The organism is Brachybacterium sp. P6-10-X1 (assembly GCF_001969445.1).
Classification (GTDB): domain Bacteria; phylum Actinomycetota; class Actinomycetes; order Actinomycetales; family Dermabacteraceae; genus Brachybacterium.
Genome location: NZ_CP017297.1, coordinates 4,122,067 through 4,178,583, shown reverse-complemented (window position 1 = coordinate 4,178,583; position 56,517 = coordinate 4,122,067). Strand labels below are relative to the sequence as shown.

The window sequence follows — 56,517 nt, the reverse complement described above, 5'->3', positions numbered from 1 at the left end:
AGGCGGCCAGCACGTTGGCGAGGCCGCCGATGTTGTCGCGCCAGTACATCTCGGGGTTCGCGACCGACTCGCCGACCTGTTTGTGCGCGGCGAAGTGGATCACCGAATCGACGCCGGAGGCGCGCAGCCGGACGGCGAGCTTCTCGCTCGCGTCGGGCGCCGTGATGTCGAGATCGATCAGTTCGGCGCCCTCGGTCCGCGCCCGGATCCCCGTGGAGAGGTCGTCGACCACGAGCACCTTCTGCCCCTGGTCGAGGAGGAGTCGCACCACGTGCGATCCGATGTACCCGGCGCCACCGGTCACGAGAGTCGTCATGGTTGACATCCTACCGGTCAGTCAGCTCCAGGAGCCGGTCAGCGGGCGTCCCTCCGCGTAGCCCGCGGCGCTCTGGAGGCCGATCACGGCCCGATCGCGGAACTCGGCGGTGCTGGCGGCACCGGCGTAGGTGAAGGAGGACCGCACCCCGGCGGTGATCTCGTCGAGCAGGTCCTCCACCCCGCCGCCGGTCTCGGCCAGGTACATGCGCGAGGTGGAGATGCCCTCCTCGAACAGGCCCTTGCGGGCCCGGGCGAAGGCGTCCTCGTGAGCGGTGCGGTGGGAGACGGCGCGCTTGGAGGCCATGCCGAAGCTCTCCTTGTAGCGGCGACCGTTCTCGTCGGCCCGCATCTGGCCCGGGGACTCGTAGGTCCCGGCGAACCAGGAGCCGATCATCACGTTGGAGGCGCCGGCGGCGAGGGCGAGGGCGACGTCCCGGGGATGGCGGACCCCGCCGTCGGCCCACACGTGCCCTCCCAGGCGACGCGCTTCGGCGGCGCATTCCAGGACGGCGGAGAACTGGGGCCGGCCGACACCCGTCATCATGCGGGTGGTGCACATGGCGCCGGGGCCGACGCCGACCTTGACGATGTCGGCCCCGGCCTCGATCAGCTCACGGGTGCCCTCGGCGGTGACGATGTTCCCGGCCGCCAGGCGCACCGGTGTCGCATCGCGGTCCCCGAGCGCCGTCCGGGCGGTGCGCAGGGCCTCGAGCATCTTGTCCTGGTGGCCGTGGGCGGTGTCCAGCACGATCACGTCGGCACCGGCGGAGACCAGCTCCCGCACCCGGGTGGAGACGTCGGCGTTGATCCCGACGGCGACCGCGACCCGCAGCTGACCGGCGGCGTCGGTCGCGGGGCGGTAGATGGTCGAGCGCAGCACGCCGGTGGCGGTCAGGACCCCGCGCAGCGCCCCGCCGTCGGCCGCGGACTCGACGACGACGGCGGCGTCGTGATGGGTGGCGGCGATGCGGGCGTGCAGCTCGGCGGGGGCGATCTCGAGATCCGCGGGCTGCAGGACGGGCACGTCCGTGCTCAGCACGTCGCCCACCGGGGAGAAGGAATCGCGTCCGGCGATCTCCTCGGCGGAGACCGTGCCCAGGGGCCGACGCTGCTCGTCGACAACGACGACGATGCCGTGGGGTCGCTTGGGCAGCAGGTCGGCGGCTTGGCCGAGGGTGCCGTCGACGGTGAGGGTCAGGGGGTGGTCCACCAGCAGGTCGCGCTGCTTCACCGAGCGGATGATCCAGTCGATCCGGTCCGGCGAGAGGTCCTGGGGCAGCACGGCGAGTCCGCCGCGCCGGGCCATGACCTCCGCCATGCGGCGGCCGGAGACCGCGGTCATGTTCGCGGCGATCAGCGGGATCGTGGTGCCGGTGCCGTCATCGCTGGCGAGATCGGCGTCGAACCGGGAGGTGATCGCTGAACGGGCGGGCAGGAAGAAGCAGTCGTCGTAGGTCAGGTCCGTCGACGGGGTGTGGATCAGGCGCATGGGGCCAGGATACGGATATCGTCCCGTCATACGACCTGCACCAGGTTCTCACAGGCGGATGCGAGACGATCCGTCCTCGTGAATCTAGGATGTAGCGCATGATGGACCCCTCCTCGGCCTCCCGGCGCCGGCGACGTCGATCCGGCAGACACCAGGAGCCGGTCCGACGCGCCCCGTCGACGCCCCTGCCTCCGGACGAGGCACGCAGGAATCGGGACGCGGCCTTCGGCACCCCGAATCCCAAGCGCACGTGGATCGGTGGCACCGCGGAGACGGCCGCGTCCGCCGAATCCGGGGCCCCCGCCCCGTCGGCGTCGAGCCCGTCCCCCGGCGAGGCAGAGCCTTCCTCTGCGACCGCGGCGGAGCCCGCACCCCCTGCCGCCGCAGAGCCCTCCTCTTCTCCGGCGGCGGAGTCCCCGGCCCCGGGCCCGTCCTCCGCGGATGCGGCTCCCCGTCGTCCCCGAGGCCGACGGGCCGCCTACCCGTTGGCCGCGGACGGCACCCCGGCGTCCCCGCCCGTGCAGGGAGCCGCCGGCCAGGACGGCAGCGGGCGGCCGTCGCTCTCGCGCCCGCTGCGCGGCAATGCTCCCGTGCACGACGCCTGGTCGCAGGAGGCGACGTCGAGCGAGCACGACGCCTGGTCGGGCTCGATCGCCCCCCGTGGCTCGTCCGAGCCCGCCGCTCCCGGCGACGGCCCCACGGAACCGGGCTCCCCCGCGACCGCCGGGGACTCCGAGCCCTCACGCGCGACCGGGTCGACCGGCCCGGCCGGAGCGCCCGGCGCGACGGGCACGTCGGACGCGGCGGATGCGCACGAGGGATCGCTGCCGAAGGTGGCGTTCTGGACCGTTCTCACCACCCTGCTGCCCGGCTCGGGCCTGGTCACCACCCGACTGCGCCGGATCGGCTGGGTGCTGCTCGCGATCCTGGCCCTCGCCGCCGTGACGCTGACGGCCTTCCTGGTCATCGGCGACCCGATGCGCAACGGCATGATGCTGCTGACCAACCGCGCCGTCCTGATCGGGTTCCTGATCACCGCCGTGGTCATCGGCCTGGTGTGGGCGCTGCAGATCGTGGCGGCGAACCTCACCCACTCCCGCCGCCAGCGCCTCGAGGGGACCAAGCGCTATCTCGCCCTCGCCCTGGCGGCTCTCATGGTCGTCGCCGTCGTCTTCCCCGTCGGCCGCGGCGTGCAGTCGCTGTGGGCGGCGCAGGGTCTGCTCGGCTCGACAACGGTGTTCGGCGGTCGGGACGGCGACGGTCGGACGCTGGCGGAGGGCAAGGACCCGTGGGCGAACACCGAGCGCGTGAACGTCATGCTGCTGGGCCAGGACGCCGGCTCCGACCGCACCGGCACCCGCCCGGACACGATCATGGTGGCCTCGATCGACACCGAGACCGGACAGACCGCCCTGTTCTCCATCCCCCGAAACCTCGAGAAGGTCGAGTTCCCGGAGGGGACCCCCGCGGCCGAGGAGTTCCCCGACGGCTTCGACTACTACGGACCGAACCAGGACCTGATCAATGCGGTGTGGACCTGGGCCGAGGAGCATCCCGATCTCTTCCCCGACGATCCCAACCCGGGGCTCACGGCCACCCGCTGGGCGGTCGAGGAGACTCTCGGTCTGGACACCGACTACTACGCGATGGTGAACCTGCAGGGCTTCGAGGATCTCGTCAACGCCATCGGCGGCGTCGACCTGGTCGTGGAACGGCGCATCCCCATCGGAGGAGGCGCCGGCCCGATCGACGGCTACATCGAACCGGGTTCGCAGAAGCTCGACGGCTATCACGCGCTGTGGTACGCCCGCTCCCGCGAAGGGTCCAACGACTTCGACCGCAACTGCCGCCAGCAGCGCATCGTGCGAGCGGTGGCCGAGGAGGCCGACCCCGCGACCTTGGCCATGTCGGTGCCCCGCCTGGTCTCCGCCACGGAGGCGAACATCCAGACCGACATCCCGGTCTCGAACCTGGACGCCTTCGTCGATCTGGCCCTGCGGATCAAGGACGGTGGTTTCACCTCCTACCCGATCACCCCGGACGTGACCCCCTCGGGGAACCCGGACTACGAATACCTCGAGTCCTGGGTGCAGGCCTCCATCGAGGACTCCATGAAGCAGGACCCGCCGGAGTCGGTGCTCGGGGAGACCGAGCCGGGGTCGACCGATCCCGCGGACACCGGCGCCGCTCCCGAGGAGGAGAGCTCCTCCGACGACGTCCCGGACTCGGAGGAGACGACCGAGGAGGAGACCACGGAGGAGGAGACCACGAGCGAGGACGAGACCTCCTCGTCGGAGACGACGCCGACGGACGAGCCGACGATCGATCACGATCCGCTGAAGTCCTGCCTGCCGGGAGCCGAGGCCCAGCAGGGCTGAGCGACGGCGCTCCCCCCGGGGGAGTCAGTCCACCAGCTGGAGCAGGGCGTTCTCGATCAGCTCCGGCATCGCCGGATGGATCCAGTACTGCGTGGTGGCGATGTCCCGGGCGGTCTGTCCGGTGCTCATCGCCTGGATCATCAGCTGCACCAGGGTGGTTGCCTCGGGGCCGATGAGGTGGGCGCCGAGGATCTCGGTGGTCTCGGCGTCCGCGATGAGCTTCACGAAGCCGGTGGTGTCCTCCATCGCCCAGCCGTAGGCGATCGAGGCGTACTCCTGGACGGCGACCGCGATGTCGCGGCCGCTGCGGCGGGCCGTCTCCTCGTCCATCCCGACCCAGGCCACCTGCGGATGGGTGAACACCCCGCTGGGGATCGGCATCGTGTCGGAGCGGCGCAGCCGCTCCGGGTGCAGGATGTTGTGCCGCACGATGCGCTGTTCGTGGTTGGCGACGTGCTTGAGCTGGTGGTCGCTGGAGAGGTCGCCCAGCGCCCAGAGACCGTCGAGCACCTCGCCACCTGCGAGAACGCGCTGGTACGCATCGACCGCCACGCGGCCGTCCTCGGTGGTGTCGATGCCGGCGGCGGAGACGTCCAGCAGGTCGGAATTGGGGCGACGCCCGGTCGCGACCATCAGCTCCTCGGCGCCCAGCACGACCTCCTGGCCCTCGCGCATCCCGCGCAGCTCGACCCCGTCGGCGGTGCGGCGCACCGAGGTGGTCGACAACCGGGTCTCCAGGTGCAGCCGGTCGCCGAGGATCTCCGTCAGCCGCGCCGAGATGTCGGCGTCGGCCCCGCGCAGCACCTGCTGCGAACGGGCGATGAGCGTGACCTCGACGCCGAAGGACGCGAACACGTGCGCCATCTCGACGGCGATCACGCCGGATCCGAGGATCGCGAGCGAGGAGGGCAGACGGTCGATCCGCATGATCGTGTCCGAGGTGTGCGGAGCCGCCTCCGCGAGACCGTCGATCAGCGGCAGCGTCGGCCGGGAGCCGGCGCCGAGGACGATGGTGTCGGCGCTCACCGCGCGCTCGGTGCCGTCCTGCTCCCGCACGCGCAGGGTCTTCGCCCCGGTGAAGGTCGCGGTACCCCGCAGCAGGGTGAGGTTCGCATTGTCCCCGTGGTCCCGGCGGTACTCCTCGCCGCCGGCCGTGATCGGGTCGATGCGCCCGAAGATGCGGTCGCGGATCGCGGGCCAGTCGACGTGGCGCAGCTGCTCGGTCAGGCCGAAGGGGCCGGCTTCGGAGGGCGTCGCGGCGAGGTTCGCGGTGTGCACGAACATCTTGGTGGGGATGCAGCCGAGGTTCAGGCAGGTCCCGCCGAACACGTGGCGGGGCCCGACGCCGCGGTCGATCTGGACGATGGAGCGGTCCGCGAACTCGGGTCCCGGGAAAGAGTTCGCGGAGCCGGAGCCGATCAGGGCGATGTCGAAGTGCGTCTCGTCGGTCACCGTCCCAGGCTAGCCGCCCCGTCGCGCACATGCTCCGCGAGCGCTGCGGAAGCGTCCAGCAAGGCGATCGCCCGGACCGAGACGCGTTCCCGGGAGGCCGCCAGGGCGGTATGGACCGACGAGGTCTCCCCCAACACCCGCACCTGACCGAGGATCTCGGCGATGTCCCCCAGGCGGTGCCCGCCGCGACGCAGCAGATGGACCAGCTCCGCATCGTGCACCGCGCTCGGCGGATAGAGACGGTGCCCGCTGCCCGGGTCCCGGGGCGGGTCGATCAGGCCCGCGCTCTCCCAGTGCCGAAGCGTCGCCGGGGAGAGCCGCAGTCGTGCGGCGAGCTCCCCGATCCAGAGGGTCCGTGGGGCGCGTCCCGGGTCCTCTCCGCGCTCGAGGTCGCCGAGGGCCCGCTCCACCACGGTCAGCGTCCCGCGATCGCGCAGCAGCTGCTCGTGCGCACGGTCCAGCAAGGTCAGCGCCGCGTCGAGGTCCCCGCCGTGCAGAGCGGCCATGATGTCCAGAGCCGGCCGGTGCCCGATGGCGCGGCGGAGCGCGAGGAAAGCCCGCAGCGCCCTGGCGTGGCGGGCGGTGTAGCGACGGTGCCCGGTGCTCGTGCGCTCGGCCGCGGGCAGCGCCCCGGCGTCCTCGTAGTTGCGCACGGCCTGGCTGGACAGCCCGTGCTCGCGGGCCAGGTCGATGGGACGCATCTGGACCACCTTTGAGGTTATGACGCATGGCCAGGCACCTCCCCTGGCGCCAGGGTTCAACGAGAATCTCAAGGATACGATCGAAGTCCCGAGAACTCGTACCGCCTGCCCGTGGACCGCCGCATCTGGAGGATCGATGACCACCGCCGACGCCCAACCCTCAGCCGACACACACCGCCCCGCCGACGCCCACGACGTGATCCTGGTGCGCGGCGCCCGGGAGAACAACCTCCGCGACATCTCCCTCGACCTCCCCAAGCGCCGCCTGACCGTGTTCACGGGCGTCTCCGGCTCCGGGAAGAGCTCCCTGGTGTTCGGCACCATCGCCGCCGAGTCCCAGCGGATGATCAACGAGACCTACAGCTCGTTCGTCCAGGGTTTCATGCCCTCCCTCGCTCGTCCCGACGTGGACGAGCTGCAGGGGCTGACCCCCGCGATCATCGTCGACCAGGAGCGGATGGGCGCCAACGTCCGCTCCACCGTCGGGACCGTCACGGACGCCGGCTCCTACCTGCGCACCCTGTTCTCCAAGCTCGCCGAACCACACGTCGGCGGGCCCGGCGCGTACTCCTTCAACGTCCCCAGCGTCACCGCCTCCGGGGCGATCACCCTGCAGAAGGGCAAGAAGACCATCGCCGAGAAGGCCAGCTTCTCGCGGGTGGGCGGCATGTGTCCGCGCTGCGAAGGCATGGGCGAGGTCTCCGACGTGGACCTCACCGAGCTGTACGACGAGAACCTCTCCCTCGACGAGGGCCCGTTCACGATCCCGAACTACGCCGCCGGAGGCTGGTACCAGAAGCAGTTCGCCGCCTCCGGCTTCTTCCCCTCCGACACACCGATCCGCTCCTTCACGAAGCGTCAGCTGCACGACTTCCTGTACAAGGAACCCACGAAGGTGAAGATCGAGGGCGTCAACATCACCTATGAGGGGCTGATCCCGAAGATCCAGAAGTCCATGCTGAGCAAGGACCGCGACGCGATGCAGCCGCATGTGCGCGCGTTCGTGGACCGCGCCGTGAAGTTCATCGTCTGCCCCGAGTGCGAGGGGACCCGCCTGGCCGAGCACGCCCGCACCTCCCGGATCGACGGCCTCTCGATCGCCGATGCCAGCTCCCTGCAGATCACGGACCTGGCCGCATGGGTGCAGTCCCTGCGCACGCTGCACACGGGGCCGACGGTCGCCCCGCTGCTGACGAACCTCTCGGCGCTGCTGGAGAGCTTCGTGAAGATCGGTCTGGGCTATCTCAGTCTGGATCGTGCCTCCGGCACGCTGTCCGGCGGCGAGTCCCAGCGCACCAAGATGATCCGGCACCTCGGCTCGGCGCTGACCGACATCACCTACGTGTTCGACGAGCCCACGATCGGTCTGCATCCGCACGACATCACGACCATGAACCAGCTCCTGCTGGCCCTGCGGGACAAGGGCAACACCGTGCTGGTCGTCGAGCACAAGCCCGAGTCGATCGCCATCGCCGATCACGTCGTCGACCTCGGTCCGCGCGCCGGTGTGCACGGCGGCCGGCTGCAGTACGAGGGCGACGTGGCGGGCCTGCGGGCCTCCGACACCCTCACCGGGCGCCATCTCGACCGCCGCGCCACCGTGAAGGACCAGGTGCGCACGGGCCGCGGCGCCCTCGAGATCCGCGGCGCCGACCAGCACAACCTGCAGGACGTGGACGTCGACGTGCCACTGGGGGTGCTGACCGTCATCACCGGGGTGGCCGGCTCCGGCAAGAGCTCCTTGGTGCACGGCTCCCTGCCCCGCGACGCCGAGGTCACCGTGGTCGATCAGGGGGCCATCCGCGGCTCCCGTCGCTCCAACGCCGCCACCTACACGGGCCTGCTGGAGCCGATCCGAAAGGCCTTCGCGAAGGCCAACGGGGTGGGGCCCGCGCTGTTCTCCAGCAACTCCGACGGGGCCTGCCCGGTGTGCAAGGGCGCCGGGATGATCTTCACCGAGCTCGGCTTCATGGAGACCGTCACCACCGTCTGCGAGGAATGCGACGGCAGGCGGTTCCAGGCCTCGGTGCTCGAGTACACCCTCGGCGGGGCGAGCATCGCAGACGTGCTGGAGATGTCCGTCGAGGAGGCGCTGGCGCTGGTGACCACCCCGGAGGCGAAGGTCCCCGCCGCGGCGAAGGTGCTGCGCCATCTGGAGGAGGTCGGCCTGGGATATCTGACCATCGGCCAGCCGCTGACCACCCTCTCCGGCGGCGAGCGGCAGCGGCTCAAGCTCGCCATGCATCTGGGCGAGAAGGGCGGGATCCTGGTGCTCGACGAGCCGACCACCGGCCTGCACCTGGCCGACATCGACGCCCTGCTGGCTCTGCTGGATCGACTGGTGGACTCCGGAAGGACCGTGATCGTCATCGAGCACCACCAAGCCGTCATGGCCCATGCGGACTGGATCATCGACCTCGGGCCCGGAGCCGGGGTCGACGGCGGCCGAGTCGTGTTCGAGGGGACCCCGTCCCAGCTGGTGGCCGACGCCTCGACCCTGACCGGGACGCATCTGGCGCAGTACGTCGGGGCGAGCTGAGCGCAGTGCGGGGACCGCCGTGCGCATCCCGAACCCGAACTGCGGGATCGGCGACTTCCCCACCGCACAGGTGCACCTGACGGCGAGGGGGCACGCCGCGGCTGCTGGGAGGTGAGCACGGGGCGACGCGAGCATCTGAGCACGGATACTCTGCCGTCGTGCCCTCCCCCGTGCCCGCCGCCCTGCTCGACGCCCTCGACATCCTGCGCTGCCCGAGTTGCGGCGGCGAGCTGACGGTCCTCGACCGGAGCCTGCGCTGCCCGCAGCGGCACACCTTCGACATCGCCCGGGCCGGATACGCCTCGATGCTGGGCGGCGGCGGTGCCAGAAGCGGTGACGACGACAAAATGGCCCGGGCCCGGGCCCGCTTCCTGGGCAGCGGCGCCTATGCCCCGCTGCTCACGGCGATCGGCGATCTCGCCGCGTCCGCCGTCCCGGCGCTGACCGCCGCCGACCTGCCGGGCTCCTCCCCCACCGCTCTGCCGACTGCCGCCGACGCGGGGGGCCCGCCGGCCGCTGCGGGCCCGAGCAGCTCCGCGCCGATCGTCCTGGACATGGGGTGCGGGCCCGGCTATTACCTCGCGGGGCTGCTGGACCGCTTCGAGGGCGCCCGGGGGCTCGGGGTCGACACCTCGGCGCGCTCGCTGCGGTTCGCCGCCCGCGCCCACGAGCGGGCCGCCGCCTGCTCCGGGGACGTCTTCGCGCCCTTCCCTCTCGCCGACGACTCGATCGACCTGCTGATCGACGTGTTCGCCCCGCGCCATCCCGCCGAGTTCGCCCGGGTGCTCGGGCCGTCCGGGGCTCTGGTGGTCGCGCGTCCGGGCACCGATCACCTCGCCGAGCTGCGGGAGGAGATCCCGTCGATGGTGGCGATGGATCCGCACAAGGAGGAGCGGCTGCACGAGGCGCTCGCGCCCTTCTTCGTCGCGGGCCCGCAGCGCACGGTGCGCTACGAGCTTCCCCTGGACGTCGAGCGGGTGAGGGATCTGGTCGCCATGACCCCGAGCGCTCGCCATGTCCGGCCCGCAACTCTCGATGAGGTCACCGAGCAGTTCCGCAGGTCCTCCGGCTCCGAGCCCTTCTCCGTCACGGTCTCCGTGACGGTCAGCAGCCACCGTCCGCGGTAGCGGGCCCGGCGTCGCGGTGCGCCGGAAGCGATTAGGCTGGTCACCCTCATCCCGACCCTTCCGAGGAGACCTCTGTGGCCGACCGCCGCTGCGTGTTCATCGACTTCGACGGCACCCTCGCGGATCGGGGCGTGGTCCCGCGCGAGCACGCCGAGGCCGTCGGGCGCGCCCGGGCGCAGGGGCATGTGGTGCTGCTGTGCACCGGACGCCCCGCCTCGATCATCGTGCCCGAGGTCGCGGCGCTGTTCGACGGCGTGGTCGCCTCCGCGGGCGGCTTCCTGCGTCTGGGGGACGAGGTGCTGCACGACGAACGCTTCCCCGCCGCCGTGGGACGCCGCACCATCGAGGTGCTGCACCGGCACGAGGTGGCCTTCGCCCTGGAGGCCCCGGATGCGCTGTGGTGCACCCCGTTCTCGGCCGAGCGGATCCGGGCCCGGATGCGCCCCTCGGGCCCGAGCAGCGCCGGGGGGATCGGGAGCGGACCGACCGACATCATCGCTGCCGTGCGCGTGCGCGAGGACGTCGCCGACTGCTCCTTCGCGAAGATCTCGCTGTGGGACTCGCGGGTTCCGATCGAGCAGCTCGCCGCCGAGAGCGGACCCGAGCTGGGGGCGCTGCCGAGCTCGATCACCACGGACGACCTCAGCTCCGGGGAACTGCACCTGCGCACCGTCGACAAGGCCGACGGGATGCGTCGCGTCCGGGAGCATCTCGGCCTGGGTCCGGAGGCGACGGTCGCGATCGGGGACGGCATGAACGACCTGGGGATGCTCCAGGCGGCCGGGACGTCCGTCGCGATCTCCGGCGCCCCCACCGAGGTGCTGGCCGCGGCGGATCTCGTGGTCCCCGGCCCGGTGGAGCACGGGATCGTGAGCGCCTTCGCCCGGCTCGGCCTGGGCTGACCCCCAGCTGCTGCGGCGCCGTCAGCTCCGCCGGCGCAGTCCGATCAGCACGAGACCTGCGGCCGCGACCAGCGCGCCCACCCCGAGCAGGATCACGCCCTGGGGTGTGACGTCGGCCGTGAAGCGCTGCTCGAAGGCCTGCACGATCGGACCGAGGAAAGCCTTCTGATCGACGCGGTCCGGCACCAGGTCCTCGACGCGCTGGGCGAGGGCCCAGGTGCCGAGACCGGCAAGCATGGTGCCCAGACCCGCCAGCATCAGCATCCCCCGACGGTGACGGGCGATCAGCAGCGCCAGCACCGCCAGCCCCAGCGCGATCGGACCCGCCCGCTGCGCCCAGGGGTCCAGGGCCGTGGCGTGGGTGAGCAGCGGGATGTCGGGGATGGTGGCGATCGTGACGGCGGCGGAATCCGGCCGCGGGACGTCCAGGAGGGGCACCTGCTCCTCGACACCGGTCAGCAGCGTGTCGATCACCGGAGCGAGATCGACCTCGAGATCCGAGGAGCCCGGGGAGAACAGCGCACCGTGCAGTTCGATCATCGCGGCATCCCACACGGTGGTGTAGACCTCGGTGCCGGTGGCGCGGGCGGCCTGCTCCTGAGCGATGGGCGTCAGCGAGTCGGCGATCCAGCCCGGCACGGTCTCGTCGCGGAGGATCGTCTCGACCGCCCCGTCGGTGAGGGTGCGCTGGAACGCGGGGTCGTCCGCCAGCGGCTGGGTGATCTCCACGAAGCCGTCCTGGTCCACGACATGCGACTGGAGCCACGCGGCGGGCAACCAGAAGGACGCGAGCAACGTGGCGGCGATCAGCAGCAGGACGGCGAGGAGATCTCGGGCGGTGGACACCTGACCCACGGTACCGGGCACCGAACGGGGACGCTCTCAGCAGGCTCCGTCGGCCTCGGCCGGAACTATCGGCTCCTGCGGATGCCGTCGACCCCAACGGCCACGAGAACGGGAACGGCCCCGTCCCACCGAGGGTGGGGCGGGGCCGCCGACGGTGCGGGGCGTGTCAGCCGACCCGGACGAAGGTCCAGCTGCCGGAGTAGATGTCACGCTCGGAGGTGTCCACACGCGGGTTGCCGGCGTCGACGAACTGACCGTTCCCGGCGTAGATGCCGATGTGGCCGGGCTTGAAGACGAGGTCGCCGGGCTGAGCCTCGGAGCGCGGGATGACGGTGCCGGACGCACCCTGCGCGTTGGCGCCGCGCGGCAGGTCGACGCCGTGCTGGGCGTAGACCCACTGGACGAAGCCGGAGCAGTCCCAGCCCGAGGGCGAGGTGCCGCCGAAGACGTAGGGGGTGCCGATGCCGGAGCGGGCGGTGGCGAGGATCGAGCTGCCCTTGGCGGCCGAGGGCGCCGACGCGGACTCCTGCGAGCCGGAGGAATCGCTGGACTGCTCGGACTCGGAGCTCTGACTCTCGGAGTCATCGCGCTCGTTCGACCGGCTCGAGTCGTCGTCCTCGCGGGTCTCGGGCGCCTGCTGGTCCTGCTCCTGCTCGGCGGCCTCCTGCTCGGCGGCCTCCTGCTCAGCGGCTTCCTGGGCTGCGGCCTCCTCGGCTGCGGCCTGGGCGGCGGCGATCTCTTCCTCGGTGGGGCCGACCTCGACGGAGATGCTGGTGGCGGCGGGGGCGAAGGAGGACTCCTCGGAGCCGTCGTCCTCGCCGGCCTCGACGGCGGGAAGGCCCACGGCCGGGGCGGTCACGGGGGCGATCACGGCGGGGGCGGCGTCCGCCTCCGGTGCGGCCGGGGCGTCGGCCTGCGGATCGGACGGCTCAGCGGTCGCTGCGGCGGCGCCGCCGAAGAGCATCGCGGCGGCCATGGCGGCTCCGGCGGTGGCGCGTCCGGCACGAACGGCGGGGGTCACCGTGCGCATGGCGCGGCGGTGAGTGTTGAGCGAGGTCTTCGACACGTTGTGGCTCCCGGCCCCGGGCGTGTGCCCTCGCGCGTGCGTTTTCTCGTGCTCCGGACCCGGTGCGCGGTGGGGCTCTCCAGGCGGAATACCGAGACCCGGACGTCTCGGCACGTTCACGACCCTAGGCGATCGGGTGCCCCTCAGTCAGGGCGACAGAAAGCTCTGGGGAAGAGCTTGACGGAGCCTTTACCCGGCTGCCAGCGGCGTCACGTGGAGCTGGCCGGCATCGACCTCGGAGACGGCCACCTCCCCACCGGCAGGTCCGCGCAGCACGAGGGAGCCCCCGAGCCGTTCGGCCTCCAGCTCGGCCTGCGGAACAATGCCATGACGTGCGAGTTCTCCGAGGAGCTGGACGTCGCTCTGGATCCTTTCGCCGATGCGACGCAGCAGGACCCGAGTGGTCTGACCGTCTTTCAGGACGTCGATCAGCTCGCGGGGCGGATTGGTCGTTCCTTTACCCTCTCCGGTGGCACGCGTCTCGGTGATCCCGAGGGCGGACAACCCCGGGATCGGGTTGCCGTAGGGGTCGACGAACGGCGGTGCGAGCTTCTCCGCGAGCCGCTGCTCGACCTCGAGGCTCATCACGTGCTCCCACCGGCAGGCCTCCTCGTGGACGAGGGCGTAGTCCAGACCGATCACGTCCAACAGATGACGCTCGGCCAAGCGGTGCTTGCGCATCACGTCCGTGGCGACCGCGTGGCCCTTCTCCGTCAGTCGGATGCGTCGCTGATCGTCGAGATGGAGCAGGCCGTCGCGCTCCATCCGGGCCACGGTCTGGGAGACCGTCGGTCCGGAATGCCCCAGGCGCTCCGCGATCCGGGCGCGCATCGGCGCGATGCCCGCCTCGTGGAGCTCGAACACCGTCTTCAGATACATCTCGGTGGTGTCGATGAGATCTCCGGTCACGGGGTCCCCTCCTAGGTCGGGCGCACGGCAGGCTCCCGACATCTTAGTCGTCCGCCCGACGCGCCGCGCCCTGTCGTCCCAGCTTGCCGGTCAGCCCAGCAGGGTCAGCAGGTGCAGGCCGACGCCCAGACCGTTCAGGAGCAGATGGGCGATGATGCAGGCCCAGATCCTGCGCCGGCGGGACCACAACAATCCCACGGCGATCCCTGTTGTGCCCTGCATCGCGATCGCCTGCAGGGCATTCGCCCAGAGGGGCCGTCGCCGTGGGAGAAGGTGTGCTTCAGGGCGAACAGCACATCGCCTCCTCCCCCCCCGGAGGAGATCGTCGCGGGAACGGGCAGTGCCCCGGACCGCACGGGTCCGGGGCACTGCGAGCGGGCGGAATCGGACTCGGCCGATCTCACCCGGGGGAGGAACCGGTCAGGCCCGGGCCTTGACGATCTCGCGCATGAGATCAGCGGTCTCGGTCGGCGTCTTGCCGACCTTGACGCCGGCGGCCTCGAGAGCCTCCTTCTTCGCCTGGGCGGTGCCCGCGGAACCGGAGACGATGGCGCCCGCGTGGCCCATCGTCTTGCCCTCGGGCGCGGTGAAGCCCGCGACGTAGCCGACGACCGGCTTGGACATGTTGTCCTTGATGTACGCCGCCGCACGCTCCTCGGCGTCGCCGCCGATCTCGCCGATCATCACGACGCCGACGGTCTCGGGGTCGTTCTCGAACGCCTCGAGCGCGTCGATGTGGGTGGTGCCGATGACCGGATCGCCGCCGATGCCGATGGCGGTGGTGAAGCCGATGTCGGCCAACTCGTACATCATCTGGTAGGTCAGCGTGCCGGACTTGGAGACCAGGCCCAGCTTGCCGGTGCCGGTGATGTTCGAGGGCGTGATGCCCGCGTTGGAGACACCGGGGGTGATCACGCCGGGGCAGTTGGGCCCGATGATGCGGGTGGTGCCCGTGGACTGGGCATAGTTGAAGAACTCGGCCGAGTCCTTGACCGGGATCCCCTCGGTGATGATCACCAGGAGCTCGATCGCGGCGTCGATGGCCTCGACCGCCGCGCTCTTGGCGAACTTCGGCGGCACGAAGACCACCGAGACGTTCGCGCCGGTGGCCTCCATGGCCTCCGCGACGGATCCGAAGACGGGAACGTCGTGACCGCCGTCGAAGGAGACGCTCTGACCGGCCTTGCGGGGGTTCACGCCGCCGACGATGTTCGTGCCGGAGTCGAGCATGCGCTGGGAGTGCTTCATGCCCTCCGAGCCCGTCATGCCCTGGACGATGACCTTGCTGTTGGCATCAAGGAAGATAGACATCTCGGGTGCTGCTCACTTTCCTGCGGCGGCGGCGAGCTCGGCGACCTTCGCGGCGCCGCCGTCCATGGTGTCGGCCTGGGTGACGAGGGGGTGCGCGAAGTCCGCGAGGATCTTGCGGCCCTCCTCGACGTTGTTGCCGTCGAGACGGACCACGAGCGGCTTCGTGGCGGTGTCGCCGAGCTTCTTCAGCGCACCGACGATGCCGTTGGCCACTGCGTCGCAGGCGGTGATTCCCCCGAAGACGTTGACGAACACCGCGGCGACCTGCTCGTCGCCGAGGATCACGTCGAGGCCGTTGGCCATCACATCCGCGGAGGCGCCGCCGCCGATGTCGAGGAAGTTGGCCGGCTTGACGCCGTGCTGCTCGCCGGCGTACGCGACCACGTCGAGCGTGGACATGACCAGACCCGCACCGTTGCCGATGATGCCGACCTCGCCGTCGAGCTTGACGTAGTTGAGATCCAGGGCCTTGGCCTTGGTCTCCAGCGGGTCCTCGGAGGAGGTGTCGACCAGGGCCGCATGGTCCTCGTGACGGAAGGCCGCGTTCTCGTCGATCGTGATCTTGCCGTCGAGGGCGATGATCTTGCCGTCGCCGGTCTTGACCAGCGGGTTGACCTCGACCAGTGAGGCGTCCTCCTCGCGGTAGGCGTCCCACAGCTTGATCAGCACAGGAGCGACCTTGTGCGCGGTCTCCTCGTCGAAGTTCGCAGCCTGCACGATCTCGGCGGCTTTGGCCTCGTCGATGCCGACGTTGGGGTCGACGGCGACCCGGGCGAGGGCCTCGGGACGCTCGACCGCGAGCTGCTCGATCTCCATGCCGCCCTCGACGGAGCACATGGCCAGGTAGTTACGGTTCGCGCGGTCCAGCAGCAGCGAGAAGTAGTACTCCTCGGCGATGTCGGCGCCGGCGGCGACCATGACCCGATGCACGGTGTGGCCCTTGATGTCCATCCCGAGGATCTCGGCGGCCTTCTGCTCCGCCTCCTCGGGGGACTTGGCGATCTTCACGCCACCGGCCTTGCCGCGGCCACCGGTCTTCACCTGGGCCTTGACGACGACGACCGGGGTGCCGAGCTGCTCTGCAGCAGCCTTGGCAGTGGCAGGATCCTCCGCGACGACTCCTCCGAGCACGGGCACGCCGTGCTTCTCGAAGAGATCGCGGGCCTGGTACTCATACAGGTCCACGGGGTGCTTTCCTCTCGATGTCGGCAGAGGGCGGCAGGCCACAGCGGCCACGATGCCACCCCTGGGAACGCGCTCAGCGTATCGCTTCTGCGGTGCTCGTCGCACCGCTGCGGCCAGGGTGCGCGCAGTCTCACGTCCAGCGGGGAAACCGCCTCCCACGGGACCGGGCGTTCAGATCCGGGCGATAGCATGGACCGATGAGCCGACGATCCCGCAGTCTCGCCCGCCGCGTGCGCGAGCACCTCGGCTTCAGCGTGATCGCGATCGGGGTGCTGTTCGTGGTGCTGCGCCTGCTCGGGGTGCGCTCGACCTTCGCGGGCTTCGTGCTGTCGGTGGGGATCACCCTCGCGCTGAACGTCGCCCTCTCCTACTACACCGATCACCGAGCCCGGAATCCGCGGCCCCGCCCCGCGTCGCGGGGCGGCGGGGACATCCGGTGGCGCGAGGACGACCGTCCGGGCGACGATCGCTGAGCGAGGAGACGCCATGGCTGACTGGAAGACGTACGCGAAGGCCGCACGGAACACGGCCCGCAAGCAGGCCCCCGGGGCGCGCGACGCCGCGAAGCGGGCCACCTCCCGAGCGGGCGACTACGCCCGCGCCGCCGGCCGCGCGGTGGACGCCGGGCGGGACGATCAGCAGCCGCCCGCGTCGGGCCATGGCCCACAGGTCCGCCGCGACCGCGAGCGAGGCCAGGACTCCTCCCCGCGCCCGCCGCTCGACGCGGAGTCACTGCGCAAAGGGGCCGCCGCGTACTACACGGTCGCCGAGCGCCGGGTGCGCTCCGCGGGGATCGTCCCGCGCATCCTGCGCTCCGTGCGCGACGCCGTCCTGATCGGGCTGTCCCTGCTCGTGATCTGGCTGGTGCTCGCTGCGGCGGGACTCCAGATCCCCTTCTCGGCCGTGGTCATCGTCGTCCTGGTGATCGTCGTGATCAGCTTCGGCACGGGCATGTACTCCCGCTTCCGCTACCGCGGGACGGAGACGGAATCGGAGCCGGGCGAGGAGGACCCCGCGCCCTGATCCACGTCACGACGCAGCGCGTCGGCCTAGTATCACCTCATGCCCGTGGAGCCCCGCCCGCCCGAACCGGACGCGCCGAGGCCGCCCTCCGGGCTGCACCATCTGGAACTGTGGACCGCCGACGTCGCCGCGCACGCGCCCGGCTGGCACGAGCTGTTCGCCGGGGCCTATCCGCATGCCGGCGGACCCGATCACATCGCCTGGTACGGCGAGAACCCCGAAGGCATCGAGGTGGAGATCGTCGCGGGAGGAGCCACGGTCCCGTCCTAGAGCTTCGTCAGCGGCGCATAGCGCAGCAGCAGCCGCTTGGTCCCGTTCGGCGGCTTGAACTGCACCTCGACCTGGGTCTTCTCCCCTTGCCCGGAGACCTCGGTGACCGAGCCCATGCCGAAGGAGTCGTGGGTGACACGGTCCCCGACGCTCAGCTGGGGCATCGCCGCGGCGGAGACGGGCGTGCGCCCCGATCCGAAGCTTGGCCGCTTCACATCGCTTCGCCCCCCGCCGATCCCGCCGCTGAAGGACGGGCCGCGCCCGCCGCCGGAGCGGCTGCCGCCAGAGGTGCCGGAGCCGTATCCGCCCGCGCCCATGCCGCCGAAATCCGCGCCGCTGAGGGTGGAGCCGGCCCGCGCCACGTCGAGCACGGCCTCGGGGATCTCGTCGAGGAAGCGGCTGCCGGGCATGAACTGCGACTGTCCCCAGGTGGTGCGCATCTGAGCGCGGGTGAGGTAGAGCCGCTCGCGGGAGCGGGTGATGCCCACGTACGCCAGGCGCCGCTCCTCCTGCAGCTCGTGCGGATCCGAGAGGGTGCGGTTGTGGGGAAAGGTGCCGTCCTCCATGCCGGTGAGGAACACGACCGGGAACTCCAGGCCCTTGGCCGTGTGCAGTGTCATCAGGGTGACGAACTGGTCCTCGCCGCCGGGGAGCTGATCGGCGTCGGCCACCAGGGAGACCTTCTCCAGGAAGCGGTCCACCAGGGAGGCCTCGGGATCATCCGGGGCGCTGAGCGCGGCCTCGGGGTCGATGTCGGCGCCGATCACCTCGGAGGATCCGGCCGGTCCCTCGGTCGAGCCCTCCGCGCCGGTCCCGGGCCCTGCGGCCGTCCCGGGCCCCGCGGCGGTCCCGGGCTCGGCCCCGGGGTCGGACCTGGACCCGGAGTCGGACCCTACCTCTGGCTCCGCCTCCTCGAACTCGCTGGCGGCGGCGTCGGCCGCCTCGGTCTCGGCCTCGAACTCGGCGGCCACGCTGATCAGCTCGGCGAGGTTCTCCAGGCGCGACTCGTCCTGGAGGTCCTCGCTGCCCTGCAGCTCGGCGTAATAGCCCGACCGCTGCAGGATCGCCTCGACCAGCTCGGCGGGCCCGTCACCGCGGGACGCCATCTCCTGGAGGTCCTCGAGCATCGCGACGAAGGTGCGCACCGCGTTCAGGGAGCGGGTGGCGATCCCCGGCGCCTCGTCGGCACGCCGCAGCGCCTCGCCGAAGCTGATCCGGTCCCGCTCGGCGAGCATCGCGATCGCGGCCTCCGCCCGGTCGCCGATGCCGCGCTTGGGGACGTTGAGGATCCGCCGCAGGTTGATCTCGTCGGCCGGGTTGGCCAGGACACGCAGGTACGCCATGGCGTCCTTGATCTCGCGCCGTTCGTAGAAGCGGGTCCCGCCGACGACCCGGTAGGGCAGCCCCACCCGGATCAGCTGGTCCTCCAGAGCGCGTGACTGCGCGTTGGCGCGATAGAAGATCGCGATGTCCCCGGCGCTGCGGCCATGGTCGACCAGGGCGTCGATCTGGCGGGCGATGTAGCGCGCCTCGGCCTGCTCGTCGTCGGCGACATACAGGGTGATCTGCTCGCCCTCCCCCTGATCGGTCCACAGGTTCTTCTTGCGCCGTCCCTCGTTCTCCTCGATCACCGCGTTGGCGGCCGTGAGGATGTTCTGGGTCGAGCGGTAGTTCTGCTCCAGCACGATGGTGCGGGCCGAGGGGAAGTCCTTCTCGAACTCGATGATGTTGCGGATCGTGGCCCCGCGGAACGCGTAGATCGACTGGTCGGAGTCGCCCACCACGGTGAGATCGGCGCGAGGGTCCTCCCCCACCAGCTCACGGACCAGCTGATACTGCGCTGTGTTGGTGTCCTGGTACTCGTCGACCAGGAGGTGGCGGAAGCGGCGGCGGTAGCCCTCGCGGATCGCCGGGTTCTCCCGCAGCAGCGTCACCGTCAACGCGATGAGGTCGTCGAAGTCCACCGCATTGGCCTGGCGCAGGCGCTCGGTGTAGTTCGTGTAGATCCGCGCCAGCGTCCGTTCGAAGGGGTTCTTCGCGCTCTCGGCCTCATCGGCGAAGTCGATCGGGTCGATGAGCTCGTTCTTCAGCGAGGAGATGCGCGAAGCCAGGGCCCGGGGGGCGTGCTTCTTGGTGTCGAGCTCCAGGTCCTTGGCGATCGTGGTGATCAACCGCAGGGAGTCGGCGCTGTCGTAGATCGTGAAGGTGCTCTTGAGGCCGGCGGCCTGGGCGTCGCGGCGCAGGATCCTCACGCAGGCGCTGTGGAAGGTGGAGACCCACATGCTGCGGGCGACCGGTCCCACCAGCTCCCCGACCCGTTCGCGCATCTCGGCGGCGGCCTTGTTGGTGAAGGTGATCGCGAGGATCTCCCCGGGCAGGGCCTCCCGGGCGCGGAGCAGATGCGCGATGCGCCGGGTCAGCACCCGAGTCTTGCCGGAGCCGGCGCCGGCGACGATCAGCAGCGGGCTGCCGCGGTGCTCGACGGCCTCCCGCTGGGCCGGGTTCAGCCCGTCGGTGAGCTCGGAGAGGACGGCGGGGTCGACGGCGAAGGCATCGTGACGGTCTCCGGCAGGTCGGGCCCGGTCGGCCGGATGCGGGATCTGCTCGTCATCCGCCGGCGCTGCGGGGAGCGCGGTCGACGGCGGCTCGTCCTCGAACGGGGACACGTCCTCGAACGGGGGCTCGTCCTCCGGCGGCGGTTCCTCCGCGAGGGGCGGCTCCTCCTGGGCGGGCGCTTCCCCCGGCCCCGGATGCGCCTGCTCCCGGCCGGTGCTCCCGTCGGCGGGCGCGGCGGCCGAGGGGGCGACCGTCACACCGTCGAGGCGGCGGAAGGCATCGGGCAGGGAGAGGTCGTCGAAGAGTGAACTCATGAGGCCCCCAGGATAGGCACGGGACCCGACAGCGCGAGTGCTGACGAGCCCCGTGTGGACGAGAGGTCGAGGCGGAGGACGGGGCGTCCCGCCGCTCGGGTGGCCCCGGTCGGGTCAGCGGCCGATGCCGAAGACCGCGACGACCACGTTCAGGGCGATCGCGGTCGGGATGCCGTACCAGATGATCGCGGGGGTCTCCTCGCGGCGGTTGATCGCCACATAGGAGAAGGCGGTCACGACCAGGCCGATCACCAGCTTCAGGGTGAACCACAGGTGCCCGTCGGCGCCCGTGGCCATCGACAGCCCCATCATGATGACGCCCAGCACCAGGGCTCCCCCGGCGGCGTGCGCCATGGCGCGGTTGGGCTGCTTGGTGCGCAGGGCGGCGACCCACAGGCCGAGGCTGGTGGCCCAGCAGAGCAGGTGCAGGACGAGCAGGAGCGAGATCACGAAGGACATGCCTCCACGATACGGGGCACGGCCTGGGAGGCCCCTGCCTGCGACGTGCGAGAATCGCCGCATGTCAGCGGCTCCCGACGGCTCCCCCGACACTCCTGCTCCCGAGTCCGGGCCGGCCACCGGCCCGGCCTCGTCCTGGGTGCCGGAGACGCTGGATCTCGAGCACCGCCCGCGGGTCTCGCCCGGCAAGCTCGTCACCGGCGTGCTCTCGCTGCTGCTGGTGGTCGTCGTGCTGATCTGGGGACTGCCCTGGGTGGTCGGCGTGACCTGGACGCAGATCGGTGCCGCCCTGGCGGCGGTCCCCGGCTGGGCGCCGGTCGCGGTGGCCCTGCTCGGACTGCTCGCCCTGGCGCTGGAGGCGCTGACGGTGCGCACCGCCGTCCGCGGTGCGCGGTATCCCGCGGCGCTGCTCGGGCACACGGCCTCGGCGGGCATGGGCCTGGCGCTGCCGGGCGGGTCGATGCTCGGTCTCGGCCTGCTGGGATGGATCCTGCGCCGCTCGGGAGTCACGGTGGCGGTGATCGTCACCGGGATCATCGCCGCCTCGCTGGTCGAGATGGTGATCACCTCGATCCTGGTCCCGCTGCTGGGGCTGGGCGCCTATGCCCTCTCCTCGCTGCTGGCCCCGGCGGGGGCCTCCCTGCCCGGGGCCCTGGGGGCGGGACTGGTCGCGCTCCTCGGCGCGGTGCTCGCCCTGGCGCTGACCGTGATCCTCCTGCGTCGGGAGGTGCTCACGCGTCTGCTCCGGCGCTTCGGGGAGCTGATCCCGTCCCGGTACGAGACCGTGATCCTGACCCAGCGGGACGCCCTGATCCAGATCCTTCGTCGGCGGACCGGGCCGTTGCTGCTGCCCACGCTGGCGGCGCGGGCGGTGCAGTGGGGGGCGCTGCTGCTGGCGATCGACGCGGTCGGCGCCGAGATTCCCCTGCTGCTGACGGTGGCCGTGTTCGCGCTGGGTCGCGTGCTGTCCCTGGTGCCGGTGACCCCGGGCGGGGCCGGCATCTCCGAGACGGTCCTGGCCGCGGCGCTGGTCGGCCTGGGAGTCGCGGCGGCCGATGCTGCGGCGGCGATGATGCTGATGCTGGTGGCCACCCTGGTGGTGCCGCTGCTGGCCGGGGCGATCAGCATCGTCGTCTCGACCACGCTGCCCGCGCGGCGAGGTCACTCCTGGTCGGCGTCCTCGTCATAGGCCGGGGTGGCGACGCCGAGGGTGTGCGAGGGATGGGCGAGCAGTCCCTCGTCGGCGGCCGGGACGAGGGGGAAACCGCCGATGCTGGCGCCGCGGGCGGTGCCCACGAACTCCGCGACCTCGCCCACATGGCGGTGGGCATCGTCGCCGCGGCCCAGGAATCCGGCGCCCTCGTAGCCGCCGAGTCGTCGGCCGCTGGTGCGCTCCCCGACGGTGGCGATCCGGTCGAGACGCCGAGCGCTGGCCCGCAGTCCGGCCGCGATGCGTCCCAGCTCGAGGTAGGGCTGATCCGTCCAGCGCTCGCGGACCTCCTCGCCGATCCGCCGGGTGGTCGCGTCCCCGGAGCGGGTGACGTCGACGATCGTGTTGGCCAGGCGCAGGCGGAGCAGGGTCAGTCGGTCGGCGCCGTGGCGGAGCACCGCGGCATGCTCCCTCAGCTGGCGCGGGTCCGCGGTCATCCGGCATCTCCTTCTCACAGGTCCCGGGGCCGACCGCGGTCTCGATCGCACCGACGCCGGGCGCTGCCATCGTAGGCGTTCACGGTGCGAGCGTCTCCAGCCAGTCGTCCAGGATCCCGATCGCACGCGCTCGTGCGTCGGCGTCGGAGAGGAACACGTCGTGGCGAGCGCCCTCGATCGGCTCGACCCGCACGTCGGGTCCCAGGCGCCGGGCGGCCCGGGCGAGGGCATGCACGTCCAGCACGGTATCGGCGCGTCGCATGCCTTCCCGGAAGGACGCCCCGAACCGGCTGCGGGCCGAGTGCATCACGAGCACCGGGATCCCCAGGGGCCCGGCGGCGCGCAGCCGCGTCTGGCCGTCGAGCACGGCTGCCAGGGTCTCGGCGGGGAATCGATGCCCGCGGGCGGGCTTGAGCGCCAGGTCGTAGTCGTACATCCCGCCGAAGTCACGGTGGAGGGCGCGGGAGTAGTGCGAGGATCCCTCGGGAAGGATCGGGCGCGCGCGCAGATGCTCGGCCAGCAGCCGCACGGGCGTCCGGGCGAGAGTGCGCACACCCGATCCGAGATGCATCTCCAGCCACGGCGAGTTCAGGGCGAGCGCACGGACCGTGCCGGGCCGACGCTGCGCCCACAGCGCCGCGGTCAGTCCGCCGGCGGAATGGGCCAGCAGCACCGGCGGTCGATCCGCACCGATGATCCGCAGCGCCGTCCCGATCTCCCGGTCGTAGCGGCTGAGGTGGTCGACGGAGGTCGGGGTCTGGTCCGGCAGCAGGCTGCGTCCGTACTTGCGCAGGTCCAGGCCCCAGACGTCGTACCCGGCCTTCCCGAGGTGCTCGAGCAGCCCTCGGTCGAAGACGTAGTCGGACCAGCCATGCATGACCAGGACCGGGGGCCTCGCGTCACGGGCGGCGGTCTTTCGAGCGCCGTGCGTGCGCGGACCGGTCGGCTCGCGGTGCACGAGGGAGGCCACCAGCGGCCCCTCCTCGTCGGCGCCCAGATCGAGCCGACGGACGGTGTACCCGGCCCCGAGGACCGGGTCCTCGATCACGCGTCCTCGGTGCTGTCCCGCAGCAGATCGACCACCTCGTCGCGGCGGTACCGACGATGGCCGCCCAGCGTGCGCATGTACGAGAGCTTGCCCGCCTGTGCCCAGCGCGTGACGGTCTTGGGGTCGACATGGAACATCTTGGCGACCTGGGCAGGAGTCATCAGCTCCGCACCGGGGTCACCGGGCTCGTGCGGGCGCTCCGGGGATCCAGTGTTCATGCAGGGGGCCTTTCGAGCGGTACAACGGGCAGACAGTGCGACAAGCTCCGGGTCGGAACTGTCCGCGGGCCGCGTCGACCTGACGAGTCCGGTCACGGCGGCCCCGGGTAAGGCGTCCACCAAAGGATAGACGGCCGAGGTTCGTGTGCAGGTAAACCATACCCCTGCTTCCGACCAAGTTTCTCGACGGTATCATCGCCGCACCGCGACCGACGGGAAGGGACATCGAGCACGTCCGCGCCCTCGCGGTTCGCCGGAAGCCAGGGCATGCATGTACGATCAGGTTCCGACACACTGCCATCTTCCGGGTCGACAAGAAGCCCGGCAGCCGACGCACAGGGGGTCAGATCCATGGGTCGCGGCCGACAGAAAGCCAAGCACACCAAGGTGGCACGGGACCTCAAGTACTACAGCCCGCCGACGGACCTGTCGGCGCTGCAGCGCGAGCTGCAGTCCCAGCGGGGTGAGGGCTCCGCGGACGGCGACGACCGGACCGAGGACAGCGACGACTGGGCGGACGAGAACGCGCCGTCGGCGCACCGCCGCTGAGGACCGTCGACGACCCGCACAGGCGATCTCCGGGAACGGACGAGTCGGCGGCGGGACGCACGCACCGCAGCGGAACGCGGACCGTCCGACGCACGCAGGGACCGTGACCAGGCACGAGGGCCGACCCGATGGGTCGGCCCTCGTGCTGTGTCGGCGGTCATGACCCCTCAGTCCCAGCCCGGGTGCTGACCGGCGAGAAGGACCGCCCCGCCGTCCACGCCCTTGGCACCCGCGATGACGTGCTCGAGATGGCTGCCCGGTTCGGGCAGCCGGTCCTCGCCGACGACCTCACCGATCACCCGCGCTCCCACTCCCCGCTCGGACAGCACCGCGAGGGTCGCATCGGCCTGCTCGGCACCGACCAGGGCGACCATGCCGATCCCCATGTTCAGCGTGCCCTCCAGGTCGAGCTGCGGCACCGAGCCCCAGCGGGCGATCTGCGAGAACACGGCACCGGGCTCCCAGCTGCCGCGGTCGATGCGCGCCGCCAGGCCGCGGGGCATGACGCGGGCGAGGTTCGCGCCGAGACCACCGCCGGTGACGTGGCTGAGCGCGTGGACGCCGCCGGTGGCCCGCGGGTCCGCGAGGACGGCCAGTAGGTCGGCGGTGTAGATGCGCGTGGGCTCCAGCAGCTCCTCGCCCAGGCTGCGGCCGAAGTCGTCGATATGGGTCCGGAGCGACAGGCTCTGCGCGGCGAGCACGGCGCGCACCAGCGAGTACCCGTTGGAATGCAGTCCGGAGGCGTCCATCCCGATCACCACGTCGCCGTCACGGACGCGGTCCGGTCCCAGCAGCTGATCCGCCTCGACGACGCCGACGGCGGCCCCGGCCACGTCGTAGTCGTCCTCGCCCATCAGCCCGGGATGCTCGGCGGTCTCGCCTCCCACCAGCGCGCAGCCCGCGAGCGTGCAGCCTTCGGCGATGCCGCGCACGATGTCCGCGATCCGCTCGGGCACCACGGCACCGCACGCGATGTAGTCGGTCATGGCCAGCGGGGCCGCCCCGACCACGACGATGTCGTCGACGACCATGCCGACGAGGTCGCGGCCGATGGTGTCGTGGGTGTCCATCTCCCGGGCGATCGCGAGCTTGGTGCCGACGCCGTCGGTGGAGGAGGCCAGCAGCGGCCGGCGGTAGTCCTTCAGCGCGCTGACGTCGACGAGTCCCGCGAAGGCGCCGATCCCTCCGAGCACCTGCGGTCCGTGCGTCGCGGCCACGGCCTCCTTCATGAGGTCGACGGCGCGGTCGCCCGCAGCTGTGTCGACCCCCGAATCGGCGTAGGTGATCGCGGGGGCGCTGGGGTCCGTGGTGTTCATGCGTCCTTCCCGACGGCGATGGCTTCGTGGTTGACCGAGGTGACGATCCCCTGGGCACGCGCGACGGGGTCGGGCAGCGAGACCGGGTAGGTCCCGGAGAAGCAGGCGGTGCACAGGGAGTCGGCGGGCTGCTCGGTGGCCGCGACCATGCCCTCCTCGGAGATGTAGCCGAGCGAGTCCGCTCCCAGGGACCGGGCGATCTCCTCGATGCCCAGCCCATTGGCGATCAGCTCGGCCCGGGAGGCGAAGTCGATGCCGTAGAAGCAGGGCCAGCGCACCGGTGGCGAGGAGATCCGCACATGGACCTCCGCCGCGCCGGCCTCGCGGAGCATCCGGACCACGGCGCGCTGGGTGTTCCCGCGGACGATCGAGTCGTCGACGACCACCAGGCGCTTGCCCTCGATGACCTCCCGCAGAGGATTGAGCTTCAACCGGATGCCGAGCTGACGGATGGTCTGGCTGGGCTGGATGAAGGTGCGGCCGACGTAGGCGTTCTTGACCATGCCCTGGCCGTAGGGGAGACCGGACTCCTGGGCGTACCCGATCGCGGCGGGCGTGCCGGATTCCGGGGTCGGGATCACCAGGTCCGCGTCCACGGGGTGCTCTCGGGCCAGCTGGCGGCCCATCTCGGCGCGCGCCTCGTTGACGCTGCGCCCCGCGATCCGCGTGTCGGGGCGGGCGAGGTAGGCGTACTCGAAGACGCAGCCCTTGGGCCGCGGCTCCATGACCTGCTCGCAGCGCAGCCCGCGCTCGTCGATGACGATCATCTCACCGGGGGCGACCTCCCGCACGAAGCTCGCGCCGCAGATGTCCAGGGCGGCGGTCTCGGAGGCCACCACCCATCCCCGCTCGAGACGGCCCAGCACGAGGGGGCGGATCCCTTGCGGGTCGCGCGCGGCATACAGCGTGGACTCGTTCATGAGGGTGAAGCAGTAGGCGCCGTGCAGATGCGGCATGATCTCGCGCAGCGAGTCCTCGAGCGGACCGTCGGCGTCGAGCAGGGCAGTGACCAGCGCGGTGTCGGTGGTGTTGCCGCGGGCGAGCTCCCCGGAGCGGGGCGTGCCGCGGCGCTGCTCGACGAGCTCCAGCAGCTGATCGGTGTTGACGAGGTTGCCGTTGTGGGCGAGCGCCACGGTGCCGTCGGGGCGGGGGCCGAGGGTGGGCTGGGCGTTGGACCACACGGAACCGCCGGTGGTCGAGTAGCGCGTGTGCCCGATGGCGATATGCCCCTGCAGGGCTTCGAGGGAGGCCTCGTCGAACACCTGGGAGACCAGGCCCATGTCCTTGTAGACGAGGATCTGCGAGCCGTCGGAGGCCGCGATGCCGGCGGACTCCTGCCCGCGGTGCTGCAGAGCGTAGAGACCGTAGTAGGTCAGTTTCGAGACGTCCTCGCCGGGGGCGAAGACGCCGAAGACTCCGCAGGAATCCTGCGGGCCCTTCTCCCCGGGGAGCAGGTCATGGGTGAGCTTTCCGTCTCCGCGTGCCACGGCACCATGATGACACAGCGCACCCGGGCACGCGGCCGCCGCTCACCGCCGGCGAGGACCGCCGGAGCGGTTGCGGACGGCGTCGACCACGGCGGCGACGGCGGCCAGCGGGATCCCCACGAAGACCCCGACGACGAGCACGAAGGTCACCACGCTGCTGGTATCCCGGAAGACGAGGAACGGCGAGATGACCAGGGCGATCACCATGGGTGCGGCGATCAGCACGGCGACCCAGAACGCCAGGGTCGGGATGCGGCGGCGGCGCACGTAGATGCTGGTGGAACCGGCGTCCGAGGAAGTGTCCCGCGCGGTGGCGGACGGCTGGTCGGTGGGGTCGTCGGGGTCCACGGAGCGCGGGGCGGCCGCGTCCGCCTCCGCTGACTCGACCGGTGCCTCGGTGACCTTCGACTCCTCGGCCGCATCTGCGGCGGAGGATGCGCCCCGGTCGAGATCGTCGGGGTGGTCGGCGCCTTCGGCGTCTCGGGTGGTGTTCACAGCTCTCCTGCGGCGTCGACCGCGGCGGCGACGACGGCCGGGTCGGTCTCGGTGTCGGGGGCGCCCGGTTCGACGGGGGCGCCGGGGCGGCGGCGGGCGGACAGGTGCACGTCGGCGACGCCGGTGCGGGCGGCGAGGTCGGCGAGGTCCGCGGGCCGGACCCCTCCCCCGGCGCACACGTCCAGCAGCTCCTCGGCCGCCGCGACCATCGCCGCGAGGTCGTCGGCCCCGTCGAGGGCGCGAGCGGCCCCACCGGAGCTGAGCACCCGGTGGAAGCCGAGGCCGAGGAGGTCGCGCACGGCCTGGGCACGCTGCTCGCGGCCGGGGAGGGCGTCGACGGCCCGGTGGAAGGTCAAGGTCAGACCGCGCGCCGCGGACTGCGCGGCGACCAGGGCGGTGTCCCGGACCGTCTCGATCGCGGGGACGTCCAGCTCGCCGTCGGGGGTGAGCGCGCCGAGCACCACGCCGGCGGCGCCGGCGGTGACGGTCTCCTCGGCCTGGCGGGCCATCCGGGCGATCTCCTCGTCGGAGAAGGCGAACTCGGCAGGTCGTCCCAGGAAGTCGTCCTGACCGGCGCGGCAGCGGATCAGCACGTGCACGTCGAAGTGGGGCTTGGCGTCCCGGGCGGCGACCAGGGCCGTGGCACGGGCGACGCACTGCTCGACCAGCTCGGGCGGCGGCGTCAGGCCACCGCGGTCCAGGTCCGTGCACAGCTCCACCCGGTCGGCGCCGCCGAGTGCGGCGACCTCCAGGCCGGCGAGGTCCTGGACGGCGATCTCCACGGCGCAGCTCATCGGTCCTCCTGGGGCTCGTGATCGATCGGCCTCTGCCCTCGGGAGGGTGTCTCGGCCTGCTCCCGGACGGGCAGCGCGGTCTGCTCCCGCTGCTCCCGCGCGGTGCGGACGACGCGTCGCGCTCCGGGCAGGGGCAGCAGCTCGGCGAGGTCGCTGCGCTCACCGCTGGCGCGGACGCGTCCGGCGGCGACGGCGTCGGCCCAGAGAAGTTCGCCGCTGACGAGCTCGAGCCAGGCGGCGGCGTCGGTCTCGACCACCGCGGGCGGGGTGCCCCGGGTGTGGCGGGTCCCCTCGATGGCCTGCACGGCCGCGTACGGCGGGACGCGCAGTTCGACCGCTCCGCCGGGGTGCTCCTCGGCGAAGATCTCCAGCGTGTGCCGGACTGCGGGGGCGAGTACCGCGCGCCGTGCGGCCGCGGGGTCGCTCGCCCATCGCGCCAGGGCGCTGCGACCTGCTTCGGGATCGGTCCTGCGGGTCACCACGTCAGCGAGTCGTCTCCGGCAGCAGATCGTGCACGGCGATGGTGTCGGCCCGATCGGGCCCGACGCCGATGGCGCTGATCCGGCAGCCGGCGAGCTCCTCGAGGCGATGGACGTACGCCCGGGCGTTCTCCGGCAGGTCCTCGAAGGTGCGTGCCTCGGAGAGGTCCTCGGACCAGCCGGGCAGCGTCTCGTGGACCGGCGTCGCGTGGTGGAACTCGGTCTGGGTCATCGGCATCTCGCGATGGATGACCCCGTCGATGTCATAGCCGGTGCAGATCGGCACCTCGTCGAGGCCGGTGAGCACGTCGAGCTTGGTCAGCACGATGTCGGTGAAGCCGTTGATGCGCACCGCATGGCGGATCATCAGGGCGTCGTACCAGCCGCAGCGGCGGGGGCGCCCGGTGTTCACGCCGACCTCGCCACCGGTTCTCTGGAGGTACTCGCCCCACTTGTCGAAGAGCTCGGTGGGGAACGGGCCGGCTCCCACACGGGTGGTGTAGGCCTTGACGATGCCGATCACCCGGTCGACGCGGGTGGGGCCGATCCCCGCGCCCGTGCAGGCACCGCCCGCGGTCGGATTGGAGCTGGTCACGAACGGGTACGTGCCGTGGTCGACGTCCAGGTACGTGGCCTGGCCGCCCTCCATCAGCACGACCTCGTCCCGGTCCAGGGCGGAGTTCAACAGCTCGACGGTGTCGACCACCATCGGGCGGAGGCGCTCGGCGTAGGTGAGCAGCTCCTGGGTGATCTCCTCGGGGTCGACGTCGCGCCGGTTGTAGACCTTCACCAGCAACTCGTTCTTCTGCCGCAGGGAGCTCTCGACCTTCTGCCGCAGGATCGAGGCGTCGAAGAGGTCCTGGACGCGGATGCCGAGGCGACCGATCTTGTCCATGTAGGCCGGGCCGATGCCGCGTCCGGTGGTGCCGATCGCGCGCTTGCCGAGGAAGCGCTCGGTGACCTTGTCCATCGTCTGGTGGAAGGAGGTGACGACGTGCGCGTCGGCGCTGATCCGCAGGCGCGAGGTGTCCACGCCACGCTGCTCGAGCATGCCGATCTCCTCGAACAGCGCTTCGAGATTGACCACCACGCCGTTGCCGATGACGGGTGTGACCTGCGAGGAGAGGATCCCGGCGGGAAGGAGCTTGAGCTCGAACTTCTCGCCGCCGACCACCACGGTGTGCCCGGCGTTGTTGCCGCCGTTGGGCTTGACGACGTAGTCGACCCGCTCTCCGAGGAGGTCGGTGGCCTTGCCCTTCCCCTCGTCACCCCACTGGGCTCCGACGATCATGACGGCGGGCATGGCGGCTCCTGGGACGAGTGATCGTCGACGTGCGACGAAGGGGGCTGATCGGGGGATGAGGATCGGGATACGAGGAATGGACTGCGGGTCCGCGGGTCAGCGGCGCGGCCGATGGACCGCGCCGACGGACCGCGTAGAGCCTACCAAGCACAGTCCGGGCGACGTCTGGGCGCGGCCTCAACCGGCCAGTGACCGTGCGGCAGCCTCACGGCATCGCACCCACCGGCGCTCCGCCAGCAGGCGACCCCGCACAGCGGTCACCGTGCTCGCATGAGGCCACCGGATGCGATGCCCGCCGACCGCCATGCGCGCGGCACCCGCTCGGCCCGGCAGGCCACGCGCTCGGCCCAGCAGGGCCACGCCGCTCAGCCGAGCAGGCTGGGGTCCGCTTCGCGGAGGAACGCCGTCACCCGATCGGCCTCCGCGTCATCGCCCAGGCGACGCGAGGTCTCCCCCAGCATCGCCAGTGCGCGCAGGAAGCCGCGGTTGGGGGCGTGGGAGGCCGGGATCGGGCCCTGTCCCCGCCAACCGGCCTGGCGCAGGGCGTCGAGACCGCGGTGGTACCCGGTGCGTGCGTAGGCGTAGGCCGCGATCTCGTCGCCGTCGGTCAGCGCGTCCTGCGCCAGGGTCGCCCAGACCATCGGCGACTCGGGATGGCGGGCCGCGATGTCGCGCGGCTCACCGTCGGAGAGCTCCTCGGTCACCTGGAGGTCGATGAAATCGTCGGGCAGCAGGGTCTCCGGGATGCCCAGAAGATTCCCGCTGGTGAGGTTATCGGTACGATCTGCCATGAAAGCATCGTAGGCGCTGGCGCCTGATGACCTCTCGGACCAGATTGATACCCCATGTCACACACGCAGGACGGCTCGGAGCTTCTCACCGGGTCCGGAGCAGGGGGCCTGCTCCGATCGGCCGTCGGGAACTCCGGCGGCGTGCTGCACAGCTGGCAGCTGGATCATGTCGACCATCGGCCCGGCCGCAGCACGAAGGCGCTCTACCGCACGATGGTGTCCTGGCCCGAGCTCGATGGTCCGCAGGCCCCGGCGCGCGAGGAGCTGTTCGGCGCGAGCGCCCACATCGGCGAGCGCGAGAAGAACCTCTACGTCGCCGAGCAGACCCTGGTCATGACCGACGGGGACATCAACGTGCGCGTGTGGCGCTACCCCCACGATCCATGGCTGCCGATGCTCCCGCTGGTGTGCTATCCGGACGTCGTCGGCCGTACCCTGGCGGACCTGGGGGTGCCGCTGGGCCAGGACCCCTCCGCGTCGATCGCGATCGACGTCGTCTCGTACCGGCCCGGGCGCCGGGCGGTGCTGCGGGCGAGCCAGGGCGACCGGGCCGTCTACCTCAAGGTCATGCAGCCGCATCGCAGCGGGGAGATCGTCGACCGCCACGAGCGCCTGCTGGCCGCCGGGGTCCCGGTCCCCGCCGTGATCGCCCATCACAACGGGCTGGTGGTGCTCGAGGAGCTGCCCGGCCGCCCCCTGGCCCGCGCGGTGATCGACGAGGGGGTCGAGGCCTGTTCCGCCGGCGACCTGGTCGCTCTCCTGGACCGGCTCCCCGCCTCCCTGTACACCCTGTCGGTGCGGCCGCCCTGGACCGATTCGGTGGAGTTCTACGCGGGGATCGTCAGCTCTTCGGTGCCGTCCCTGGCGCCCCGGCTCGACGCCCTCGTGCGCACCATCCGCGACGGTCTGGCGGCCCTCGAGCAGCGGATGGACATGCGCCCCCACGACGTGGTCCACGGGGACTTCTACGAGGCGCAGGTCTTCGTCCAGAACGGCAGGGTGGTGGGCCTGCTGGACATCGACACGGTGGGGCCGGGCCGACGGGCGGATGACCTCGCCTGCCTACTCGCCCACCTCAGCGTGCTGGCCGACTACGGCAACGCCGGCCGGATCGATCGCGCCATGCAGGAGCGCGTCGAGGAGGCGATCCGCACCTGGCAGAGAACGTTCGCGGATCGGGTCGATCCCACCGAGCTCGCTCTGCGGTCCGCGGGCGTCGTGCTGTCGCTGGCCACCGGGCCGCATCGCCAGCAGGAGGCGGCTTGGGAGGCTGCGACCGAGGCGATCGTGCGCGTGGCCGAGCAATGGGTCTCCCGCGCCCGTGCGGCCGAGTCCCACCGCCTCGCCGCCCAGGACCCCACGCCGTCCTCGCCGCCCCCCTCGCACACTCCCTCCTCGAGCGTTCCGAGCGGCTCGGCACCGCGGGGCCCGACGGGCATGCGTCCCGACCCGCAGGGCCCGACGGGGTTGCGCCCCGCCCCACAGGGCTCCGCCGAGGTGCCGGCGGGCGCTCCGGGCGCGTCGGGCCGTCCGCCCGCGCGGCCGCGATCCGTGGCCCCTTCTCGAGCGACACCAGGACCCGAGCAGCAACCCGTCGCCCCCACCCGACCCGCTCCCCCGCCCGAGCAGCGCACTTCCCCCGAGGCACGCTCGACGCCACCACCGCAGTCGTCGGGTTCGACGCAGCCGCTCCCGGTGGCGGAGCAGCCCGATCGCCGCGACAGCGGCGACGACTCCCCCACCCAGGAACGTCGGATCGACTCGATCCTGCCGCAGTGACCGACTGACCGGCCGCGCTGGCCCGGCCGTGCTGACCGGCACGGCCCATCCTGCGGACCGTCGGGGTGTGCCAGGATCGAGGCATGCGTGCAGTGCTCCAGCGAGTCGACGGTGCCCAGGTCGAGGTCGACGGCGAGATGATCGGCGCCGTCGCGGGCGAGGGCCTGGTGGCGCTGGTCGGCGTGACCCATGAGGACGGCCCCGAGCAGGTGTCCACGATCGCCCGGAAGATCTGCGAGCTGCGGATCCTCGAGGGCGAGCGCTCGGTCCTCGATACCGGCGCTCAGGTCCTGGTCGTGTCCCAGTTCACGCTGTACGGCGATGCGCGGAAGGGGCGCCGGCCCTCCTGGAGCGCAGCCGCCCCGGGGGCGGTGGCCGAGCCGCTCGTGGCGCAGGTCGTCGAGGCGATCCGCGACCGCGGGGTGGAGGTCTCCGCGGGCCGCTTCGGCGCGCACATGCGCGTCGGCCTCGTGAACGACGGCCCGGTCACTCTCCTGCTGGAGGCCTGAGGGAGCGCCGCAGGGCCCTCAGCGCAGCAGCATCGCCGCGAGGTCGGCGACGGTCTCCGCGCGGGGCCACCCGGACTCCCGTTCGACGGCTCCCCCGTACCCCCAGCCTGTGAGCACGGCGGGCAGGCCGTGCACCGCGGCGCCCTCGGCATCGTGGATCCGATCGCCGATCATCACGGCCGGCGCCCCGGAGACAGCACCGCGGTCGGTCGCCGTGGTGCGCGCCTCGAGGCCGAGCCGGACCAGAACGCTCCGGACGACGGCCGCCTTGTCGTCCCGACCCGTCGCCCGGTCGGTGCCGGCGATCAGGGCCAGGTCGCCGTCGAGCCCCTGATGGGCGAGGAGACGGCGCGCCGTGGTCTCGGGTTTGTTGGTGGCGACCGCCATGGTGCGACCGTCCCGGGCGAGTCCCTCCAGCAGCTCGGGGATCCCCGGATACGGCGGCGCCGCCAGGAGCCCGCCCACCTGATAGTGCTCGCTGTAGGCGAGTTCGAGCTTCTCGGCGCGCTCTGCGCTGAGGCCGAGGGTCCCCTGGAACGATTCGGCCAGCGGCGGGCCGACGAAGGTCCGCAGCACCTCGGGCGGAGGCAGCTCCTCCCCGCACTCGGCGAAGGCGCGCCCGAGCCCGTCGAGGATCCCCGGCCCCGAATCGACCAGGGTTCCGTCGAGATCCAGCAGGACGACGGGGACATCGGCGAGGGCGCCGGGCGCGAGGATCGACATGGCCCCGACACTATCGGCGGACCGTCATCGCCGTCGGCCTCGCTTCTCGCCCGCCGCCGTCCGCGCAGGCGGCAACGGCGTGGGCGCGATATGCGCCTCGTCCCGGGCCCGCGTAGGCTGGCGCCATGACCTACACACTCGTGCTGCTCCGCCACGGCGAGAGCGACTGGAACGCGAAGAACCTGTTCACCGGATGGGTGGACGTGCCCCTCACCGAGAAGGGACGCCAGGAGGCCACCGAGGGCGGCGACCTGCTCAAGGAGGCCGGGATACTCCCCGACATCGTGCACACCTCCCTGCAGCGTCGCGCGATCATGACCGCGAACCTCTCCCTGGACGCCGCGGACCGCCACTGGATCCCCGTCAAGCGCGACTGGCGCCTGAACGAGCGCCACTACGGCGCTCTGCAGGGCATGAACAAGTCCGAGATCCGGGAGAAGTACGGCGAGGAGAAGTTCATGGCCTGGCGCCGCTCCTACGACACCCCGCCGCCGGAGATCGAGTTCGGCACGGAGTTCAGCCAGGACCAGGACCCGCAGTACGCGGATCTCGGTGATCAACTGCCGAAGTCCGAGTGCCTCAAGGACGTCGTCGAGCGCTTCCTCCCGTACTGGGAGGAGGGCATCAAGCCCGATCTCGTCGAAGGCAGGACGGTATTGATCGCCGCCCACGGCAACTCGCTGCGCGCGCTGGTGAAGTACCTCGACGGCATCTCCGACGAGGAGATCTCGTCCCTGAACATCCCCACCGGTCAGCCGCTGGTGTACGAGCTCGACGAGAGCTTCGAGCCCGTCGAGAAGGGTGGCCGCTACCTCGACCCGGTCGCCGCGAAGGCCGCCGCCGAGGCCGTCGCGAACCAGGGCACGAAGTGAGCACGGACCGCACGATCACCGGGCCGCGGAGCTGATCGCCGGCCTCGGACGAGGGCCCTTCCGGCAGCTGCAGGAGGGGCCCTCGTCCGTCGGTGCCGCCTCCCCGCGGCGCCACCGGGTCCCCGGAGGGCGGGCTCTGCGCGGCTACCCTGTATGCCCATGACCTCACTCCGCGATGCATCCCTCCAGGTCCACGGCGATCCGCCGTCGGCAGTCCGTCCCGTCGACGAGCTCGGCGCGGCCGATGTCGCCACGATGCTGACCGCTCCGTCGGCGCCCGAGCTGCTCGACCTGCTGGGGATCACGGGCCAGGACCATGACGAGCTCATGCCCCTGCTGGGCCCCGCAGCTGCCGACGACGAGATCCTCGGGGAGATCACCCGCACCGCGAACCTGCTGCGCGCCGGTGCCGGACTCGACGTGCCGGAGGCGGACCTCGGGTCGCTCGGCGAGCACCACCGGACCCTTCAGCAGCGCCTCGCGCCCGGCGAGGGCCTGGTGGCGATCCTCGCGCTCGCGGTGAGCACGAGCACCGTGCGCGCCTGGCATGCGGCGCGGGGGCTGAGCACCGAGCTGTCCTGGGAGGTCCTCGCCGATCTCGGCCAGCAGATGCGGGTGCACCGGCGCAGCAGCGGACGGCTCGGGCTGCACCAGCTCGGCTGGATGGCCCTGAACTGGGCCGGACGTCTGGTCCATCTGGGCCGGCTGCAGTTCGATCTGCATCGCATCGAGGAAGGGACCGGCCACGAGCGCTGGGTGCTGGGCACCCACATCCCTGCCCGCGGCCCGCTGACGCCGGAGGCGGTCGAGGACTCCTTCCTCCGCGCCACCGAGTGCGCCACCACGCACTACGCCGACCTCGATGCCGACCGACCGCAGGGTGCCCCGGCATTCGGGCACGAGTTCGTGTGCGACTCGTGGCTGATGAACCCGGTGCTCGTCGACGAGCTGGGGGCCGACTCGAACATCGGTGGCTTCGTCGACCGCTGGGAGATCGTCTCCCACTCCCCCGGCGCGGACTCCGCGGCGTTCTTCGTCTTCGGCGAGCGCCCGCCCTACGAGGCCGCGGCCCTGCCGCGCGTCACCCGGCTCGAGCGCGTCGTCGCCGAGCGTCTGGCCGACGGTCGCGGCTGGGAGGTCGGCGTCGGCCGCCTGGTGCGGTAGGGGCGCGCGATGCCGCCTCAGGCTTCGATGATCCCCGAATCGTAGAGGTCGGTGACCTCGTCGAACGCCGCGAGCAGGTCGATGCCCTTGGCCATGGACAGCGCGAACGCGCTGCGGGTCAGGGCGAAGCCGACCTGCACGGCGACGACGGCACGAGTGCGGGCCTCCTCCCCCTCCAGCACTGCCGTCAGGGCCTCGGTCATCTCGGTCTGGACCTCCAGGAGCCGGCCCGAGGAGATCGAGTGCAGCAGCGGCTCCTTGGCCATCACCTGCTTCTTCAGATCCCGCAGCTCCGGATCCGCGGGGACCGCGGTCAGGGCATCGCGCAGCACGATCCGCAGCGCCTCGCGGGGCGAGTGCTCCGCGAGTTCGACGCGCAGCCGTCCTCCGATCTCGATCGAATCGCCCGTGATCACGCCGAGGACCGCCGCATCCTTGGTGGTCCAGTGGTTGAAGAAGGTTCGGGTGGAGACTCCGGCGCGTCGGGCGATCATCTCGACCGTCACCTGCGCGAAGCCGTGCTCGGCGACGAGCTCGAGCGCGGCCCGGTGCATCGCCACGCGGGTCTGGCGCTTCTTCAGCTCGCGCAGTCCGAGGCCCTCGGTCGCCGGATCGCCGCCATCGCCCGGCGAGGAGGCGGGCGGGGCGGAGGAAGTCTGTGGGTCCATCACGGCTCCCATCGTAGGTCCGTCAGATCACAAATATTGCATCCACTGAAATAGTGCAGTCAATGCAACAGTTGGCTAGGATGATCCGGTCGAGGCTCGATGGTGTGCAGCGACCGTCGGACGAGTCCCCTCCCGCCCGAGAACGTCCGCCCGTCCACCTCTCATCTCCCGAGGACCTCCGTGAGCACTGCATCGACCTCCGCGTCGGCGCCCGACTCCGCCGTCGGCACCGCGCCCTCCCCCACCCCTGAGCCCTTCGTCGGCCTGGATCGACGGAGCAAGCTCGTCTTCGCCGGCCTCATGCTCGGCATGCTGGTCGCCTCCCTCTCCCAGACCATCGTCAGTCCCGCTATGCCGGTCATCGTCGCCGACCTGGGCGGGATGGCGCACTACAGCTGGATCGCGACCTCCGCGATGCTGGTCTCCGCCGTCACCGTCCCCGTGGTCGGCAAGCTCTCCGACCAGTACGGCCGCCGCGGCTTCTACCTCGCCGGCATCGCGATCTTCCTGCTCGGCTCGATCCTGGCCGGCTTCTCCACGAACTTCTGGTTCCTGGTCGCCGCCCGCGCCGTGCAGGGCCTGGGCATGGGCACCCTGATGCCCCTGTCCCAGACGATCATCGGCGACATCATCCCGCCGCGTCAGCGCGGCAAGTACCAGGGCCTGATGGGCGCCACGTTCGGTCTGGCCTCCATCGCCGGGCCGCTGATCGGCGGCACCGTGACCGACCACTTCGGCTGGCGCTACCTGTTCTTCCTCACGCTGCCCCTGGGCGTGATCGCCTTCGCGTTCGTGCTGCGGTTCCTGCACCTGGACCACGTCGCCCGCCGCACCACCGTCGACGTGCTGGGCATCATCACCCTCACCCCGGGTCTGGTCATCGGGCTCCTGGCGACCTCCTGGGGCGGCGCCACCTACGCCTGGGACTCCCCGACGATCATCGGCATGTACGTCGCGGCCGCCCTGCTGCTGGGACTGTTCGTGCGGATCGAGATGCGGGCCGAGAACCCGCTGCTGCCGCTGGGCATGCTGGCCCGTCCGGTGGTCGCGCTGTCGATCCTGGCCTCCTTCGCCGTCGCCGTGGCGATGTTCGGCGCGATCATCTACATCCCGGTGTACGCCCAGGCCGTCATGGGCGTCTCCGCCACCGGGTCCGGCGCGATCCTCATCCCGCAGTCGGTCTCGATGATCGGCATGTCCATCCTCTCGGGCCTGCTGGTCTCCCGGACCGGCCGGTACAAGGAGATCCTGATCGTCGGCGGGCTCGTGATGCTGACGGGCTACTGGCTGCTCACCCAGGTCGCCTACGGCGACGCCGCCTGGCACCTGACGGTCGCGATGGTGGTGATCGGCCTGGGCCTGGGCATGATGATGCAGATCTTCACCCTGGTGGTGCAGAACGCCGTGCCGCAGTCCGAGCTGGGCGTGGCCACCGCCTCGGTCCAGTTCTTCCGCAACATCGGGTCGACCGTCGGCATCGCCGTCCTCGGCACGGTGATGACCTCGCGGATGCAACCGGCGATCGAGAGCCGTCTGCCGGCCGGCGCCTCCGCCATGATGCAGGGCGGCGACAGCGGCGCCGGGGTGGGCTCGGTGCTCGACCAGGGCACGCTGGAGAAGCTCCCGGCCCCGATCGTCGAGGCCATCCGCACCGGCATGGGCGAGGCGATGCACGACGTGTTCTTCACCGCGATCCCCTTCGTGGTCGTCGCCATCGTGCTGTCGATCTTCATTCCGCACCTGAAGCTCCGCGACACCCTGGATCACCATGAGCCGGCCACCAGCACGGGCTCGGTACCGGCGCTCGCGGTCGACGAGGACGAGGTCCACGGCGAGGCCGACGGGGGCTCCGACGTCTCCGCCGACCCCCACCGCACTCGGGTCTGATCCCGAGCGCGGGGATTCCGCGTCGCCGTCTCCGGTTCCGAGAGGCCCTGCACCGCGTGATCGGTGCAGGGCCTCTCTCATCGACGCCGATTCCATTCCACCCCGGTCACGGTTCCGTCGCCGACCCGGTGCAGGCCGCCGGCTTCGTGGGACCATGAACGGGTGCCTCTCACCGATCACTTCCCGCCCTCGCTCCCCGCCTCGCTCGAGGGGAGGCTGACGACCCGTCTGCCCTCCGAGTCCGACGTCGAGCCGCTGGCTGGACTGCTCGCGACGGCCCAGCGGGAGCACACGCCGGAGGGCATCGTCGACGAGGACTCCCTGCGGTCCCAGCTGGTCGGGTTGAAGTCCTGGTCCCGGCGCGAGATCGTCGTCGTCCCTGCCGCGGCCGACGGCTCCCCCACCGAGGACGAGGACCCACTGGCCTGGCTCGCCCTCGAGGATCGCGCCCGCGGGCGCACCGACCTGCAGTTCGTCATCGCCCGCGAGGCGCCCGAGCGCGAGGCCCTGGCCGCCGCCCTCATGGAGTGGGCGGTCGAGGTCGGCGGATCCTTCGCCCGCCACCGCGGGGTCGAGAGCACGCAGATGTCCTGCGACACCTACGAGCTGGACGTCGACCGCGCGAGCCTGCTGCGGGCCGCCGGGTACGAGATGGTGCGCACCTGGCTGCACATGCGCCGCCCGGTGACGGCCGACGAGGCCGACGGCGGGCCCGAGCCCCGGCAGGGCACCCGCGTGAGGCCCGTGCACCGTCACGAGTCGGGACTGCCCGTGGCGCAGGACGTCCGCACCGTCCACCGGATGCTCGAGGAGTCCTTCGCCGACCACTGGGGCTCCTATCGCGAGTCCTTCGCGGAGTTCGTCCAGCGCCTCATCGAGACCCCCGAGGAGGCGGCCTGGGACCACTGGTGGATCGCGGAGATCGAGCGCGAGGAGATGTGGCTGCCCGCCGGCGGCCTGGTCGCGGCGCGGATGCCGGCCACCCCGGCCCTGGGTGAGGGCACGTACCTCGAGTACCTCGGCGTCCACCGCAGCGCCCGTGGCCACGGCATCGCGAAGTCGCTGCTGGGGGCCGCGATCCGCGACGCTGCCGAGCGGGGCCGCACCCACGTCGATCTCGAGGTCGACGCCGACTCCCCCACCGGCGCCGACGGGCTGTACGAGTCGATGGGCTGGGCGACCCACGAGCGCACGCAGTCCTGGCACTCCTCCGCGCCCGCGCACGCCTCGCGCCTGCTCGAACCGCCGACGGACTGACGGGGGTCACCGGACACGCGGGACGTGAGGCGTCGGCCTGCGCTCGGTGCCGACCCCCGGCCCGGGGCGGCCTGCGGCGGAGAGCTCCTCAGCCCACCGTGGCGGGCTCGTCCTCGGGAAGCCGCCGTCGGATGGCGTCGGGCCAGGCAAGCTGCACCCTCAGCTCGTCGGCCAGGAGCGCCTGCAGCTCGCGAGTGAGCTCGTCGCTGGCGTGGACCGCGGCCGGGTCGACGCCGTGCCGCCCGGTGATCTCCGACAGGGCGCCCACGGCCTCGCCGATCGACCACTCCACGGGGTGGAGCCGGTAGGCGCCGTTGGAGATATGGGTGGTGCCGATGTTCTTGTTCGCCGGCACCAGGTTCGTCACGTCCCGCGGGATGAGCGCGCCCAACGGGATCTGGAAGGGAAAGCAGTCGATGTCGACGTAGTTCCGCCCCGACGTCGAGGGGTGCAGGTCGATGCGATAGTGGCCGGTGCCGACGGTGTCGGCGAACTCCTCCGATCCGGCGTGCTCGCCGCGCATCTCCCGGCCGATGTGCTCCTCGGTGATCGTGAACCGGGCGCGGATCCGGCGCGATTCGCGGATGTAGGGCTGTCTGGCCAGCCCGTCGGCCGTGCCGAGCACGTCCCCGCGCAGCCGCAGCTCCGGATATCCCGTTCCCCCGTCGCTGCGCGGTGCCTCGTGCTGCAACCAGTGGACGAAGGACAGCGTGAGCTGGCGGGCCTCGTCCTCGGCACGGGCACGGGCCTCCGCATCGACACCGAGCAGCGGTGCATCCCAGAAATCGACCTGCGGCCAGTTCACCAGCGTCACGTCCCCGCCGGGGCTGCCCGGCTCCATCAGCCGCTGGGCGCGGATGCGCCGGTAGTGCCACATGTCACCGACCCCGTCGAGCCGCTCGTGGTCCGTCGGATCTCCCGCGAAGATCGGCCGGGAGCGCCGCTGAAGAGTGATCGGGTGGACGTCGTCGAAGGAGAGCTGCGGGCCGGGCCAGAAGTCCGGGACGACCGTGGCGAAGCGCTCGTACAGGGCGGGGCGCGGCACCAGCTCCTCATGGCCCGGTGCCCAGTCCAGGGCGCAGCACCAGGTGACCGCCTGCTGGTCCGACGGGTCGGCGTCGGCCGGGGCGTGCAGCTCGCCGTGCTCGGCGCGACCCTCCGCCCCGATCACGTGGTCGAGGTCGCCGAGGGCGAGCAGGTCACCGAGTTCCGTCGCGTCCACGAACAGGGGTGCGATCAGCCGGCGCCCCTGCCCGGACGTCGTCCCGCGCACGGTCACGGCGGTGATGCGGTCACCCTGTCGGTCCACGCCGACCACCTCGTGTTCTCGCAGCCACTGCACTCGCCCGCTGGACAGCAGCGGGGAGAGCATCTCCTCGAGCACGAGCGCACCGATCCGCGGCTCGTGGCACAGCCGGGAGACGAAGCCGGCTCCCGGGTTCAGGAACGGGTCCTCGCGCGCGCGGTCCGTCAGCGGGAAATGACGCCGGTAGTGATCGCGCACGCGCTCGCGGAACTCCGCGTAGGAGGCCGACGTGGGATGGCTGTCGGCCCAGCGCGACTCGTCCGGCGGCACGGCCTGGACGGTCAGCTGGCCACCGAGCCACGAGTCGGCCTCGGTGAGGATCACGCGCCGTCCGAGTCGGGCGGCGGTCAGCGCCGCCGCCACGCCGCCGAGTCCACCGCCGACCACGACGAGGTCGGCCCGGGACACCGGGAGCTGATCACGGGTGCTCGGCATGGTCATGGAGGGGCCCTTCCTACGCGGTGTGCTGTCTGCCCGGGACGGTCCGGGCGGGTCGGGCGGCTCGCTCCTCGACGGGCGAGATCGTCCCGAGGTGGTGCGGCAGGCACCGGATCATGCCGTGATGGTCGGACGGGAGGTCGCCGTCGAGGATCGCCGCGAGCACCTTCACGGCGCGGCTTCCCACCTCCTGCTTCGGGATGACCAGGTGCGACCACCCCGCGGTCCGCCCGCTGCGCAACGGCCTCTCCAGGCACACGGCCGACAGATCGTCCGGGATCCGCAGCCCCGCCCGGGACACCGTCGATGCGAGGCTCTCGGCCGAGGTCGGGTTCTCGGCCACCACCGCGCTCACCCCGTCCAGCCTCCACTGCTCCACCACGTCCCGGGTCAGCCGCGACAACGGGACCTGGTAGGTCTCGTCGTCGACCGTCGCGGCGGCGAAGGCCTCGCGGCGGGCGACCGAGGGAAGGCGATCGTCGTCCCCCCGGACGTAGGCGAGGCAGCGATGCCCCGCCCCGTGCAGGTCCTCGACCAGCCCGCGGACGGCCCCCTCGTAGTCGACGGCCACCCAGGCCGCCGCGGGGACCGGGTCATAGCCGCCCAGGCTCACGAAGGGATAGCCGTCCTCGGCGAGCCGACTCAGCTCCTGCTCGTCACGCTGCTGCCCGAGGACCACGGACCCGTCGGCGACCTGGAGGCGATTCGTCCCGCGGTCGTAGATGGTCCGGCTGCCGTCGGCGCGCTGGGTCGAGGAGAACAGCACCAGGTCGCGCCCGAGCTCCGCGGCGGCGATCTCGATCCCGACCAGGAACTCGTGGAAGTAGTCATCGGGCGTCGCGGGGAAGACCGGCTCGTAGGTGAAGACCCCGATCAATCCGCTGCGACCGCCCCGGAGGGACTGCGCGACGGGATCGGGCACGTACCCCAGGTCCGCCATCGCCGTGCGAACGCGCTCCTGCGTCCGAGCGGAGACCCCTCCCTCGGAGGCGCGACCGCTCACCACCAGGGACACCGTCGCCTGCGAGACCCCGGCTGCTTGCGCGATGTCGCGCTGACGTACTCGCACCAGCAACTCCTTGTTCGTATCAGTTCCGGTATCGACTGTAGACGGCGAGCCCATGATCCTCAAGGTCGGACGCGGGCGACCCTCGGCACCGCCGGACCGCATCCCGTGGCTCGCAGGTCATCGACGGTCATGCCGCTCACGACCCGCCGACGTGGGGACCCGAGCGAATCGTCACCCCCTTGACTGTGATCTGCGCCATGCCTATGGTTCTGATCAGAGCCTTATACGTAACGCCTTCATCGTGCCGAGGTCGCCCGATCCGAGGACCGGACGCGGATCACGGTGTCGGCCGCGGCCGATGCGGACGGGCGAGACCCCTCGCACCCACCGCACCGACCGACTCTGAGTGGAACGAGAGGTACCCATCGTGCTCCCCACCCGCAGACGCACGTTCCTGACCGGCGCAGCCGCCGTCGTCGGCGCACCGCTGATGCTGTCGGCCTGCGGCGGCGGGTCCGACGGGGCCAGCGGTCCCGACGGGGACCTCGTCATCTGGTGGCCCGGCGTGCAGCCCACCGAACAGGACTTCGTCACCGAGGTCCTGGTGCCCGCCTTCACGGAGAGGACAGGACGCGGCGCCTCGGTCACCTTCATCGACTGGCCGGACATGTCTCCCCGACTGAACGCCGGCTTCTCCTCGGGGACCGGCCCGGATCTGTACGGCCACGGCCCCGCCGCCGTGGCGGACCTGGTGAAGTACGGGCGCATCGAGCCCCTGGACGAGCATCTCGAGCAGATGGACGAGGCGGATCGCGAGGATCTGAGGACCGGTCTGGACAGCGGGGTCGTCGACGGCGTCCACTACATGTTCCCGATCGCCGCCACGGGACGGCAGGTGGCCTTCAACGCCGCGCACTTCGAGGAGGCCGGGCTCGACCCGGATGCTCCGCCGAGCACCCTCGTCGAGCTGCGCGAGGCGGCCGCCGCCCTGGCCGTCCGCTCCGGCGGTCAGCTCGAGCGGGCGGGCATCGTCTTCGGTGCCGATCCTCCGGCGATGCAGCAGGCCTACACCAGCATGCTGTGGGCGCACGGCGGCAGGCTGCTGTCCGAGGACGGGGCCTCCGTGCAGTTCACCAGCCCGGAGGGCCTCGAGGCGCTCGAGTGGTACGTGAGCCTCTATCAGGGCGACTCCCCCGTGGACAGCAATCTCGGCGGCACCTGGGACGCCCTGCCGCCGGCGCAGTCGCCCCTGGCGACCGAGGACACCTCGATGCTCTTCACGGACCCGGCGACCCTCACCCAGATCACGGCCGCCGCCCCGGATCTCGATCTGCGCTTCATGGACGTGCTGCCCTTCGAGGACGGCGACGAGCCCGCCGCCTTCGGCGGGGCAGCGACCGGCCTGCTGATCAACCCGGACAGCCAGAAGATGGATCTCGCCTGGGAGTTCATGCAACTGATCGGGAGCAAGGAGTACAACAACAAGTACGCCGAGGAGGTCGGGATCGTCCCCGCACGGGCCTCCGCGGTCGAGAGCGACTACGTCCAGGAGACCCCCGCGATCGCGTCCGCGGTGGAGAACATGGAGCATTTCCGCTCCAATCCCAACGTCGCGGGCTGGACGCAGATCCGGGACACGCTGGCCGAGTACATCGAACAGGCGCTCAATGCGGCGCTGACACCGCAGGACGCCCTCGAGCAGGCCGCCGCCGAGCTCGAGCAGATCATCGCGAAGGAAGCGTGATCGCCATTCCCGGGACCGGTTCGCCAGGGACGGGCCGCGCGGCGAAGAGTGCGAGCGGCGCGGCGAGGAGTGCGGGCAGCACGGGGGCGGAGGTGTCGCGCACCGGAGCACGCGGCACCTCCGCGGGTGGCGCGGCGAACCACCCCGCGCAGGGATCGCGTCGGCGCGACCGACGGCCCCGCAGGCCCCTGGACCGCACGATGTCCCGGGCAGGCATGCTGCTGGTGGCCCCCGCCGTGGTGTACGTGCTGGTCTTCCAGATCGTGCCGGTGCTGTACGGCCTCGTGCTCAGCTTCACCGAGTACACCCCTCTGCAGCGTGGGGCCCCGACCTTCGTGGGCCTGTCCAACTACGCCGGTCTGCTCGCCGACGGCGGGTTCCGCAATGCGCTGTGGGTGACGGCGCGCTACACCCTGCAGGTGCTCCCGCCGACGGTCATGATCGCCCTGGTGCTGGCGATGCTCGCGAACCGTCCGTTCCGCGGCGTCGGTCTCTTCCGCTCCGCGCTCTACGTCCCGCACATCGTCTCGCTGACGGCCGTGAGCATGATCTGGCTGTGGATGTACTCGCAGAACGGGCTGTTCAACGACATCCTCGCCACCTTCGATCTGTCCCCGCAGAAGTGGCTGAACGATCCCGCGACGGCGCTGAACGGCGTCTCGGCCATGCGCATCTGGAAGGCGCTGGGGAGCAACATGGTGCTGCTGCTGGCGGGACTGCAGACGATCCCGAAGCACCTGTACGAGGCGGCGAGCATCGACGGCGCCGGGGCCTGGCACCGCTTCCGGCACGTCACCCTGCCGGGGCTGCGGCCGATGCTGGTCTACGTGGTGGCGACCGACATCATCTACCTGTCACAGAGCTTCGCCGAGATCTTCGTGCTGACCTCGGGCGGCCCGATGAACTCCACGACGACCGTGAACTACCTGATCTACACCGAGGCCTTCGAGTACAGCAGCATGGGGTCGGCCTCGGCGATGGCGTTCGTCCTGTTCGCCTTCATCGCCGGCCTCACGCTGATCGCCCTGAGAGGAGGGCGTGAACGATGACCGGCACCGTCACCGACCGTGGAGCCCGTCGGCCGCGCCTGACGCGCGACCGCCGGAGCACAGGCCTCAACGTCGCCCTGCTGCTGATCGCGACGGCCATCGTCCTGTTCCCGTTCCTGTGGATGATCTCTCTGGCGTTCACGCCGGCGCAGGATGCCTTCCGGGAGGTGACGCTCTGGCCCGACAGCCCGACCTTTCAGAACTTCGTGACCGCCCTGACCGTCGGGAACCTGGGGCGCGCGTTCCTCAACTCGGTCATCGTCGCCCTCGCCGCCGTGGCGTCCAACTGTGTGATCGCCGTGGCGGCCGGCTACGCCTTCGCGCATCTGCCGTTCCGGGGCAGCACCGTCGTGTTCTACATCCTGCTGTCCACGGCGGCCATCCCGGTGGCGGTGACGCTGATCCCGCTGTTCCTGATGGTCTCGAGCGTGCCCTTCGCCGGCGGGAACGACGCCCTCGGCCGCGGCGGCAGCGGCCTGACCGACACTCTCGGCGGCCTCGCGATCCCCTACCTGGTGGGGACCATGAGCATCTTCCTGGTGCGCCAGTTCTTCCGCAGCATGAGCCGAGAGCTCGCCGAGGCCGCCCGCATCGACGGGGCGAGCGAGCTGCGCATCTTCTGGACGATCTACCTGCCGATCTCGAAGCCGATCATCGCGGTGGTCGCGATCTTCTCCTTCACGGCGGTCTGGGACGATCTGCTGTGGCCGCTGGTCGTCTCCTCCTCACCGCGGAGCCAGACGGTGCAGCTCGCGCTGACGGGGTTCACGCAGAGCGGCAACATCCAGTACGCGCCGCTGATGGCGGCCGCGATCATCGTGACCCTGCCTGTGCTGCTGGTCTTCCTGTTCAACCAGCGCCACTTCATCTCCGGGCTCTCCGAAGGTGCCGTCAAGGGGTGAGGGAGCACCGGGCCGGACCCCGCCGCGGTCTCAGGCCGCGCTCACTCCCACTCGATGGTCCCGGGGGGCTTGGACGTGATGTCGAGGGTGACGCGGTTGATCTCGCTCACCTCGTTCGTGATCCGGGTCGAGATGCGGGAGAGCACGTCGTAGGGCACCTTGGCCCAGTCCGCGGTCATGGCGTCGTCGCTGGTGACGGGGCGCAGCACGACGGGGTGGCCGTAGGTGCGGCCGTCGCCCTGGACCCCCACGGAGCGCACGTCGGCCAGCAGCACGACGGGGCACTGCCAGATGGTGCGATCCAGACCGGCGGCCGTCAGCTCGGCGCGGGCGATCGCGTCGGCCGCGCGCAGGATGTCGAGCCGCTCCTTGGTGACGTCACCGATGATGCGGATGCCCAGCCCCGGTCCGGGGAAGGGCTGACGCCACACGATGTCATCCGGGAGTCCCAGCTCGGAGCCGACGGCGCGCACCTCGTCCTTGAACAGGGTGCGCAACGGCTCGACCAGTTCGAAGGAGAGGTCCTCGGGCAGACCGCCGACATTGTGGTGGCTCTTGATGTTGGCCGCGCCCTCTCCCCCGCCGGATTCGACGACGTCGGGGTACAGGGTGCCCTGGACGAGGAAGGCCTTCTGCCCCGAGCCGGCAGTGTGCGCGTCGCCTCCGGCCCCCTCGATGACACCCTGCTCGCGCAAGATGTCCTCCTGCGCCTGTTCGAACGAGCGGATGAACTCGTGGCCGATGATCTTGCGCTTCTGCTCGGGATCGGTGACCCCGGCGAGCGCCGTGAGGAACTGCTCCTCGGCGTCGACCATGACCAGCTTCGCGCCGCCGGTGGACTCGCCGAAGGCCTTCTCGATCTGCTCGGACTCGTCCTGGCGCATGAGCCCATGGTTCACGTACACGCAGGTGAGGCGGTCTCCGATGGCGCGCTGGACGAGCGCGGCGGCCACGGCGGAGTCGACGCCTCCGGACAGGCCGCAGATCGCGGTTCCCTCGCCGACCTGCGCGCGGACCCGCTCGACCTGCTCCTCGATGACGCTGCCCGTGGTCCAGGACGGCTCCAGGCCGGCGCCGCGGTACAGGAAGTTCTCCAGCACCTCCTGGCCGCGGTCGGAATGACCGACCTCGGGGTGCCACTGCACGCCGAACAGGCACCTCTCGGTGTCCTCGAAGGCGGCGACAGGGCTGGCGGAGGAGGTCGCGACGACCGCGAAGCCCTCGGGGGCGGCGGTCACGGAGTCGCCGTGGCTCATCCACACGTTCTGCTCGACGTCCTGCTCGGCGAGCAGGCGGGAGGAGCCGTCGACGGACGCGAGCCGGGTCGCGCCGTACTCGCGCACGCCAGTCGCGGCGACGGTCCCGTCCAGGGCCGCGGCCATGGACTGGAACCCGTAGCAGAGCCCGAGCACCGGCACACCGGCCTCGAGCAGCGCGCGGTCCAGGCGCGGAGCGCCTTCGGCGTAGACGGAGCTGGGTCCGCCGGAGAGGATGATCGCCCGGGGCTTCTTGGCGAGGATCGCCCCCGTGTCCATCGAGTGGGGCACGACCTCGGAATAGACCCGGGCCTCCCGGACGCGGCGGGCGATGAGCTGGGCGTACTGGGCGCCGAAGTCGACGACGAGGACGGGGCGCTGGTCGGTGTCGGTCACGAGGCCGAGTCTACGGGCGCGCAGGCCCGGAGGGAGCCCCTGTCCGGACGGCGACGGCGCAATCCTCGTCACGCCGCTCCGTCATCGCACGAGGATTCCGTGCGACCGTCGGCCATGTCGCCGTGCGGCCGATCGCGATGCGGCGTGCACGACGCGTCGTCAGAGGCGCCTCCGGACCGGCGCCTCCCGCGTCAGCGCATGCCCGTGCGGAAGCCGGGGAGCGCCGGAAGCCGACGAGTGCGGGAACCGGCGAGGGCGGGCGCTCTCAGGCGCCCGGCGCCGCCTCGGTCTCGTCCTGCAGGGTGGGGCGCCGCTGGAGGTCGTTCTCGACCTGCTGGTGGGTCCAGCGCTCGCCGAAGAAGGACAGCACGGGGATCACGCCGAAGAACATCAGCAGCAGCATCCTCGGCAGGGCCCAGCGCATCTTCAGCCACAGGTCGAAGCCGAGGATCACGTAGATCATGTAGATCAGGCCGTGGATCGGGGACCAGATGGAGGAGATGTGCTCCCACGTCGGGGAGGTCGAGGTGAACCAGGCGTCTCCGCCGAACACGACATAGCGCATGACCATGATGGTCACCAGGACCAGCAGGGCGATGCCCTCCACGATGGAGGCCACGCGGAAGCGGGCGAAGGAGGTCCTGCAGGCGACATCGTCCAGCGGTCGAGGGGTGGGCACGGGTCACACGTCCTTGTCAGGGGTCGGAGAAGTGGAGGTGGGCGAGCCGGCGACGGCCGGTTCGCGGTGGTCGTCGTGACGGTCGCTGCCGTCGGCGTTCGGCGCGGAGCCCCGCAGGGTCTCCTCCATCGCCTCGCGCCGGGCGTCGAGCTCGTCGAGGTGGGCGGTGCGCACGGAGCGCCACCACAGGTACAGGAAGAAGCCGCCGAACAGGACCCACTGGAAGGAGTAGCCGATGTTCTGCAGGTCCAGGCCCTTGCTGAAGGTGGACTCCGCCTCCGGCATCGGGTGCAGGCCGGCGTTGGGGTCGACCTGGGCGACGTAGCCGGCGTACATGGGCGATCCCCAGACGTTGACCAGCATGGTGGTGGCGATCTCCGGGGCGACGCCGTTCTCGACGCCGCCGGAGGCGGATTCGCCGGCCTCCAGGCGGCCGGTCACCTCGACCTCGCCGGAGGGCACCGGCGGGGCGAGGCCGGGATCGATCTCGCCGTCGGGGCCCGTGAGGTCCTCGGCGGGCATCCATCCGCGCGCCACCGGCAGATATCCCGTGGTGCCGTCTGCGAGGTCGACGCGCAGGGCGGTCACCACGATCGCCGCGTCGGTGCCGTCGATGTGCCGGCCGGGGACCACGATCTGGTCGTCGGGCTCGTAGTGCCCCGTCGCGGTGACGATGTCGCCGACGATCGCGTTGGTGACGGGGTCGCCGACGTCGAGCACGTCCTCGAGCGCGCCGCGGTGCTCCGCGCCGTCCGCCTCATCCGTGATCGCCTGATGCGCCCGGTCCCACTGCCACGTGGCGAGGAGCCCGCACACGAGGGTCGCCACCACCATCAGGGCGAGCAGCCCGAGGAAGCGGGGGCGGAGGGCGGTGCGGAGCATGCTCTCATCGTACGAGCCGCACCTGGACGGCACGATGGGCGATCGGTCACGCCACCCGCTGTGAGGCATCTGTCCGTCCGGGCAGGACCTGGGTCCCGCCGCAGCGCCGGGAGCACGGACCGTCGAGGCCCCGAACGGTCCGATCCCCTGCCCGATCCTCCCGGCCCCCGTGCGGCGCGCCGACACGGACCTATGCTGGGGAGCGTGACCCAGAGTGTGTATATCGCCAGTCCGGAGGGAATGACCGGGAAGTCGATGGTGGCTTTCGGTCTGCTCGAAGCCCTCGCCTCCCGCTCCGACCGCGTCGGCGTCTATCGCCCCGTCGTGAAGGCCGACCGTGCCCGCGACTACGCGGTCGACCTGCTCACCTCCCACCCCGCCGTCGACCAGGAGTACGAGGACGCCATCGGGGTGGACCACCAGCTGCTGCTGTCGGACCCGGACACGGCGCACGAGCGCATCCTGGGCCGCTATCGGGACCTGGCCGAGCGCTACTCGATGCTGGTCGTGCTCGGCAGCGACTACGACGACCTGGCCAACCCCACCGAGATGGCGTTCAACGCAGAGGTCGCCGCGAACATGGGCGCCCCCGTGGTGATCGTACTGTCCGGCCTGGACCGCAGCCCGGACCAGATCGCGGCCCTCGCCGCCGTCTCCGTCGGCGAGTTCACCGCCCACCATGCCGCCCCGATCGCCGTGGTCGTCAACCGCGCCGAGGCCGAGTCACCGGACGCTGTCCGGGCCGCCGTCGGCCCCCGGGTCCACGGCGCGCTGATCGCGGTGATCCCGGAGAACCCCGTGATCATGGCGCCGACCGTGCAGGAGGTGAAGGATTCCGTGGGCGGCACGCTCCTGCAGGGCAACCCGTCGTGGATGGACCGCGTGGCCCTCGGCACCGTGATCGCGGCGATGAGCCTGCCCAACGTGCTCAGCCGCCTCACCGAGAACTGCACCGTGATCGCCCCCGGCGACCGCTACGACCTGCTGCCCGGCCTGGTCATGGCCCAGCAGTCCGGCACCTTCCCGTCGCTGTCCTCGATCGTGCTGACCGGCGGTTACGACGTCCCCGACGAGGTCAGCCGCCTGGTCTCCGGCGTCCAGCAGGACCTCCCGGTGATCACCACCGACCTGTCGACCTTCGACACCGCCGTGAAGGTCGCCCGCACCCGCGGCCGGCTCAGCGCCGGCATCCCCCAGAAGATGGATGCGGCCCGCCGCGCGGTCGCCGAGCACCTGCCCACCTCCGACGTGCTGGCCGCGCTCGAGGTGAGCCGCAGCGAGGTCGTCACGCCGATGATGTTCGAGTTCGAGCTGCTGGGCCGGGCCCGCGGGGAGAAGAAGACGATCGTCCTGCCCGAGGGGGATGAGCCGCGCATCATCGCCGCCGCCGAGGCGATCCTCGCCCGCGGCGTGGCGGACCTGATCCTGCTGGGCGAGGAGAACCAGATCCGCGCCAAGGCCTCCCAGCTGGGCCACGACATCTCCGAGGCGCAGATCGTCTCCCCGCACGATCCGGAGCGCCTCGAGCGGTACGCCGCCGAGTACGCCCGGCTGCGGGCGAAGAAGGGTGTCACCCTCGAGCAGGCCCGCGAGCGGATCCAGGACGTCTCCTACTTCGGCACCATGATGGTGCAGATGGGCGAGGCCGACGGGATGGTCTCCGGGGCGACGCACTCCACGGCGCACACCATCCGGCCTTCCTTCGAGATCATCAAGACCAGGCCGGGCGCGCAGATCGTCTCCTCGGTGTTCCTCATGGCGCTCGAGGACCGGGTGCTGGTCTACGGCGACTGCGCCGTGAACCCCGATCCCACCGCCGAGCAGCTGGCCGACATCGCCGCGCAGTCCGCCGCGACCGCCGAGCAGTTCGGGGTCGCGCCGCGGGTGGCGATGCTGTCCTATTCGACCGGCACCTCCGGCACCGGGGCCGACGTCGACAAGGTCCGCGAGGCCACCGCGCTGGTCCGGGCCGCCGAACCCGATCTCGACATCGACGGGCCGATCCAGTACGACGCCGCGGTGGACGCCTCGGTCGCCAAGACCAAGCTGCCGGACTCCTCGGTCGCGGGCCGCGCGACGGTGTTCGTCTTCCCCGATCTCAACACGGGCAACAACACCTACAAGGCCGTCCAGCGCTCTGCCGGCGCGATCGCCATCGGCCCCGTCCTGCAGGGCCTGAACAAGCCGGTCAACGACCTCTCCCGCGGAGCGCTCGTCGACGACATCATCAACACGGTCGTCATCACCGCCATCCAGGCCCAGGCGGAATCGACCCGCCCCGCCGCCGTGCCCGAGAACTGACCTCTGCCCCAGGAGCTGACTCCCCCATGACCGACACCGCCGCCGACGCCCGCGTCCTCGTCATCAATTCCGGCTCGTCCTCGCTGAAGTTCCAGCTGCTGGCCCCGGCCGACGGGACGGTGGACGCGGCCGGCATCGTCGAGCGGGTGGGCCAGGACCAGGGCACCGCATCGATCACCGCCGGCCAGAAGGAGTCCGAGTTCACCGGTCCGGTCCCCGACCACGTCGAGGCGATGCGGATCGTCCAGCGGCTGTTCGAGGACGTGGACCTGGCGCTGAGCGAGGACCGGATCCGCGCCGTCGGCCACCGCGTGGTCCAGGGCGGTGCCCGCTACGCCGAGCCGGTGCTGATCGACGAGCAGGTGCGGTGGGACATCCACGATCTCGGCAAGCTCGCCCCGCTGCACAACTATGCGGCGGTCGAGGGGATCGACGGAGCCCAGGCCCTGCTGCCGGGCGTCCCGCACATCGCCGTCTTCGACACCGCCTTCTTCACGTCCCTGCCCGAGGCCGCCGCGAACTACGCCCTGAACCGGGAGATCGCGGCCGAGTACAAGGTGCGCCGCTACGGCGCCCACGGCACCAGTCACCAGTACGTCTCCGCGGCGGTCTCCGCGCGTCTCGCGGCGCAGGGCCGGGACGTCGAAGACCTGCGCCAGATCGTCCTGCACCTGGGCAACGGGGCGTCGGCGTCCGCAGTCCGCGGCGAGACGGCGGTGGAGACCTCGATGGGGCTCACGCCGCTCGAGGGCCTGGTGATGGGCACCCGCACGGGCGACATCGACCCCACGATCTACCTCCACCTCCACCGTCGCGCCGGGTACGGGCCCGCCGAGATCGACGACATCCTCAACAAGCGCTCGGGGATGATGGGCATGTGCGGGATGAGCGACTTCCGCGACATCACGGCGGCGGTCGAGGCCGGGGACGAGGCCGCCACCCTGGCCACCGACGTGTACGTGCACCGGCTGCGCAAGTACCTGGGCTCCTACACCTTCGTGCTCGGCGGCCTGGACGTGCTGACCTTCACCGCCGGCATCGGCGAGAACGTCCCGATGGTGCGCGAGCGCCTGCTGAGCGGTCTCGGGGAGCTCGGCATCGAGCTGGATCTCGAGGCGAACGCCGCCCGCAGCAAGGAGGCGCGCGTGATCTCGACCCCGGACTCGCGGGTGCTGGTGATGGTCGTGCCGACCAACGAGGAGCTGTCGATCGCGCAGCAGGCCGCCGCCGTCGCCCGCGAGAGCGTCTGATCGCTCCCGACCGTCGGGGCTCCGCCCGGAGCCCGGTCATCCACCGGGGAGTCCTCCCCATCCCGGACATCGTGGTCCTGCCCGTATCCTGCGGAGGAAAGACCACGACACACCCAGGGGGAACAGATGGCATACCAGGCGTCCTACGGCACTTATCAGCCACCACGCAGGAAGCGGGGGCTGAAGCGGATCATCTTCGGGAGCCTGGGCATCATCGCCAACGGCATCGGACTGATCGTGATGCCGATCATCGCGGGTCTGGCAGTCGCCATCGTCGCCCTGATGTCCGCGTCCCCGGTGTCGCTGGGCGGCTCGAGCGGCACGTTCGACGCCTCGGCCTCCTCGCTGCACTACGTGTACGTCCCGACCTCGAACGTCGCATCGGTCTCCTGCACCGCCGACGGCGGCCCCGACGTGGTCTGGGAGCCCGACGAGGAGTCCATGCTGCCCACGACGGTCGACGGCACCGAGTACACCCCGGTCGGCACCGTGGAGGTCACCTCCGATCAGGAGGTCACGATGACCTGCGAGGGTGCCGGCGACGTCGCGGTCGCCGACATCGGCCTGATGGGGACCCTGATCGGCGTCGGCGTCGGCTTCGTGATCCCGATCGGCCTGGGCGTGATCGCCCTCGCGCTGCTGATCTGGGGGATCATCGCCCGCGTGCGGTCCTGAGGTCGACCGCCGGCGATCCCGGCGGGGCCGTTCACGCGGAGCGTGGCCGGCCTCCCCCGGGCCGTGGTCGCGCCTCGGGCCCGGTCGTCAGACGGTCGTCACGACCTCGATGCGCTGGAACTCCTTGAGGTCCGTGTACCCGGTGGTGGCCATGGCGTGGCGCAGGGCCCCGACCAGGTTGGTGGTGCCGTCGGCCCCGAGGGAGGGACCGAACAGGATCTGCTCCAGCGGCGCCGCCGTGGTCACGTCCACGCGGTGGCCGCGGGTGAGGGTCGGGTGGTGCGCCTCGCTGCCCCAGTGGTGGCCTCGGCCGGGCGCCTCGTCGGCGCGGGCGAGCGCCGCACCGACCATCAGCCCGTCGGCGCCGCAGGCGATGGCCTTGACGAGATCGCCGGAGCGGCCGAGCCCGCCGTCGGCGATGACGTGCACGTAGCGGCCACCGGACTCGTCCATGTAGTCGCGCCGGGCGGCCGCGACATCGGCCACCGCGCTCGCCAGCGGCACCGAGATGCCGAGGGTCTCCTCGGTGGTCTGGGAGGCGCCGCCGCCGAAGCCGACCAGCACGCCGGCGGCGCCGGTGCGCATGAGGTGGAGGGCCGCGGTGTAGGTCGCGCAGCCGCCGACGATGACGGGGACGTCGAGCTCGTAGATGAATCTCTTGAGGTTCAGCGGCTCCCGGCCGGTCGAGACGTGTTCGGCGGAGACGGTGGTGCCGCGGATGAAGAACAGGTCCACGCCCGCGTCGACGACCGTCCGCCAGTGCTCCTGGGTGCGCTGCGGGGACAGCGACCCCGCGGCGGTGACCCCGGCGTCGCGCAGCTGCTGGATGCGGTCGCGGATCAGCTCGGGCTTGATCGGTTCGGCGTAGATCTCGCGCATGACGTCGACGACCTGATCGTCGGCGGCGTCGGCGACCCGGTCGAACTGGGCGGTGGGGTCCTCGTAACGGGTCCAGAGGCCCTCGAGGTCGAGCACCCCGAGACCCCCGAGCTCTCCGAGCTGGATCGCCGTCTCCGGGGACATCAGGGAGTCCATGGGGGCGGCGAAGATCGGGATGTCGAAGTGGTAGGCGTCCACCTGCCAGGCGGTCGAGACGTCCTCGGGGTCCCGCGTGCGCCGGGACGGGACCACCGCCACGTCGTCGAAGGCGTAGCTGCGGCGTCCGCGCTTGTTCCGGCCGATCTCGATCTCGCTCATCACACGGGGAGTCTACCGTCGGCCCGGCGCGGAGCGGCCCGGCCTCGGGTCACAGCGGCCAGGTGGTGCTGACGTCCGGGGTCCTGCCCTTCTTCTGGAGGAACTGGTTGAAGTTCTCCGCCCAGGCGCGGTGCCAGGCGATCTGCTCGCGATGCAGGTCCGGCAGGGCCGAACCGCCGAGCTTCGGGTGGGCCAGCACGAGGGCGCGCAGCACGTCCAACGTGGCCGAGACGTCCACGTCGGCCGTGTGCAGCCGGCCGTCCTGCTCGCAGCCGTAATGGGCGATGAGATCGGTGAGGGTGCGCTTGCCCTTGCGGTAGCGGTCCACCCCGCGGTCGACCACCAGCGGGTCGATCACGGGCGCGATGTCATGACCGAGGCGCGCGGCGAGCGTGGGCAGGCCCAGCCGGGTCAGTTCGTTCTCGAGGATGGCGAGGTCGAAGCTGCCGTTGAAGGCGACCAGCGGGACGTCCTGGTTCAGGGCGTCGGCGATCATGGTGACGACCTCCTCGAGCGCCTCGGCCGCCTTCATGCCGTGCACCCGCGCATGCTCCGTGCTGATGCCGTGGACCCGCTGGGCCGGTTCGGGAATGTCGATCTCGGGGTCGATCAGCCAGGTCGCGACGGTCTCGTTCTCCCGGCCCGGGCCGACGGAGTGCACGAGGGCGACGGTCACGATCCGGTCGGTGGCCACGTTCGTGCCGGTGGTCTCGGTGTCGAAGCCGAGCAGCGGGGCGTCGATCCAGGAAGCGGTGCTGATGGTCATGGACTCAGCGTATCGGGGCGGGCCGACACCCGGCCCGCGCGAGCGACCTCAGTGCGAGGAGTAGTTCGGGGCCTCCATGATCGCGGCCATGTCATGGGGGTGGGACTCCTTGAGTCCGGCCGCGGTGATGCGCACGAAGTTCCCCCGCTCCTTGAGCTCCGGCACGGTGTCCGCCCCGACGTAGAACATCGACTGGTGCAGACCGCCGACGAGCTGGTGGATCACGGAGCCGAGCTGCCCCTTGTAGGAGACGCGGCCCTCGATCCCCTCGGGGACGATCTTGTCGTCGGAGTCGACGTCGGCCTGGAAGTAGCGGTCCTTGGAGAAGGACTCCTTGCCGCGCGAGGCCATCGCGCCGAGGGAGCCCATGCCGCGGTAGGCCTTGAACTGCTTACCGCCGACGAGCACCACCTCGCCCGGGGACTCCTCGGTGCCGGCCAGCAGGGACCCGACCATGACGGTGTCGGCCCCGGCGACCAGGGCCTTGGCGATGTCGCCGGAGTGCTGCAGACCGCCGTCGCCGATCAGCGGGACCCCGGCCGGGCCACAGGCCTTGGAGGCCTCGTGGATCGCGGTGACCTGCGGGACGCCCACGCCGGCGACCACGCGCGTGGTGCAGATGGAGCCCGGCCCGACGCCGACCTTGACGGCGTCGGCCCCGGCGTCGACCAGGGCCTGCGCGCCGGCGCGGGTGGCGACGTTGCCGCCGATCACCTGGACGCCGGCGAAGTGCGGGTCGTTCTTGATGGTCCGGATCATCTCCAGCGCCAGGCGGGCGTGCCCGTTGGCGGTGTCCACGACGAGCACGTCGACCCCGGCCTCGCGCAGGGCCGCGG

General features: G+C 71.4%; 53 protein-coding genes (2 of these 53 cut by a window edge). 21 read left to right on the top strand and 32 right to left on the bottom strand.

Annotated elements, in window-relative coordinates; all coding sequences use genetic code 11:
- Positions 1 to 316 carry the beginning of a UDP-glucose 4-epimerase GalE gene (galE, locus tag BH708_RS18570; RefSeq protein ID WP_076810440.1) on the bottom strand. It extends 683 nt beyond the left edge of the window, so 316 of the gene's 999 nt are visible here — the first part of the coding sequence; its start codon is at positions 314 to 316; the stop codon falls past the left edge of the window.
- Positions 317 to 337: 21 nt separating this feature from the next.
- Positions 338 to 1,807, bottom strand: a complete 1,470-nt coding sequence (locus tag BH708_RS18565; protein WP_076810439.1) for a GuaB1 family IMP dehydrogenase-related protein — start codon at positions 1,805 to 1,807, stop codon at positions 338 to 340.
- A gap of 518 nt (positions 1,808 to 2,325) precedes the next feature.
- Here BH708_RS18565 and BH708_RS18560 point away from each other — a divergent pair.
- Positions 2,326 to 4,185 carry an LCP family protein gene (locus tag BH708_RS18560; protein WP_253705403.1) on the top strand — a complete coding sequence of 620 codons (1,860 nt, stop codon included), beginning with the start codon at positions 2,326 to 2,328 and terminating at the stop codon, positions 4,183 to 4,185.
- A gap of 24 nt (positions 4,186 to 4,209) precedes the next feature.
- On the opposite strand, the gene BH708_RS18555 is transcribed toward BH708_RS18560, so the two are convergent.
- A complete protein-coding gene (locus BH708_RS18555; RefSeq protein WP_076810437.1) occupies positions 4,210 to 5,637 on the bottom strand; it encodes a mycothione reductase in 1,428 nt (475 codons plus the stop codon).
- Positions 5,634 to 6,338: a MerR family transcriptional regulator gene (locus BH708_RS18550; protein WP_076810436.1), complete on the bottom strand. Its 705-nt coding sequence runs from the start codon at positions 6,336 to 6,338 to the stop codon at positions 5,634 to 5,636. Before BH708_RS18550 ends, BH708_RS18555 begins: the two co-directional genes overlap by 4 nt.
- A gap of 136 nt (positions 6,339 to 6,474) precedes the next feature.
- Between BH708_RS18550 and BH708_RS18545 the strand changes: the two genes are divergently transcribed.
- The 3 genes from BH708_RS18545 to BH708_RS18535 all read left to right on the top strand — a co-directional run bounded on the left by BH708_RS18545 (position 6,475) and on the right by BH708_RS18535 (position 10,906).
- Complete coding sequence (locus BH708_RS18545; protein ID WP_076810435.1) at positions 6,475 to 8,877, top strand: excinuclease ABC subunit UvrA; 2,403 nt, start codon at positions 6,475 to 6,477, stop codon at positions 8,875 to 8,877.
- 158 nt (positions 8,878 to 9,035) lie between these two features.
- Complete coding sequence (locus BH708_RS18540; RefSeq protein WP_076810434.1) at positions 9,036 to 10,004, top strand: putative RNA methyltransferase; 969 nt, start codon at positions 9,036 to 9,038, stop codon at positions 10,002 to 10,004.
- A gap of 74 nt (positions 10,005 to 10,078) precedes the next feature.
- A complete protein-coding gene (locus tag BH708_RS18535; RefSeq protein ID WP_076810433.1) occupies positions 10,079 to 10,906 on the top strand; it encodes an HAD family hydrolase in 828 nt (275 codons plus the stop codon).
- Positions 10,907 to 10,927: 21 nt separating this feature from the next.
- Here BH708_RS18535 and BH708_RS18530 read toward each other — a convergent pair whose 3' ends face one another.
- The 6 genes from BH708_RS18530 to sucC form a co-directional block, all read right to left on the bottom strand.
- Positions 10,928 to 11,752 (bottom strand): hypothetical protein, encoded by an 825-nt coding sequence (locus BH708_RS18530; protein WP_076810432.1) that lies wholly within the window; start codon positions 11,750 to 11,752, stop codon positions 10,928 to 10,930.
- Between the two features lie 166 nt (positions 11,753 to 11,918).
- On the bottom strand, positions 11,919 to 12,818 hold the full coding sequence (locus BH708_RS18525; protein WP_076810431.1) for a C40 family peptidase: 900 nt from the start codon (positions 12,816 to 12,818) through the stop codon (positions 11,919 to 11,921).
- A 189-nt stretch (positions 12,819 to 13,007) separates the two neighbouring features.
- Complete coding sequence (locus BH708_RS18520) at positions 13,008 to 13,727, bottom strand: metal-dependent transcriptional regulator (protein ID WP_076810430.1); 720 nt, start codon at positions 13,725 to 13,727, stop codon at positions 13,008 to 13,010.
- Between the two features lie 90 nt (positions 13,728 to 13,817).
- Positions 13,818 to 13,949, bottom strand: coding sequence for a hypothetical protein (locus BH708_RS20525; protein WP_256386302.1), 132 nt, complete (start codon positions 13,947 to 13,949; stop codon positions 13,818 to 13,820).
- 198 nt (positions 13,950 to 14,147) lie between these two features.
- Positions 14,148 to 15,038, bottom strand: coding sequence for a succinate--CoA ligase subunit alpha (sucD, locus tag BH708_RS18515; protein WP_076810429.1), 891 nt, complete (start codon positions 15,036 to 15,038; stop codon positions 14,148 to 14,150).
- 12 nt (positions 15,039 to 15,050) lie between these two features.
- Positions 15,051 to 16,223, bottom strand: a complete 1,173-nt coding sequence (sucC, locus tag BH708_RS18510; RefSeq protein ID WP_076810428.1) for an ADP-forming succinate--CoA ligase subunit beta — start codon at positions 16,221 to 16,223, stop codon at positions 15,051 to 15,053.
- Between the two features lie 197 nt (positions 16,224 to 16,420).
- Between sucC and BH708_RS18505 the strand changes: the two genes are divergently transcribed.
- Genes BH708_RS18505 through BH708_RS18495 form a run of 3 tightly spaced genes read left to right on the top strand, consistent with a single transcriptional unit; the run spans position 16,421 to position 17,516 of the window.
- On the top strand, positions 16,421 to 16,696 hold the full coding sequence (locus tag BH708_RS18505) for a hypothetical protein (RefSeq protein ID WP_076810427.1): 276 nt from the start codon (positions 16,421 to 16,423) through the stop codon (positions 16,694 to 16,696).
- 13 nt (positions 16,697 to 16,709) lie between these two features.
- A complete protein-coding gene (locus tag BH708_RS18500; RefSeq protein WP_076810426.1) occupies positions 16,710 to 17,246 on the top strand; it encodes a hypothetical protein in 537 nt (178 codons plus the stop codon).
- 39 nt (positions 17,247 to 17,285) lie between these two features.
- The gene (locus BH708_RS18495) at positions 17,286 to 17,516 is read left to right on the top strand and encodes a hypothetical protein (protein WP_076810425.1); all 231 of its coding nucleotides are present in this window, start codon (positions 17,286 to 17,288) and stop codon (positions 17,514 to 17,516) included.
- Here the strand turns inward: BH708_RS18495 and BH708_RS18490 are convergent.
- Positions 17,513 to 20,386, bottom strand: a complete 2,874-nt coding sequence (locus BH708_RS18490; protein ID WP_076810424.1) for a UvrD-helicase domain-containing protein — start codon at positions 20,384 to 20,386, stop codon at positions 17,513 to 17,515. The genes BH708_RS18495 and BH708_RS18490 overlap by 4 nt on opposite strands.
- A gap of 114 nt (positions 20,387 to 20,500) precedes the next feature.
- Positions 20,501 to 20,845 (bottom strand): hypothetical protein, encoded by a 345-nt coding sequence (locus BH708_RS18485; RefSeq protein WP_076810423.1) that lies wholly within the window; start codon positions 20,843 to 20,845, stop codon positions 20,501 to 20,503.
- A 61-nt stretch (positions 20,846 to 20,906) separates the two neighbouring features.
- Between BH708_RS18485 and BH708_RS18480 the strand changes: the two genes are divergently transcribed.
- Positions 20,907 to 22,034, top strand: coding sequence for a lysylphosphatidylglycerol synthase domain-containing protein (locus BH708_RS18480; protein WP_076810422.1), 1,128 nt, complete (start codon positions 20,907 to 20,909; stop codon positions 22,032 to 22,034).
- Here the strand turns inward: BH708_RS18480 and BH708_RS18475 are convergent.
- The 3 genes from BH708_RS18475 to BH708_RS18465 all read right to left on the bottom strand — a co-directional run bounded on the left by BH708_RS18475 (position 22,007) and on the right by BH708_RS18465 (position 23,758).
- Positions 22,007 to 22,492, bottom strand: a complete 486-nt coding sequence (locus tag BH708_RS18475; protein WP_076810421.1) for a hypothetical protein — start codon at positions 22,490 to 22,492, stop codon at positions 22,007 to 22,009. The genes BH708_RS18480 and BH708_RS18475 overlap by 28 nt on opposite strands.
- 79 nt (positions 22,493 to 22,571) lie before the next feature.
- The gene (locus BH708_RS18470; RefSeq protein WP_076810420.1) at positions 22,572 to 23,540 is read right to left on the bottom strand and encodes an alpha/beta hydrolase; all 969 of its coding nucleotides are present in this window, start codon (positions 23,538 to 23,540) and stop codon (positions 22,572 to 22,574) included.
- A complete protein-coding gene (locus tag BH708_RS18465; protein ID WP_076810419.1) occupies positions 23,537 to 23,758 on the bottom strand; it encodes a BldC family transcriptional regulator in 222 nt (73 codons plus the stop codon). The genes BH708_RS18470 and BH708_RS18465 overlap by 4 nt, the downstream gene beginning before the upstream one ends.
- Positions 23,759 to 24,109: 351 nt before the next feature.
- Here BH708_RS18465 and BH708_RS18460 point away from each other — a divergent pair, with 351 nt between their 5' ends.
- On the top strand, positions 24,110 to 24,307 hold the full coding sequence (locus tag BH708_RS18460; RefSeq protein ID WP_076810418.1) for a DUF3073 domain-containing protein: 198 nt from the start codon (positions 24,110 to 24,112) through the stop codon (positions 24,305 to 24,307).
- A gap of 167 nt (positions 24,308 to 24,474) precedes the next feature.
- Here BH708_RS18460 and purM read toward each other — a convergent pair whose 3' ends face one another.
- The 7 genes from purM to BH708_RS18425 form a co-directional block, all read right to left on the bottom strand.
- A complete protein-coding gene (purM, locus tag BH708_RS18455) occupies positions 24,475 to 25,623 on the bottom strand; it encodes a phosphoribosylformylglycinamidine cyclo-ligase (protein ID WP_076810417.1) in 1,149 nt (382 codons plus the stop codon).
- Positions 25,620 to 27,110 (bottom strand): amidophosphoribosyltransferase, encoded by a 1,491-nt coding sequence (gene purF / locus BH708_RS18450; RefSeq protein ID WP_076810416.1) that lies wholly within the window; start codon positions 27,108 to 27,110, stop codon positions 25,620 to 25,622. The genes purM and purF overlap by 4 nt, the downstream gene beginning before the upstream one ends.
- A 42-nt stretch (positions 27,111 to 27,152) precedes the next feature.
- Positions 27,153 to 27,605 (bottom strand): hypothetical protein, encoded by a 453-nt coding sequence (locus BH708_RS18445; protein ID WP_076810415.1) that lies wholly within the window; start codon positions 27,603 to 27,605, stop codon positions 27,153 to 27,155.
- Positions 27,602 to 28,399 (bottom strand): copper homeostasis protein CutC, encoded by a 798-nt coding sequence (locus BH708_RS18440; RefSeq protein WP_076810414.1) that lies wholly within the window; start codon positions 28,397 to 28,399, stop codon positions 27,602 to 27,604. The genes BH708_RS18445 and BH708_RS18440 overlap by 4 nt, the downstream gene beginning before the upstream one ends.
- Positions 28,396 to 28,878: a sterol carrier family protein gene (locus BH708_RS18435; RefSeq protein ID WP_371329917.1), complete on the bottom strand. Its 483-nt coding sequence runs from the start codon at positions 28,876 to 28,878 to the stop codon at positions 28,396 to 28,398. Before BH708_RS18435 ends, BH708_RS18440 begins: the two co-directional genes overlap by 4 nt.
- A gap of 4 nt (positions 28,879 to 28,882) precedes the next feature.
- On the bottom strand, positions 28,883 to 30,181 hold the full coding sequence (locus BH708_RS18430) for an adenylosuccinate synthase (RefSeq protein WP_076810413.1): 1,299 nt from the start codon (positions 30,179 to 30,181) through the stop codon (positions 28,883 to 28,885).
- Between the two features lie 365 nt (positions 30,182 to 30,546).
- Entirely contained in the window at positions 30,547 to 30,972 is a 426-nt protein-coding gene (locus BH708_RS18425; protein WP_076810412.1) for a DUF3151 domain-containing protein, read from the bottom strand.
- 54 nt (positions 30,973 to 31,026) lie between these two features.
- Here BH708_RS18425 and BH708_RS18420 point away from each other — a divergent pair, with 54 nt between their 5' ends.
- Positions 31,027 to 32,751, top strand: coding sequence for a phosphotransferase (locus BH708_RS18420; RefSeq protein WP_076810411.1), 1,725 nt, complete (start codon positions 31,027 to 31,029; stop codon positions 32,749 to 32,751).
- An 83-nt stretch (positions 32,752 to 32,834) separates the two neighbouring features.
- Positions 32,835 to 33,260 (top strand): D-aminoacyl-tRNA deacylase, encoded by a 426-nt coding sequence (gene dtd, locus BH708_RS18415; RefSeq protein WP_076810410.1) that lies wholly within the window; start codon positions 32,835 to 32,837, stop codon positions 33,258 to 33,260.
- Between the two features lie 18 nt (positions 33,261 to 33,278).
- On the opposite strand, the gene BH708_RS18410 is transcribed toward dtd, so the two are convergent.
- Entirely contained in the window at positions 33,279 to 33,983 is a 705-nt protein-coding gene (locus tag BH708_RS18410) for an HAD hydrolase-like protein (RefSeq protein WP_076810409.1), read from the bottom strand.
- A gap of 125 nt (positions 33,984 to 34,108) precedes the next feature.
- Here BH708_RS18410 and BH708_RS18405 point away from each other — a divergent pair, with 125 nt between their 5' ends.
- Positions 34,109 to 34,855, top strand: a complete 747-nt coding sequence (locus BH708_RS18405) for a phosphoglyceromutase (RefSeq protein WP_076810408.1) — start codon at positions 34,109 to 34,111, stop codon at positions 34,853 to 34,855.
- A 159-nt stretch (positions 34,856 to 35,014) separates the two neighbouring features.
- Positions 35,015 to 36,019, top strand: coding sequence for an acyltransferase domain-containing protein (locus BH708_RS18400; protein ID WP_076810407.1), 1,005 nt, complete (start codon positions 35,015 to 35,017; stop codon positions 36,017 to 36,019).
- Between the two features lie 17 nt (positions 36,020 to 36,036).
- Here BH708_RS18400 and BH708_RS18395 read toward each other — a convergent pair whose 3' ends face one another.
- Positions 36,037 to 36,687 (bottom strand): TetR/AcrR family transcriptional regulator, encoded by a 651-nt coding sequence (locus BH708_RS18395; RefSeq protein WP_076811606.1) that lies wholly within the window; start codon positions 36,685 to 36,687, stop codon positions 36,037 to 36,039.
- Positions 36,688 to 36,867: 180 nt separating this feature from the next.
- Here BH708_RS18395 and BH708_RS18390 point away from each other — a divergent pair, with 180 nt between their 5' ends.
- Positions 36,868 to 38,574 carry an MDR family MFS transporter gene (locus BH708_RS18390; protein ID WP_076810406.1) on the top strand — a complete coding sequence of 569 codons (1,707 nt, stop codon included), beginning with the start codon at positions 36,868 to 36,870 and terminating at the stop codon, positions 38,572 to 38,574.
- A 162-nt stretch (positions 38,575 to 38,736) separates the two neighbouring features.
- Positions 38,737 to 39,831, top strand: coding sequence for a GNAT family N-acetyltransferase (locus BH708_RS18385; RefSeq protein ID WP_076810405.1), 1,095 nt, complete (start codon positions 38,737 to 38,739; stop codon positions 39,829 to 39,831).
- A gap of 88 nt (positions 39,832 to 39,919) precedes the next feature.
- Here the strand turns inward: BH708_RS18385 and BH708_RS18380 are convergent, their stop codons facing one another.
- Complete coding sequence (locus BH708_RS18380; RefSeq protein WP_253705402.1) at positions 39,920 to 41,578, bottom strand: FAD-dependent oxidoreductase; 1,659 nt, start codon at positions 41,576 to 41,578, stop codon at positions 39,920 to 39,922.
- Positions 41,579 to 41,591: 13 nt separating this feature from the next.
- Positions 41,592 to 42,644 carry a LacI family DNA-binding transcriptional regulator gene (locus BH708_RS18375; RefSeq protein WP_076810404.1) on the bottom strand — a complete coding sequence of 351 codons (1,053 nt, stop codon included), beginning with the start codon at positions 42,642 to 42,644 and terminating at the stop codon, positions 41,592 to 41,594.
- 367 nt (positions 42,645 to 43,011) lie between these two features.
- Here BH708_RS18375 and BH708_RS18370 point away from each other — a divergent pair, with 367 nt between their 5' ends.
- From BH708_RS18370 to BH708_RS18360, 3 genes are all read left to right on the top strand, one after another.
- Complete coding sequence (locus BH708_RS18370) at positions 43,012 to 44,328, top strand: extracellular solute-binding protein (protein ID WP_076810403.1); 1,317 nt, start codon at positions 43,012 to 43,014, stop codon at positions 44,326 to 44,328.
- A gap of 200 nt (positions 44,329 to 44,528) precedes the next feature.
- Complete coding sequence (locus tag BH708_RS18365; protein WP_076810402.1) at positions 44,529 to 45,377, top strand: carbohydrate ABC transporter permease; 849 nt, start codon at positions 44,529 to 44,531, stop codon at positions 45,375 to 45,377.
- Entirely contained in the window at positions 45,374 to 46,279 is a 906-nt protein-coding gene (locus tag BH708_RS18360) for a carbohydrate ABC transporter permease (RefSeq protein ID WP_083713798.1), read from the top strand. Before BH708_RS18365 ends, BH708_RS18360 begins: the two co-directional genes overlap by 4 nt.
- A gap of 41 nt (positions 46,280 to 46,320) precedes the next feature.
- Here the strand turns inward: BH708_RS18360 and guaA are convergent, their stop codons facing one another.
- The 3 genes from guaA to BH708_RS18345 all read right to left on the bottom strand — a co-directional run bounded on the left by guaA (position 46,321) and on the right by BH708_RS18345 (position 49,492).
- A complete protein-coding gene (gene guaA / locus BH708_RS18355; protein ID WP_076810401.1) occupies positions 46,321 to 47,931 on the bottom strand; it encodes a glutamine-hydrolyzing GMP synthase in 1,611 nt (536 codons plus the stop codon).
- 265 nt (positions 47,932 to 48,196) lie between these two features.
- Positions 48,197 to 48,610 (bottom strand): DUF3817 domain-containing protein, encoded by a 414-nt coding sequence (locus BH708_RS18350; protein WP_076810400.1) that lies wholly within the window; start codon positions 48,608 to 48,610, stop codon positions 48,197 to 48,199.
- Between the two features lie 3 nt (positions 48,611 to 48,613).
- The gene (locus tag BH708_RS18345; RefSeq protein ID WP_076810399.1) at positions 48,614 to 49,492 is read right to left on the bottom strand and encodes an SURF1 family protein; all 879 of its coding nucleotides are present in this window, start codon (positions 49,490 to 49,492) and stop codon (positions 48,614 to 48,616) included.
- Positions 49,493 to 49,684: 192 nt separating this feature from the next.
- Between BH708_RS18345 and pta the strand changes: the two genes are divergently transcribed.
- From pta to BH708_RS18330, 3 genes are all read left to right on the top strand, one after another.
- Positions 49,685 to 51,793 carry a phosphate acetyltransferase gene (gene pta, locus BH708_RS18340; protein WP_076810398.1) on the top strand — a complete coding sequence of 703 codons (2,109 nt, stop codon included), beginning with the start codon at positions 49,685 to 49,687 and terminating at the stop codon, positions 51,791 to 51,793.
- A 26-nt stretch (positions 51,794 to 51,819) separates the two neighbouring features.
- Positions 51,820 to 53,043, top strand: a complete 1,224-nt coding sequence (locus BH708_RS18335; RefSeq protein ID WP_076810397.1) for an acetate/propionate family kinase — start codon at positions 51,820 to 51,822, stop codon at positions 53,041 to 53,043.
- 126 nt (positions 53,044 to 53,169) lie between these two features.
- Complete coding sequence (locus BH708_RS18330; RefSeq protein ID WP_076810396.1) at positions 53,170 to 53,718, top strand: hypothetical protein; 549 nt, start codon at positions 53,170 to 53,172, stop codon at positions 53,716 to 53,718.
- A gap of 87 nt (positions 53,719 to 53,805) precedes the next feature.
- Here BH708_RS18330 and BH708_RS18325 read toward each other — a convergent pair whose 3' ends face one another.
- The 3 genes in view from BH708_RS18325 to guaB are tightly spaced (at most 49 nt apart) and all read right to left on the bottom strand, a layout consistent with a single transcriptional unit that may run on beyond the window.
- Positions 53,806 to 54,915, bottom strand: coding sequence for a GuaB3 family IMP dehydrogenase-related protein (locus tag BH708_RS18325; protein WP_076810395.1), 1,110 nt, complete (start codon positions 54,913 to 54,915; stop codon positions 53,806 to 53,808).
- Between the two features lie 49 nt (positions 54,916 to 54,964).
- Entirely contained in the window at positions 54,965 to 55,681 is a 717-nt protein-coding gene (locus BH708_RS18320) for an exonuclease domain-containing protein (protein ID WP_076810394.1), read from the bottom strand.
- Between the two features lie 48 nt (positions 55,682 to 55,729).
- A protein-coding gene (gene guaB, locus BH708_RS18315; protein ID WP_076811600.1) for an IMP dehydrogenase crosses the window boundary here: on the bottom strand, positions 55,730 to 56,517 show its 3' portion. 712 nt of this gene lie beyond the right edge of the window; the window shows 788 of its 1,500 coding nt (coding positions 713-1,500); its start codon lies beyond the right edge, outside the window; its stop codon occupies positions 55,730 to 55,732.

Excerpts from the sequence above, each read along its gene's own strand:
- BH708_RS18565 (WP_076810439.1), bottom strand. The coding sequence starts at position 1,807 with ATGCGCCTGATCCACACCCCGTCGACGGACCTGACCTACGACGACTGC.
- BH708_RS18550 (WP_076810436.1), bottom strand. The coding sequence starts at position 6,338 with ATGCGTCCCATCGACCTGGCCCGCGAGCACGGGCTGTCCAGCCAGGCC.
- BH708_RS18545 (WP_076810435.1), top strand. The coding sequence starts at position 6,475 with ATGACCACCGCCGACGCCCAACCCTCAGCCGACACACACCGCCCCGCC.
- BH708_RS20525 (WP_256386302.1), bottom strand. The coding sequence starts at position 13,949 with ATGCAGGGCACAACAGGGATCGCCGTGGGATTGTTGTGGTCCCGCCGG.
- sucD (WP_076810429.1), bottom strand. The coding sequence starts at position 15,038 with ATGTCTATCTTCCTTGATGCCAACAGCAAGGTCATCGTCCAGGGCATG.
- BH708_RS18505 (WP_076810427.1), top strand. The coding sequence starts at position 16,421 with ATGAGCCGACGATCCCGCAGTCTCGCCCGCCGCGTGCGCGAGCACCTC.
- BH708_RS18500 (WP_076810426.1), top strand. The coding sequence starts at position 16,710 with ATGGCTGACTGGAAGACGTACGCGAAGGCCGCACGGAACACGGCCCGC.
- BH708_RS18495 (WP_076810425.1), top strand. The coding sequence starts at position 17,286 with ATGCCCGTGGAGCCCCGCCCGCCCGAACCGGACGCGCCGAGGCCGCCC.
- BH708_RS18490 (WP_076810424.1), bottom strand. The coding sequence starts at position 20,386 with ATGAGTTCACTCTTCGACGACCTCTCCCTGCCCGATGCCTTCCGCCGC.
- BH708_RS18485 (WP_076810423.1), bottom strand. The coding sequence starts at position 20,845 with ATGTCCTTCGTGATCTCGCTCCTGCTCGTCCTGCACCTGCTCTGCTGG.
- BH708_RS18480 (WP_076810422.1), top strand. The coding sequence starts at position 20,907 with ATGTCAGCGGCTCCCGACGGCTCCCCCGACACTCCTGCTCCCGAGTCC.
- BH708_RS18475 (WP_076810421.1), bottom strand. The coding sequence starts at position 22,492 with ATGACCGCGGACCCGCGCCAGCTGAGGGAGCATGCCGCGGTGCTCCGC.
- BH708_RS18465 (WP_076810419.1), bottom strand. The coding sequence starts at position 23,758 with ATGAACACTGGATCCCCGGAGCGCCCGCACGAGCCCGGTGACCCCGGT.
- BH708_RS18460 (WP_076810418.1), top strand. The coding sequence starts at position 24,110 with ATGGGTCGCGGCCGACAGAAAGCCAAGCACACCAAGGTGGCACGGGAC.
- purM (WP_076810417.1), bottom strand. The coding sequence starts at position 25,623 with ATGAACACCACGGACCCCAGCGCCCCCGCGATCACCTACGCCGATTCG.
- BH708_RS18440 (WP_076810414.1), bottom strand. The coding sequence starts at position 28,399 with ATGAGCTGCGCCGTGGAGATCGCCGTCCAGGACCTCGCCGGCCTGGAG.
- BH708_RS18430 (WP_076810413.1), bottom strand. The coding sequence starts at position 30,181 with ATGCCCGCCGTCATGATCGTCGGAGCCCAGTGGGGTGACGAGGGGAAG.
- BH708_RS18425 (WP_076810412.1), bottom strand. The coding sequence starts at position 30,972 with ATGGCAGATCGTACCGATAACCTCACCAGCGGGAATCTTCTGGGCATC.
- BH708_RS18420 (WP_076810411.1), top strand. The coding sequence starts at position 31,027 with ATGTCACACACGCAGGACGGCTCGGAGCTTCTCACCGGGTCCGGAGCA.
- dtd (WP_076810410.1), top strand. The coding sequence starts at position 32,835 with ATGCGTGCAGTGCTCCAGCGAGTCGACGGTGCCCAGGTCGAGGTCGAC.
- BH708_RS18410 (WP_076810409.1), bottom strand. The coding sequence starts at position 33,983 with ATGTCGATCCTCGCGCCCGGCGCCCTCGCCGATGTCCCCGTCGTCCTG.
- BH708_RS18405 (WP_076810408.1), top strand. The coding sequence starts at position 34,109 with ATGACCTACACACTCGTGCTGCTCCGCCACGGCGAGAGCGACTGGAAC.
- BH708_RS18400 (WP_076810407.1), top strand. The coding sequence starts at position 35,015 with ATGACCTCACTCCGCGATGCATCCCTCCAGGTCCACGGCGATCCGCCG.
- BH708_RS18395 (WP_076811606.1), bottom strand. The coding sequence starts at position 36,687 with ATGGACCCACAGACTTCCTCCGCCCCGCCCGCCTCCTCGCCGGGCGAT.
- BH708_RS18380 (WP_253705402.1), bottom strand. The coding sequence starts at position 41,578 with ATGACCATGCCGAGCACCCGTGATCAGCTCCCGGTGTCCCGGGCCGAC.
- BH708_RS18365 (WP_076810402.1), top strand. The coding sequence starts at position 44,529 with ATGTCCCGGGCAGGCATGCTGCTGGTGGCCCCCGCCGTGGTGTACGTG.
- BH708_RS18360 (WP_083713798.1), top strand. The coding sequence starts at position 45,374 with ATGACCGGCACCGTCACCGACCGTGGAGCCCGTCGGCCGCGCCTGACG.
- BH708_RS18345 (WP_076810399.1), bottom strand. The coding sequence starts at position 49,492 with ATGCTCCGCACCGCCCTCCGCCCCCGCTTCCTCGGGCTGCTCGCCCTG.
- pta (WP_076810398.1), top strand. The coding sequence starts at position 49,685 with ATGCTGGGGAGCGTGACCCAGAGTGTGTATATCGCCAGTCCGGAGGGA.
- BH708_RS18335 (WP_076810397.1), top strand. The coding sequence starts at position 51,820 with ATGACCGACACCGCCGCCGACGCCCGCGTCCTCGTCATCAATTCCGGC.
- BH708_RS18330 (WP_076810396.1), top strand. The coding sequence starts at position 53,170 with ATGGCATACCAGGCGTCCTACGGCACTTATCAGCCACCACGCAGGAAG.
- BH708_RS18325 (WP_076810395.1), bottom strand. The coding sequence starts at position 54,915 with ATGAGCGAGATCGAGATCGGCCGGAACAAGCGCGGACGCCGCAGCTAC.
- BH708_RS18320 (WP_076810394.1), bottom strand. The coding sequence starts at position 55,681 with ATGACCATCAGCACCGCTTCCTGGATCGACGCCCCGCTGCTCGGCTTC.